The following is a 54,244-nucleotide window of genomic DNA, read 5'->3' on the forward strand; positions in this document are numbered from 1 at the left end:
ATAAAACGTTAGATAATTTTTCCTTTAGCTTTTTCTCTAGTACAGCTTTTTCTTTTTCGTCCAGTTCTTCACTACTTATCTTGTCTGGATCTTCTCCAGTAGGAATTGCAAAAGAACGTAAAAATAAATATTTAAATGCATATGTCATTGCCTTTCCTACACCTTTATCTTGTGTATCCGATCCAGTACCACTTGATACTAATATTTCATATTCACCTGTTTCGGCATCAACTATCTTGTATTTCACATCTACGGTGGATAGTGTCCCTTCTCTCTTGTGAATCTGCTCAATAGGGAACACTATTAATTTATTTTCAATTAATTCTTGTCTAACTCTTGAAGTTACTTTTTCTTCTGTAATTGCTTTATAATGGTTTTGTCCAAACTGTATATGATCATCTTTTACAAGGTAGTCAATGGCTTGCATTACATTCAGCATTTTTAAATGTAAAGACAAAATTTTCACCGACTTTCAAAATTAGAATATTAATGATATAATTGCCTCGAAATATTTATTAATTTATTAAGCGTAGCTGTTGCCGCAGCTCGCTTTTTCTATTCGTTCAATGTGCCTTCTAGCAGTCTCTTTAACCTTTATAGCTTTGTGATCAGTAAAAGTATTTTTTTCATAAATCTGTTTCCATACCTCATATTGGCTCACGCCACAACACCCCTTTCATGTTCAACATTTAGAATCATTTGTTGTTCAATTCTTAAATCATCAATATATTTTTGAACCCTTCCTTGTACCATTTCTATCATTTGTTTAGTCAGTTCTTGTACAAATATTCGTTCACTAGAAACTCCTAAAAATAATTCTATATAGTTACATAATTGAATGAACGAAAATACAGCATGTTCATATTGAAATGTCATGTTGTTGAAAGGTTCTAGCTGCATCCAATACTCTTGATTTTCCACTATATTAATAAGGGCTAACTGAGGTACTGATGGATAATCATGAATGTATTCATCAATCTGACAAATTACTTGTTTACTAATGCGATCCAGTGTATCCGTAACAATATCTTTCGTATTTACACACATAAGTATTGCACCTCCACTACATCACCACATTCAATTGCTTCTTTAAAGCACTCTGGACAATGTGGTTGTTTATCTTTATAAACTAACCATTCCGCTTGATTTCCACATCCGCATGTATTTAAGTTATCTACTGTTTCAAATACTGGTGATTCATTACTTCCTGCAAATCTATCCAAATTCATCATGCTATCTCTCCTTTCTCTTCGTCTTTCTTTTTAGGAACCCAAGCGTTAACATATTTAACAACATCTTTTCTATCTTGCCTTAATACATCACGATAACTAGGTACTCCCCAGCGATCCTTAATATCTCGGTATATCTCAGCAAATAAATACCTACGTTCTTCTTTGTCTTGAGAAAACATGTATACTCTTGATGAAATCTTTTTTTGTAATCCTCGTTGCTCACCTTGAGTGATTGTTATCTGCTTGTCCACTTTTTGTTCAACACTTTCAATTTTTTGTTCTAGCTTTGGTATCTTAACAATCATGTCTGCTGTTCTATGGAGAGCTAACGCCTCAGCTTCAACTTTTGTTAAGTTTGGTATATTGTTTTGAAGTTCATCCTTCATTAGTTTGAATTCTTCAATAAACTTCACTTTCATTTTCATTACTTCAACTGTTGTATAAGACATAGCGATTAATGTAAAAGCATCTTCAGTTAAAAGATATTTCTTATACAATTGTTTGTTTTGAGGGTGTACATAATGGGTCTCCCCAAAGTTGGGGAGTGAGAATTTTTCTTCCCCTGCTTCAATTAATTTTTCTATCTGACTCTCAATATCCCTTATTACATGGTCATGTCTTTTCCCAAATACTTTTGCTACTGTTAAACTATCTGTTACTGGTCGATTGTTTTCGATGTATACTAATTGATTCATTCTTTCACCTCTCTTTTAATTTTTCTTAGTTTAGTAATACTTCATCTTTCCTTTCTTGCTCATGTAGCCAACTAAAAAAGGAATCTTTTGAAACTCGTTTACTTCTTCCAATTCTGATTAAAGGGAATGATTTTAACTCCATAATTTCATAAGCTCGCCTTTCAGATATATGTAGTATCTTCTTAATGTGTTGTGCGGATAAGATATCTGGTAAATCTTGAATGTAATTATCCAAGCTATAATGACTTTTATTTTCATTTTTTTTATAATCTTCTGATAAATAAGCTCTGTTTTTTTCAACATTCTTTAAAACACTTGATACAAGTTCAGTTATAGATTGAATCGTTTCCTCAGAAATTTGGATTCTAATATTAATTTCTTTCATATTCATCCCACCTAATTGTTTTTAATTAGTATGGGCTATTACCGTATGGATTTATTTGGATTTCTTTTTTTCTTTCACCTTCCTTTATTTAAGGATTGCTGTACTTTATATTTTTTATCAACCTCCGTCCATCTCACTCAATAACTGCAATAAATACTAAAGATACTAATAATTCATAATTTTATTCTTCTTTCTTTGATTAATAAGCTTTTTATTCTTCTATTAAATAGTTTCATGTTTTTTCATAGATTAGAGATTAAAAAAATAGAATTTCACACATCTTCTTTTTCAACTAATGTGTGAGCACATTTCCAAACTGCTTGATAGAATCTATTAAGTATTTCTAATTCTTCCTCTTTGGTTTTGTTGACATAAGCGTCATCACAGAAAATCATCTTTGTGTTACCAGACATATACTCCTCTACTACATTCCCTTTGATTTCCATAATAACTTCACCTCTCTTATAATTTTTCAATCATTTCTACTTTAAACTATCTGTTACTGATCGATTGTTTTCGATATAAACTAATTGACTCATTCTTTCACCTTCCTTTATTAGAGTTTTCTAATCAACTTCCTCACTTTTCGTATAATTCAAGCTCTCTTGCTCTCTCATCCAATTATCAAGTGTGCTTGTCCTAAATATTATTCTTGGTTTTTGAGAATCTTTAGCACCAAGCTTTATATGAGGTATATCTCCTTCTTTACACATTCGATATAGTAATTTATCTGAAATACCTGTGTACTCAGCTGCTTCTTTGATATATTTAGTCTCTTATCCTGAAAATCTACGTCCTGAAATCCCTTTTGTACTGATGTTAATGATTTTACTGATATATAAGTTTTTAATTTAACAACTAACTCAACAACATTTATTACAAGAGCATTTATTAACTCAATTGTTTCCTCTGATAATTGATCTTTCTCTTTTCTCATTTACTTATCCCACCTAATTATTTTTAATTAGTATGGCTACTATTGCATACAATAATTATGCTTGACCCTCTAGTCTGTCTCCTTCCTTTACTTGATAGAAAAAAATTAATAAGGTTGTTCCTCTAACCATGTCACTAGAAACACCCTTGTTTCTCTTGCTGGAAAGTACCACTTATGTCCTACTTTTCTTTTCGGGAATCTCGGATCAAAAAAGAATGTGTCCTGTATAGTATTCCAACTCATACATGTACGACGTTTTAATTCTGCTGTGTCCCAAAAAACATATTCTAAGTCAATTTCTTTAACTATTTCAGAAACTTTTTGTTTACAAAGTTCTTGAATTTCTTTTTTATCCACTTGAACAGTTAACATTTTCTATCACCATGCTTTCTAGTTTCTGAACATTTATCAAAATATTGTATTTCCGTCATTTTCAACATGTTTAAATCCACATCTAATGCATTGGCTAACTTTAGTAATGCATCTATGCTAGGAGCGTACCTCCCGTTCTCAATATCTGATATATAATTCCTTGACAAACCTGTAGTATCAGAAAGTTCATGTTGTTTGAGTTTCTTTTCTTTTCGATATGTTTGAATTACAACTCCAAGAGCTTTTTTGTTCATTATCAATCACCTCCTGTAGTTATAATGTATAGTATTCACGACATTATGTAAAATCGGAAATGGAGGGAAAATTGGCAATATGTAGTTATTATCACATTATTGCTTGTATTTTCGTCATAATACTAATATTTACTTGTATTTCCGTCTTTTAAAATGCCTTGTAAAGCCGACATTTAATTAGTATAATGGAAACAAATGTCGGGCATGCCGACAAAATAAAGAAGGTGTAAATCAAATGTCTATTGGAATTAATGTTAAACAAATTCGTAAAAGTAAAGGTTTTACCCAAGTAGAGTTAGCAGACCGCGCTAATCTTTCTAGATCTTATTTAGCTGATGTTGAACGTGATCGATACAACCCAAGTGTTGAAACATTAAACTCTATTGCGAAAGCACTTGGTGTCAGTTCGAGTTTTTTATTAGGCGCTACGAAAGATGAGTTAGAATGTAGAAAATTATATGATGAGATTAGAATTAATGTAGACAAAATAACTTATGGATACTATCCCAACAAAAAATTTACAGATCAAACAATCAATACAATCCATGAAGAATCAACAGAGATAAGAAAGAAATATAATGTGGAATTCGAATATACACCAGATGGTGTAATGGGAATTTGTGAAGATATGTTTGATCAGAAGTTCCTTCAGGATTTTGTTCGAATGGTCGAACGTGTTAGAGAGAATGTTGAAAAAAATGAATCTTTAAATATTTATAACGAAAAACGCGATTTTAAAAAAATGCTGGAGGACGATACAGAAATGTCATTTGACGGTAAACCTTTAAGTAAAGTGGAAAAAGAAAAAATTTTGCGACTAATGGAAGTAATGTTAGACGATAAAAAATAAAAAATTGAAAGGAGAAATATCTAGTGGCTAGTTTTAAAAAACATAATACTGGATGGGAATACCGTCTTAAATATAAAGATCCTATTACAAAAAAATTTAGAGAAAAGTCTCAACGTGGGTTTTCCTCAAAACCAGAAGCACGAAAAGCAGCAGAAGAATTTGAAAGAAAGTTAGCTCAGGGGTACGAACAAACAGACATCAAACTTGCTGACTATTTGACAATATGGATCAATGATTATAAAAAAGGAACTGTAAGAAAAAACACGATTGAACTACACAAAAATAATGTAAAAAATCATATCATCCCCTACTTCCAGAATATTATGCTATCTGACGTAAAACCTATCATGTATCAAAAATTCTTAAATGAATTAGCAGGTAAAGGTTATAGTAGACGAACAGTTCAAATAGTTAACACTACAATGTATAATGCCATGGAGAAAGCAGTTACACTTGGAAAACTAGAGAAAAATCCGTGCAATGGGGTTGAAATTAGAGGAGAGAAAAAGAAAAAGTCAGTTCAGTTTATTGAATCTGATGACATACCAAAATTTTTGAAAACTTCATATCAATATGGTTACATCTATTGGATTTTTTTCAAGTTGTTAATTGAAACAGGTATGCGAAAAGGTGAAGCTGCTGCCTTGAAATGGACAGATGTAAACCTTAAAGAACGAATAATAAGAATTGATGAAACATTAGACTTTCAAGCGAAAGATAAGAGTGAGTTGTTTGGTGATACAAAAACTCATAAATCTGAAAGAACCATTCGTATTAGCCAATCGTTAACCAATGATTTAAAATATCATATGAATTGGCAAAATCAAAACAAACTTACTTTAAATGAAGCTTATCATCATGATTTAAATCTTGTACTTTGTCGTAATGATGGAAACTTTATGCCAAAATCATCTCTATTTAATGCTTATTCTCGTATCCTTAAACGCGCAGACCTTCCAACACTACCGATTCATTCTTTAAGACACACTCACGCAGTCATTCTATTGGAATCAGGAGCAGACATGAAATATGTTCAAGAACGTCTTGGTCACGGAAGTTATAAAATTACAGCTGATGTATATTCGCATATTTCAAAAAAATTAGAAGAAACCAATATGGATAAGTTCGAAAAATTTACAAATCACATTTTGAATAACTCGGGGGCAAATCAGGGGCATTAATTTAAATCTAATTCCAAATCACTCTCTTGCCCCCAAAAACAAAAACCCCCGATACCAATGGTACCAAGGGTTTTACCTCTTAATAAGATGTCATGTATTGATCTCTTTCCCATTCATGAACTTGTGTTCTATACATATCCCACTCTATTTCCTTTAACTCGATAAAATGTTCTAGTGCATGATCTCCTAAAGCTTCACAAATGATTTCATTATTTAGAAGACTTTCCAAAGCTTCTGATAAAGAGTAAGGTAGTACCGGAATTCCACTTTCAATACGCTCTTCCTCTGACATCACATAAATATTACGGTCAGTTGGTTCAGGAAGTGTAAGTTTATTTTCAATTCCATCAAGTCCAGCTCTTAACATAACTGCTAGTGCTAGATAAGGATTGGCGGAAGGATCGGGACTGCGAACCTCAATACGAGTACTTAAACCTCTTGAAGCAGGGACACGAATCATAGGACTACGATTACTTGCTGACCAAGCAACATATACGGGAGCTTCGTATCCAGGTACAAGACGTTTATATGAGTTTACAGTAGGATTTGTTAATACTGTAAACGCACGAGCATGTTTTAAAATACCTGCCATATATTGACGAGCTGTTTCACTTAAACCTAACATATCGCTCTCATTGTAAAATGAATTTTCTTTTCCTTTAAACAAGGATTGATGACAATGCATTCCAGATCCATTTACACCAAACAATGGTTTAGGCATAAAAGTTGCATGGAGGTTATGTTTTCTAGCGATAGTTTTAACGACTAATTTAAAAGTTTGGATCTGATCTGCTGCTTTAACTGCATTTGCATATTTAAAATCAATCTCATGCTGACCTGGAGCTACCTCATGGTGTGATGCTTCGATTTCAAATCCCATTTCTTCTAATGTTAAAACAATTTCACGACGACAGTTTTCACCAAGATCTGTAGGAGCTAAATCAAAATATCCTCCTTGATCATTTACCTCTAAAGTTGGGCTTCCCTTCTCGTCCGTTTTAAATAGGAAAAATTCCGGTTCAGGACCAACCTTCATAGACGTAAAACCTAGTTCCTCAGCCTTCTTTAAATTTTGTTTCAAAATGGCTCTTGGATCACCAGCAAAAGGAGTACCGTCAGGCATATAAATATCACAAATTAAACGAGCAATTTTATCTTCTTCGTACCATGGATAAATTAACCATGTTTCAAGATCAGGATATAGATACATGTCAGATTCTTCAATACGAACGTATCCTTCAATGGATGAACCGTCAAACATCATTTTATTATCTAGCGCTTTTTCTAACTGGCTAACTGGAATTTCAACATTTTTAATCGTACCTAACAAATCCGTGAATTGAAGTCTTATAAATCTTACTTTTTCCTCTTTTGCACTACGAATAATCTCTTCTTTAGTAAATGACATACGATCTCTCCTCTTGTTATAAGTATTAATTATTTATTATAAAAACGAGACAATTCACCTTGAATCAAGGAAACTTGACCAGGACGTTTTGTTCTCAATTGTCTCTTTAAGTACTTGTGTAGGTCAGAATCTGTCAGTTCTTTTCTAGCAACTTCTGTTTGTTCATTGATGACTGTTGCATCATCTGAATTTTTTTCTATTGGTAAGAGAACTTGTTTAATTCCAGCAATGTTAACTCCTTTTTCAATTAATGATTTTATTTCAAGAAGTCGCTCTACATCATTAAGTGAGAACAAACGTTGGTTACCCGCCGTTCTTGCTGGAACAATCAATTCATGTTGTTCATAATAACGAATTTGCCTTGCTGTTAGATCAGTTAATTTCATTACAATTCCGATAGGAAACAAAGCCATATTTCTGCGTATTTCATCACTCATTAGATCAGCGCCTTCCACTTAAAGTATCTACATAAATTGTAACGCTGAATTGTGAACACGTCAAGTTAATGTTATGTTTTATTACAATAAAGATTACATTATGTTAAAAATCCTCTCCCCAAGTTTAAAAAACAAAGCTTTCATGAGTTAAAAATACTAAAAGTCAAACATGAATTCATGAATTTACTGAATATAACATATCTTTTACAGCATTAATGACAGCAAACTTACAATGTGAATAAGTAAGCCCTCCTTGCATATACGCAATGAACGGTGGACGAATAGGTCCATCTGCAGATAATTCCAAACTTCCCCCTTGAATAAAAGTCCCTGCTCCCATAATAACCGGATGATCATAACCTGGCATATCCCAAGGCACAGGAACAACGTGTGCATCTACAGGTGAAGCTTTTTGAATACTTTGTACAAATGAAATTAATTGTTCTCTGTTTTCAAATTGAACCGCCTGAATTAAATCAGACCTGCTGTCTTTCCAATTTGGATGTGTTTCAAATCCAATTTTTTCAAACATGGATGCAGCGAAGATACTCCCTTTTAAAGCTTGTCCTACAAAATGAGGTGCAAGAAATAAACCTTGGTATATTGTACGTGTTGTACCTAACATTGCACCCACCTCTCCTCCAATACCGGGAGCTGTTAATCGATAAGATGCCAATTCAACATACTTTTTTTTACCTGCTATATATCCACCAGAGGAAGCAATTCCACCCCCAGGGTTTTTAATTAATGAGCCAGCTATCAAATCAGCTCCTACTTGGGTAGGTTCAAGAGTTTCTGTAAATTCTCCATAACAATTATCTACAAATACAATCAGTTCAGGATTTATTGTTTTTATTTTTGAAATCATCTTTTCGATCTCTTTTATAGAAAATGCTGATCTCCATTCATATCCCCTAGAACGTTGAATACCTATAACCTTCGTTTGATTGTTAATATTTTTAATGATTTCCTCCCAATTCACACTTCCATCCGAAAGAAGATCCACTGCACTGTAATGAATGTCATAGTCCTGTAAAGAACCTAAACCATCACCTGATTTACCTATTACATTATGTAATGTATCGTATGGTTTGCCTGTAATAAATAGTAAATGGTCCCCAGGTCTTAATAAACCAAACAAAGCAGTATTGATCGTATGGGTACCAGAAACAAAGTGGGGTCTAACGATAGCTGACTCTGCATCAAATACATTTGCATAAACTTTATCTAATATTTCTCGTCCTCTATCATTATATCCATATCCCGTTGAATCATTAAAATGAAAATCACTCACTTGGTTTTTTTGAAAAGCATCGATAACCTTCCATTGATTAGTATCAATTCTGGCATCTACTGCTTTTAACTTGTGTTCAATCTGTGCCTCTACTTCTTCAACGATTTGTTGTATATCTTCTGGCTTATACATTACACTTTTTCTCCTATTTTTTTGATCTGTTTTTCAATCATTTCCGCATCGTAGGAATGGATACGAACTGTCAAAATCAAGTTGTCTTCATCTAACTTTTCTTCAATCACATCACTTACTTTTTTTATTAGAGCAATTATTTTTCCTTCTTTTGTAGAAACGGAGTAAGTTTTTACCTGGTCTAAAAGTTTGTTTTGTATTGATAATTTTAATTGCTCTATGTCTTGTTCATCAAAAGCAGAAATAAACAAATGATCACTATTATTTGCAAATATCATCTTCTTTTGGGAAGATTCACAAATATCCTTTTTATTATATACCACGATGGTTTCTTTTCCTTGTACACCTAAATCAAGTAAAACTTCATCAACAACATTCATTTGCTCTTCAATCAACTCTGAAGTACTATCTACAACGTGTAAAATAAGATCTGCCTCACGCACTTCTTCCAGTGTAGCACTAAAGGCTGCAACTAAATCATGAGGCAAATCTTGGATAAATCCGACTGTATCAGTCAATCCAACATTTTTACCACTTGGTAATTTCAATGTCCTTAATGTTGGATCTAAAGTAGCAAACAACTGATTCTCAATATATATGTTAGCGCCACCTGTCATTTGTTTAAGCAAAGTTGATTTTCCTGCATTTGTATAACCCACTAAGGCCACTTGATAGAGGTTTGATTTTTTCCTTCTGACTCTATGTAAGTTTCGATGTCGAGTAACCTCTTGAAGTTTCTTTTTTAAATCTGTAATTCGATCTCGAATATGTCGACGATCCATTTCCAATTTGGTTTCACCTGGACCCCTTGTGCCAATCCCTCCCCCTAAACGCGATAAATTTTTACCATGTCCAGACAATCTAGGTAATAGATAACTTAACTGAGCTAGTTCTACTTGTAAGTAACCTTCCCTAGTGTTAGCTCTTCCAGCAAATATATCTAGAATCAGTTGTGTTCGATCAATAATTTTGGCATCTAGAAAAAACTCTAAATTTCGAACTTGTGCTCCTGAAAGTTCTTGGTTGAATATCACCGTATCCACTTCTAGCTCAACTATTTGTTCCTTAATTTCTTCTGCTTTCCCTTTGCCAATAAACCATTTTGAATCAATCGATTTTCGATATTGTTTTATCGTTTCCATAACGTGTAACCCAGCTGTTTCAGCAAGTAATATTAATTCATTCAAAGAATACTCTTCTAACTTTAATTGTTTTGTATCTTGTAAAATAAGGCTGACTAGCAACACCTTTTCTTTGTTTTTATTATTTGAGTGATGGGTTGGCATTAAAAAGTTGATCCTCCTATACATTTTTTTCTAGATTTGAGTGAGTTTCAAACTTAAAGTCTTCTGGTTGCATATTCATTAAGTCTTGTTTTGAAGGTGATTTTACTTCATTTAGAAGACGAACTGCTTGATGCCTTATCGCCTTTTCAATTTGGTTTCTGACATGTCTTGCATTGCTAAATTGATGAGAGTTATAACGTTTTTCATAAGACAAATGATTTCTCAATTTCATTAAGGTCTGAGGTAAAAAGGTGTATTCTCTTTCTTTCATCATCAACTCAGAAATTTTCACTAGCTGATCAATGGAATAGTCAGGAAACTCTACTTGAATTGGAAACCTTGAACTTAATCCAGGGTTTATTTTCAAAAAATCATCCATCTCATTGGAGTAACCAGCTAAAATGAGAATGAAATCATGTTTTAAATCTTCCATTGCTTTCACTAATGTATCAATCGCTTCTTTACCAAAATCTTTTTCTCCACCTCGAGCAAGGCTATAAGCTTCATCTACAAATAAAATACCACCCACAGATTTTTTAATCAAATTTCTTGTTTTATTGGCCGTATGTCCAATGTATTCACCAACAAGATCTGCACGCTCAACCTCTACTAATTGACCTTTACTACAAACATCTAGTGCATGAAACATTTTAGCTATTATTCTAGCTACTGTGGTTTTACCTGTTCCAGGATTTCCTTTAAAAATCATATGGTACACATGTTTATTACTTTGTAAACCCGCTTCTTCACGCATTTTTGTCACTTGTAATAAAGCATAAATTTCATACACAAGATCTTTGATTTTTTCTAAACCTATCATTTGTTCAAGTTCAGAAATGATTTCTGATAATTTTTCGTTTTTTTCTAGTGGGATCGCTTTCCCGTTTAATTGAAGTTTTGATTTTTCAGACGACACTATATGTTGACGTTCAACATGTTTAAAAACAACATTAATTTGACGCGTATTTTTTGTAACAATTGTACGTTCATTGCTCAAAACATTTCCATCCATCAAATCATCACCTCAGAGGTAAGGGTCATACAGTATACGCATATGCCTATATAAAAGTGTTTAAATTTTTTATAGTGCCTATTTAAAAAAAGGTTCGTATTTCATACTTTTATGCTGAAAATAAAAAGAAAATCACCATTCGATGATTTCAGTTATGTGTAATACCCACAGTTTAAAACAATGATCACTCATTACATAAAAACTCACAGCTAAATTAACATCAATAACTGGAAGATGTGAAAAAATGTGCGCTTGCATCAGAACACCAGTCCAATCAAGTTAAATATTCTTAACATAGTATATATTACGTCATAGAAAAAGGAGGGATACTAAATGAGTTGTTATAGTAGACGTTCTGGTAGTGGAGGAGCTGTAATTGTTTTAGTACTATTCATTCTTTTAGTTATCATCTTAGCAGCTGCGATTTACGTTTAAAATCAAATAACGTTCAGTAACAGTTAACCAAATTTCCGAGATCAATATCGGAGAATCATTTTTCTTTGAATAAATCAACAGATAGTCTCAGTGGAGATCAGATTCCCATTGAGACTATCTTAAATTACTAAAATGTATTTACATGTCTCTCTTAGACATATTACAATCATATATTTTATATCAAAAGGAGTAATAAAAAGGGTTCTAGTCCAATTAAAAGCTATCCTTATTGTATAAAATACTAAAAAATGTGTTCTTATCATAGGGTACTTGTCTATACAAAATGAAGGTTTTGAACATAATATATATTACCTCTTAGCAATAGGAGGTATTTATCCACCACTATGCGCTCATTTATCTATCTCTACAGGAAAAAACCTCACTATTCATTTATGTAGTGAGGTTTTACTATATGTAAACTAATAAATGAATAAGAGGGTATTTAATAAATGAGTAAATCCATACTAGATTACTGCGTAATCATTCAATCACTACACATACGACTATAAATGTCCATTTTTATAGATTCTCCATTTGATGTTTGTTCAACAAATGACGAGGTCTTACTAAATTTATTACTTTCTAATAATGCTATTGATTTACTGTTTAAAGAACTGGTACAGGCCTCAATTGATCTAAGTTCCATTTTGTTAAATCCATAATCAACAACTTTTCTTAATGCCTCAGTCATAATCCCTTTACCTACGTTTTTAGGGAATAATGCATAACCTAGCTCTGCTTTTAGTTGATCTATCGAAATATTCCAAATGGAAATGGTGCCAAGTATTTTATTTGTATTTACATCCGTAATTGCCCATATAATCCACTTATTGTTCTCTATCCCTGTATTCATACGACTGATATAATTTAAGGCTTCTTTAACACTCGTATATATTGGCAGGTCAACATACTTAAAATTTTCTTTATTGGACTGATATTCAAAAATAAAATCTGCATCATTCCACTCAAGTTGTCTTAATATTAATCTATCCGTCCTTAACGTTGGAAAAGGATTAAAAATAAATTGAACCATACCATAAATTCCTCCTATCAATCATTAACTGATAATCATACATTTTATCTTACCACACATATGTTCGTTTATTAACAATAAAAAGAAAATCATCATACGATGATTTCCATAAATAAAATACTTCCTATGTTGAATAAATGGGTACTTTTTGCACGTTATTAATTTAAATAAACACCTTCTAAATCAGGCAGGTAAATTTCAACGGTAGTTCCTTCATTTATCCTGCTGCTAATATGGATTTTTCCATGATGTGCTTCTAAAATTTTATAACACATCATTAAACCTAAACCCGTGCCTTTTTCTTTCGTAGTATAAAAAGGTTCTCCTAACTTTGCTAAGCGCTCACTTGAAATCCCATTTCCTTCATCCTGTACACAAACGATCAGCTTATTACAAATGGATTTAATTTTGACTACTATATTTCCACCATTTGGCATCGCATCAATTGAATTTCCAATTATATTCCTAAAGCATTTTTTTAATAGTTTTTCATCACACCTAATATACATTAACTTGGTTTTTATTTTTAAGTGAATTTGAATATTATGCTTCCCTGCATCCTTTTTCATAGAAGAAATGACATCCTTGACGATCTTATGAAGATCATGTTTTTCAAGCTCAACAACTTGTGGTTTCGCTAAAGATAAAAATTTGTTCGTTATCACATGAATATGCTCTAATTCAGATTTCATAATATCAATATGTTTTAAAGTGTCAGGGCAGTTTTTATTTTTCATATTTAGTTCCATAATTCTAACAAAACCTTTTAGTGTAGTTAATGGATTTCTGATTTCATGAGCAAAACCAGCAGCTAATTGACTCACTATGGATTGCTTCGTTGTTTTCTGTAATTTTGTTTCTGTGACATCATCTATTATCCCAATAATCATTGGTTTATCTTGAAACTCCATTAATGAAAACTGTAATTTCAAACTAATGATCGTATTCTTTTTATGCAATCCTTTACATTTCATTTCAAATTTATTTATATAACCGTCCATCAATTTCTGTAGGTTACGTTGAATCACATTTCTTTCTTCAGTCACGAATAAATCAAGTATATTTTTTTCTAATAGTTCATTATGAGAATATCCGTACATCTCGCACAATCTTGCATTTACAAAACTAAATTCTCCATCTTGATATAAAAAGATACCTACAATTGAATTATTTAAGAGTGATTGATATCTAATCCGTGAATGATCCAAATTTGTAATTTCGGTATATGTTCCAACCACTTCAATAGTGTCACCATTCTTTAACACTGGCTTTAAAGTAACTAAAAAATAAGTGTTTTTTAAATAAATACCTTCGAAGGAAACTATTTTTTGTTCTTCCCATGCTTGACTATAATACTTTTCTACTCTTTTCAATTCGCTACCATTAAAAAAGTCACTAATCTTTTTACCTACTAGATTTTTTAGTTCAAGTTTCTCTCTTTTCATTATAGAACCGGCAAATGTAGTATATATAAACTCTCCATCAATTTTTTTACATTTAAATATCAATCCATTATAGTGATGAATCAAATTCAAAGCACTTCTATATTCACTTGCTTCCCAGAAGATAACATGAGATCCAGCCAATTTGTCATCTACATAAATAGGTAAAAATTTCATTTCAATAGAAAGAGTTTGGCCATTTTTACAGATGATATCTATTTCCTTAACATGTGTATAGATTTCACCATCTAAAATTACCTTATGTTTTTTTATGTAATCATTGATATTTTGTTGAATCGTAAAGTTTGTAAGAGGTTGGTTTAATAACTCTTCCTTTCTATAACCCAATTTTATTCCAACAGCTGTATTTGTGAAAACAATATGACCTTCTAAATCACATGAGATAATTGGAAGGTTATTATATATTTGAAAAGATTTGAAAAATTGTAACTCTTCCTTTATTTTAACCTCATTCAGTTTACGTGAAGTAATATTTTCAATTGAAAGAGAAATAAATGGAACTTCTTCATAAAGAAATATAGAAGCATCTATCGATATCCATAATAATGAATTAACGTTTTTTTCAACTTTATAGGTGTCTATCTTCCCATATATCAATGGTTCAAGTTCATGTTTATTTAGTTTTAAATCTTTAATATGAAAGCTTGATTCTATAGGATCAGGGAAATTCTGTTCTGGATAGCCTAATATTGCGCAAAATTTGTGATTCACTTTTATACATGAGCCAGAGGGGGAAACAATAGCCAACCCATGCGGAGAAGTTTCAAAAAGATGTTTATAAATACTGAGGTCTGATCTAGTTAAGAATTTTTGGACAACATCTTCTTGTTTTGATAGAAATGCTTTTTTATCTAACATACAAATTCTCCTAGTTTTCTGAATTTTTAGACACGGTTATTACTATTATATTTCATATACAATAAAATAAAAGTAAATAATTGCTATTTTGAGTCTAATTTTGTTTTTGTTCATATTGTTTAGATTTATACTTTTTTTGATTTTTTCCTATATATTGGTTTTTTAGGTAATTTGAGTCCAAAATAGACAGATAACATTCTTAACAATACAACGAGTACAAATACAATATAAAACTCAATAGGAGAATTAACCAAGCCTAGACCTATGACTAACCCTACTAACATTGCCCATAATCCATAGATTTCATCTCTAAAAATTAGTGGTCTCCTACCTGCTAATAAATCTCTAATGATACCACCACCGCTACCGGTGAGTAGCGCAGCTACAATGACAGCAATAGTTGGAAGATTCATATCCACAGCAAATAAGGCCCCTTGAATTGAAAAGGCTGCCAATCCAACTGCATCAAAAAACATCCATTGTTTAATAAAATGAAACCATAGGTTTGGAAGTAAAAAAACAATGAACATGGATGTAATAGCAATTACGAATAAGTTTCCCTGTTCCCACAAGTTTGAAACCGGGATACCCAATAATAAATTTCTAGTGGCCCCACCACCAAAAGCAGTTACAAGTCCTAAAATTATCACACCTAAAATATCATATCTTTCTTCCATAGCAGCAATAGAGCCACTAACTGCAAAAGCAACTACTCCGATGACAGTAAGTATGTCCCAAGTCAATGTAATTTCTGACAATGATTTATCATCCTTTTTTTTGCTTACATAATTTTTAATATCTAGTTAAATTTTTTTTAAAGTTCCTTCCTTTGTTTGTCCTCATCAAGTCAATAAATAACCTTTATCTAAAGCGTCACGTATCAGTTTCTCTGCATATTCCCATAAAGTTTCTGAACCCTCTGCCATGATTTTATTTCTGTTATATACTCTTTCTCCTGTCACATGATGTTTTTGCCAGACAGCACCTTGATTATGATAATTTAGAAGCATTGGCTGAAGCCTATCCAAAGCAAGTGCAAAACGAGATTCAGGTGTATCTCGATTTTCATATTCTTTCCAAAGTTGTATAAATTCTTGCGCTTGATCTAAAGGCAAGAGATGAAATAATCGCTTCGCAGCCAGCTCTTCCCGCTCCCTTTTATCTTCATGCCCTTTATCATCATACGCAAACGTATCACCTGCATCAATTTCCACGATATCATGAATTAAGAGCATTTTTAAAACTCGTAACATATTTACAGCATTTTCATTTGCGTATTCATAAAAAACCATACACATCATCGCTAAATGCCAAGAATGTTCTGCATCATTTTCCTGTCTTGTTTCTCCTATGACATTTGTTTGCCTTAAGATGGTTTTTAGTTTATCAATTTCTATAATAAATTCCATTTGTTGTTTCAATCTTGCATTCATAAAATTTCACCTCTGCATAAGATCTTACTTCACACCTACTTTGAATAACATTTTATCCATCAGCCACTTTGTATACGCTAATGTCTCTCTACTTTTGTGATATGGCATAAACATGACTTCTGATGGTGTTGTAGACACCACAGGATCCGTTAAATTTAAAAATTGAGCAACATCTAACGATCTTGCCCCATGATATGCATGCGTAATAACCACTGTGGATTCGAAACCATGTTCCTTCATAATTTCGAGGCTATACAATATATTCTCATATGAGCTTGTTGCTTCCCTCTCCTCCATAATATTTTCTTCAGGTATGCCTTTTGACACTAAATACTGCTTCATGCCTTCCGCCTCTGTAATTGTGGCACCATTTGCATCTAAACCACCTGATACAATAATATTTTCAAAATATCCTTTTTCATATAAGTCAAATGCATGATCTAATCTTTCTTTTAACCCCAAACTTGCTTCATTATTTTCCCCTAAAGCCATGCCCATGACAATACCTACATCTGAAGACTTTGGCAACTGCATTTGCTCCACCGATTGGATTTTCCATTGAACATAACAAGTCCATAAAACAAACAAAAGTAAAAATACACTAACTATTTTCAACAGCTTAGACCTTTTATTGATTTTTCGTTTTGTATTTAACTGAATGCTGTCACTCATTCTCACGTCAAAAAACCTCCTACTGTCTCAAAAACTTCATCCGCTTCCTCACCTAAACATATTTCATGAGTGGATAACGGAAAATATACGATTGATTTTTCTGCTGGTATAATTCGATTTAAATAACTAGCACTATAAGGATGTACAATATGATCTTGTTGTCCTTGCACTATTAGAGTTGGTGTATGTACTTTCCTAAATTCAGCTCTTAAACGATGGGCTAACTGTATAAACTGCCAAGTAGCGGACAGAGGTACGCCATTTATTTTTTTAAAACGACTCCAATCTTTATTTCTCATTTGTTTATAAGTCAATTTCATAAATCGTCCTGGACTAACATAGATCACTGCGGCATTTAAAAGAACTAGTTTTTTTACTGAAAAGTGATTGCTGATATAAGCTGCGAGTACACCGCCCATTGAAAAACCAACTAAATCAAACTTAGAATATAATTCGGTCATTTTTATCGCTTCTTTTTTTACTGCTTCCATCCATTGGTGATACTTTATATTCTTTAAACCCTTTAAATTTTCTCCATGTCCTGGTAAAGTTGGTACATGGCAAATCCATCCCTGTTCTCTTAAATAGGCTGCTAATGGATCTACTTCAAATGAACCTCCCGAAAATCCATGTATGAGTAGACATGCTCTTTGATGATTTTCCACGAGAATTTTCTTCCTTTCATCTCCATTGAAAATAAACCAGATTGGTTAGGATTCAATGATTTCAATAGATTCAATCGTTACTTCTTCCGTTGGCAAGCTCGGAGTAGAATCTCCTCCGTTTGGATTCATAGTTACTGGAGTTTGTGCAATATTTGTAACTGTTTCCATCCCCTCTATTACCTTTCCGAAAATAGTGTAATCTGGAGTTAAATTCAGGTTTCGACTGTCCTCTCCAGTACAAATAAAAAATTGACTGCCATTTGTATTTGGTCCACTTTTTGCCATGGCAACAATTCCTGGTTCATACAAATACGGTGTATCTAATTCATCTTCAAATTGATAGCCGGGACCTCCCCCGCCTGTACCTGTTGGATCTCCTGTCTGAATCATAAAAGTCTCTATAATTCGATGAAATATAACCCCTTCATAAAAGTTTTCATTTGCTAAAAAAACAAAATTATTTACTGTGACTGGTGCTGTATCCGCAAATAATTGAACTGTAAATTCACCTTTTGAAGTACGGATAACCGCAGAATATTTTTTTGAAGAATCGATTAACATCTCTGGAGGTTGACTCCAGCTTTTGTTTTCTTGTCCATTATTTTTTTCAGCTTGATCTTGTTCTGTTGCACATCCAGTCAGCATAACTGTAATCATTATTGCTATAGTGATGAACTGTATACTTTTCTTTATTTTCATCTTTTATGCCCATCTCCATCCATTTTTAATAAAAAAATTGTATCATTTGCCATAAGCTTATTCAAGAATAACGAATCTCAAAGATTGAAAAAACAAGATTTTCAATATTATCATCAAAAAACCGCATTTCCTTGAATATGAATTAGAATTAATCCATAATATAATTATTGAAATCCATTTCATTAATTTTTTTACCATAAAAAAGAGAGAGGCGAAAAAAAGTGAAATCAAATAGTCAGAAAATAATTACTGTAGGTATTTTATCCCTAGTCGTAATTATTATTGCTTTGGTATATTTCTTTAACAAAAATGGACAAGATGGCAATCAAATTGTAGAAGGAGGAGAGCTTCTATATACAGATCCTACTCAACCTATTGATGTTCGCGTGGAAGATTTATTATCCCGTATGACATTAGAAGAAAAAGCAGGACAAATGACACAGGTCAATGTTACAAATTTACAAGGAAGCTCAGAATGGGATGCAGGTCCATTAAATAAAGAATGGTTAGTGAAAGCCTTTAAAGACTATCATGTGGGTTCAGTATTAAGCGGAGGAGGCACCACTCCTGTTTCAAATGAACCTAAATATTGGGCTGAAATGACAAATGAAATTCAAAAAAATGCAATTGAAAATTCACGACTAAATATCCCTATCATTTATGGTGTTGATGCGGTACATGGTCATAACAATGTCATTGGAGCAACAATCTTTCCTCATAACTTAGGGCTAGCAGCTTCAAGAAATACAGATTTAGTTAACAAGTTAGCAGCTAGTACAGCCAAAAGTGTGAGATCAACTGGAATCCACTGGAACTTTGCTCCAGTTGCAGATGTAGGACGTGATTTACGCTGGGGTCGTTTCTATGAAACATTTGGTGAGGATCCTTATCTAGTTACAGAAATGGTAACTGCCTCTATTATTGGGCAACAAGGAGAAGATATTAGCTCAAACGAGAAAGTTGCATCCACTGCTAAACATTTTTTAGGTTATTCACAACCTTTAAATGGTCAGGACCGTTCATCTGGAGAAATCCCTTTACGTACTCTAAAAGAAGTTTTTTACCCCCCTTTTGAAGAGGCGATAGCAAATGGAGCGAAAACTGTCATGGTCAATAGTGGGTCTATTAATGGGGTCCCTGTTCATGTATCACGATACTTATTAACGGATGTTCTTAGAGGAGAAATGGGCTTTGAAGGTGTAATAGTTACCGACTGGGAGGATATCATCCGTTTGCATAGTCAATATAATATTACAGACAACTATAAAGATTCTATAGTTCGAAGCATTAATGCAGGTGTAGATATGTCCATGTTACCTGTTGGTATTGAAGATTATACAAAGAACCTAATAGATGCAGTAAATGAAGAGCTCATTCCAATGGAACGCATTGATGATGCAGTATCAAAAATACTTGCTTTAAAGTTTGAATTAGGATTGTTTGAAAACCCTTATACTAATGCTGAAAAAGCAGAAGCTTTCACTTTAGATCAAGATAGAGAACTAGCAAGACAGGCGTCGGTTGAAAGTTTAACCCTATTAGAGAATGATGGTGTATTGCCATTATCTAAAGAAGTAAAGACCATTCTTGTCACAGGTCCAAGCGCAGACAATATTGCAAATCAAATGGGTGGTTGGACGATTGGCTGGCAAGGGTTAACAGAAGAAGGAGTGCCCCCTGCTGTCACCTTTCTAGAAGGAATTCAAAACGCTGCCCCACCTAATACAAATGTACTTTTTGAAACAGATACAGCTAAAGCCGTTCAAGCCGCAAAACAAGCTGACGTTACTATCGTTGTTTTCGGTGAAGGTCCTTATGCTGAATTTGATGGGGACACTACGAATGCAGCTGTACCTATCAACCAAGTCGAATTAATTAAAAAGCTAGCAGAAACAGAAACTTCTGTAGTGGGTGTATTAGTTGCAGGGAGACCTCTTATCGTGACGGATTTAGTCGGTGATATGGATGCGTTTATTATGGCATACCTACCTGGTACGGAAGGAGGCAATGCTTTAGCAGATGTATTATTTGGAAAAGAGAATCCGAGTGGTAAACTTGCTTTTAGCTGGCCAAATGAAATTGGACAACTACCAATGTTTTATAACCACTACCCGAAAAGCACAGCAAATGAAAAAGCTTATTTGCCTCTTTATGAATTTGGATATGGTTTAAGTTATTCTAAGTTTAACTACAGTAACTTTGAGGCAGATAAAGAAGTCACCTTAGACAGTGTTATAAAAGTTTCCGTTGATGTAACTAATCGTGGTGATCTTGCAGGATCAGAAACCGTTGAATTGTATGTTGATCAACAATTAAGCTCTGTCCTTACTCCAGTTAGAAAACTAGCTGCATTTTCAAAAGTTCATCTTGAACCAAATGAAACCAAAACGGTTGAACTAGAAATTCCTGTATCACAATTAGCGATTGTACCTGGAGATGTTTTAGGAGAAGGTGACAAAATAGTTGAGAAAGGAATTTACACTTTAAGTATTAAAAAACTGGCTACACCTGTTACAATAAAAGATAAAATTGAATAAAGATCCTGTGAAGCAAGGATATATTTAAAAGATATGTATTCTTTGCTTCACTTCCTCTTTTTTTTAACAACCTCACCACAAAACTGGTTTATGTACCATAAACCACATTGCTATTAATAAAATAGAAATATAATAAATAACCGATCGTTTAAGTTTAGTGATTAGAATCATACGATCTATTTCTCCACTTTCAATTTTTCGAATGGTTGGTGAGAATGCACGGGCCATAAAAAAAATAGAACACATCAATACAAGCACAGTCATGACAATCCAAGAATCCAGCCAATTCCATCCCCCTAACCAAATTAATAAAATTCCCGTCGTAACCAACACATGTCCCGCATGTTTAGATAACCTTACTATAAAACGTATTAAATCTAATACCGTTTTTTCAATATCTACTTGATGTTTCAATTTGTTTAACAAAGGAAACAGAATAAATATTGGACCAATGGATAGGATTACACTAAATATATGCAAATATAAAATAATAATATAAATCGTATACATATGTAGACCTACCTCCTATTATATTTCTTTAGATTGATATGATATAAAATAATTTGAATATAATACATACAAAAGCAGTGTTTTCATAGTGAGAACACTGCTTTTGTTAAGTAATCAAGATTGAAAAGTATAATTAGTCTACTTTACGAAATTCATGTACCCATACTTGCATATGAGGTAACCAAGGCATTCCAGGATGAAGTGCCATGATTTTATCTTTATATGATTTCATATCCGGATAACCTTCAGTTTTAGCGTGTTCATCTCTCATATCGCCTAGTGATTGTTGATACACGTTATATACTTCGTATCTATTTCCTTCTAACTCCATGACTTCTCCAATATCTGCATATCTACCATTTCTTCTTGTTGCTGTTTTTTCTCCTTTTAAAACTCTTTTTACATCGTCCTTATCCGTAACCATTCTTTCGATAGTGCAAGTTTTTGGTGGAAGATTCGTTGTCATATTAATGTGCCTCCTGAATTTTTCATTATCACTAGATCTCTACTTCTTTTCCTTCATCATTATATCCAAATTTCTGTACCAAACACAATTTATTTTAACATTTCTTTACTTAAAAAGTTAAAATCACTCATATCGTTCACTTAAATTTCATGACTTACACTTTAATCTCACAATCATAACTAACATCCTTCCTCTAATTAAAGGTTAGTCAAATAAAGGAGGTATATCATCAAAGAAAAATCGATTTTTATCTTTTGGAATTTCAACTTTTACCGTATTTGATTTCCTACTGTACATTTCATAAGCATTGTTATAAGTAATAACATAATACTCATATTCTTTCTTCTCTTCAATGGCAATATCAAGTATATATGAATCTGGAGTTGAAAAAACAAGTTCATAATTTTTATCTTTCTTTTCTCTTTTATATACAAGATATAGGTTATGATTTCCTCTCACAGGTGACCATGTTAATTCCACTACTCTATTCCTCTCATTATATGAAGCATTTAAGTCAGATACTGCTGATGGCGGCTCAATAAGTTCATCCACCCCTTCAGGTCTGACAAACGAGCTTGGGGGCACATCAACTAGCGCCCGAGACATAACCTGTGAAAAGAGCTGAGCAGGGTAACTACTAGTCACTTTTAAATAATGCTGTGCATCCGTTTTGTCAAAACCCATCCATACAGCGCCTGTCCATTCTGGTGTATAACCTACAAACCATAAATCTCGCGTTGCATTTGGGTCCGTTACTTCGGATAACCCAATTTGAGTAGAACCTGTTTTCCCTGCAACTGATGTATTCAACTGTGCTTTTGTTCCTGTTCCTTTCTGAACAACTTGTTCCATCATTTTTGTCATGTAGTATGCATTTTGTTTAGACATTACTTCTTTCGTTTCAGGCTCTGATACATATATTGTTTCACCTAAATCATTGATTACTTTTCGAATGGATGTCGCTTCAATCCATGTCCCATTATTCGCAAAACTACTGTATGCTTGTGCCATTTCAAGTGGGGTCACTCCTGTAGTAAGTCCACCTAATGCAATGGATAAATTACGATCATTTTCATCAAGTTCGATCCCTACTTGATTAATAAAATCAATTCCAGTTTGAATCCCGATTTCATTTAGTAACCAGACCGCTGGTATATTGATGGAATCTTCTATCGCTTTTACCATTGAAACTTGACCAAGATACCTATTATAATAATTTTTTGGAGCGTAATCTCCAAATTTTATTGGCTCGTCCTTTAAATAAGAGTATGGCTGCCAAGATCCTGTTTCCAATGCGGGGGCATATACTGCAATAGGTTTAAAAGAAGATCCAGGCTGGCGAGGAATGACCACTCGATTCAAACCTTTTTGAACCACATCTCTTCCCCCTATCATACCTTTAAGTTCACCGTTATGATGATCCATGATGACCATACTAGCTTGTACTTGTTGTTCAGGACCACTTTCAGGAAACCATTCATCCTCAGCAAATGTCTGCTCTAAAGCTTTTTGTACGTTTTTATCCAATGTAGTGTATATTTTATAACCACCTTCACGAAGTTCATCTTCAGAAATCCCTGCCTTATTGGCAGCTTCTAATATGACATAATCAATGAAGGACACATTATTTTGTTTTTCTACTGCAATTGGTTGATATTCCACTTTCTTTGCTTCATTCATCTCTGTTTTGGAAATGATATTTTGTTCAAACATAAGCTGTAATACAATACTTCTACGATCCTTAGATTTTTCAGCATCATCTATAGGATTATAGTAAGATGGAGCTTTAGGTATCCCTGCTAATGTCGCAATTTCCCACAACTCTAAATCATGTAAATTATCTTTTCCAAAGTATGACTTAGATGCTGCTTTTACTCCGTAAATATTTCCTTGTCCAAAATAAATTTGATTTAAATACATTGCTAAGATTTCATCTTTGGTGAATTGATTTTCAAGCGCAATTGCAATCGAAGCTTCTTGAACTTTTCTAAATAGCGTTTTTTCTGATGAAAGAAACATGTTTTTAGCAAGCTGCTGAGTAATTGTACTGCCTCCCTCAACAATTTCCCCTGATACTACATCTCTATAAAGTGCCCTTCCAATTGCCCAAAGATCTACGCCACCATGCTCATTAAAACGTTTATCTTCAGTCGCAATAAATGCATCAATCATTAACTCCGGAATATCAGTTGAACTAACAATTTCTCTATTTTCTTTAAAAAGTTTTCTAATTTCCTCTCCATTATGATCATAAATAATGGAGGTTTCTAACATATCCATTTTTTTTAAGTTTTCTTTTAATAATCTTTCACCATTAAATATAATTAACAAATAACCCACAAATAAAAGTATAATAAACACCACGATAGATATTGTGAGCCATTTGAAGAAACTTTTCATATTCCTTTTATTTAATTTTTGAGAATTACTTTTTTCTTCCTGATTTACTGTTTCATTTGAGGGTGACTTTTCCTTCATGTTGATCTACTCCCTGTTGTTAAAAGCGAAATTAAACCACCAAAACTAATTAAATACTAGAATGTATCTAAAAGTAATACCTCTAGTTTACCACATTCTTCATACACCCACAAAAGTGAGTAATTGATAGGCAGCCCAGCACATCCCTTAGTTAGATGGTACCAAGTTGAACAGATTTAAGAAGTTACATTTTATTGTTGATGATATCTCTTGCTATCCATACACCTGCAGCACCAGCTTGTGCAAGCCCCCGTGTAATCCCTGCTCCATCTCCACCACAGTATAATCCTTTTATTTCAGTTTCAAAGTTTTCCATTAACTTTGGTCTTGCAGAATAAAATTTTGCTTCAACCCCATAGAAAAGGGTATGCTCTGATGCAATCCCTGGAGTTACTTCATCCAAAGCTTCTACCATTTCGATTAAGCTAACCATGGTATTGTATGGTAATACCAATCCAAGGTCACCTGGAACAGCTTCTTTCAAGGTGGGTTCAAGAAATCCCTCTTTTATTCTCTGGTTTGTTGAACGTCTGCCTTTCTTAATATCTCCAAACTTTTGAACAATGACTCCTCCATTAGATAAATCATTTGCACGCTGGCATATTTCTCTTGCATATTCATTCGGTTTATCAAAGGGCTCAGTAAACTTGTGTGAAACTAATAAAGCAAAATTAGTATTAGATGAACCACGTTTAGGATCTTTAAATGAATGACCATTCGCAGCTATAACTCCACTGTGATTTTCTACTACTACATGCCCTGAAGGATTGCTGCAAAAAGTTCTAACACGGGTTCCTACACTCGTATTAAAAATAAATTTACCCTCATATAAATGTTCATTAATTTCTCTCATAACGACATCTGAAGTTTCCACTCTTACACCCACATCTACTTGATTGTTAACCATTTTCAATCTTCTACTTTTGAATAATTGTGATAACCATTTTGAACCGTCTCTACCCGGTGCAATCATAACCTTGTCACTTTTAAATTGTTGCCCGTCTTTAAGAGATACTCCTTTTATAACATGAGCTCCATCCACTTTTTCAGTTATAATATCTGCCACTTCTGTTTTAAACAAAAAATTGATTTTCGTTTTTAAGTACTCATAAATTGATTGCAGGATTTCGAGGTTTTGCTCTGTCCCTAAATGCCTTACCTGTGCCCTGAGCAGCTTCAAACCAGCAGCATACCCTCGTTGTTCAATGCTTCTTACAGATTCTGTTGTTGGGTCCGTAACGTGTTCAGTCGCCCCATGCCGTAAGTTAATATCATCTACATACTGAATCAATTCTAAGACCTTTGACGGGGCTATATAGTCTGTCATCCAACCACCAAACTCAGTTGTTATGTTAAATTTGCCATCACTATACGCACCAGCACCCCCAAAACCTGCTGTAATTGAACAAGCAGGAAGACAACCTGCATAATCTTTTTTTCCTGCGGGAGGAGGACAAAGCTCAATCTTTTCTTCTAGTATCGGGCATCTACGATGATAAATTTCATGTCCTTTATCTATTAATAAAATTTTCGCTTTAGGTTTTTTTATCGTCATTTCATAACTGGCAAATATTCCAGCGGGACCTGCTCCTACGATGATAAAATCATATATTTCCACTATTTTTTACCTCCTCTTGCTAATATCAATAAAAAAACCTGACTACTTAAATGGATACAATTACACTAAAAAGTATCCATTCGTAGTCAGGAATTCATGGTTCCTTGTAGAAACCCTTGCGCCATATTCACAAGGATATACGAACATTATTATTGAATAATTCATATTTTCAATTATATATCTAATAATAAATGAATGTTTTTTGTCCTGTCAATATAAATGTTCGTGTTTAAATAAAATTCTTAAAAAAAACAACCCAAAAATTTTTGGGTTGTTTCAGAGCATGGTTATGTAAAACGTTTTCCAAATTTAAACTTCACTTTGATTATCTGACATCAAAGATACATTTTTTTGAGGTGTAAAAGTGGAAATCGCATGTTTATAAACCATTTGTTGTCGCCCTTCACTTTCAATAACAATCGTAAAATTATCGAAAGCTTTAATGAGACCTCGAAGTTGAAAACCATTTGTTAGATACACTGTTACAGAAATACTTTCTTTTCGAAGTTGATTTAAAAATGTGTCTTGAATATTAATGGATTTATTCATCAATGGAACCCTCCCTATTAAATTCATTTCTTCATACATAATTAAATATGTTGGGGTATTTAAAAAGTATATTCAGAATTTACTGTAATCTTTCCTCTATTATATCATGAATTTGTTTCAAATGAGCATCATAATTTTCATAATTAGTTACATCAATCCAATTAATAGCATCCATGTGCCTAAACCAAGATAACTGTCTTTTTGCAAATCTTCTCGTATTTCTTTTCAATAAATATATTGCACGATCTAGGCTGATGTCCCCCTCTAAATATGATATGATTTCTTTATATCCTAACCCCTGCATAGAAACCATTCCCTTTTTATAACCAAGGTCTAAGCAATTCTTTACTTCGTCAATCAAACCCAGCTCTATCATTTGATCAATTCTTTGCTCAATTCGATTGTAAAGGATTGATCTATCCATCATTAGTCCTATAATACAAAGCTGATAAGGTGATTGTTTTGATTGATTTCTGTTGTTTTCAGAAAATGGCTTACCTGTAATGTGGTAAACTTCCAGTGCTCTGATCACTCTCCGTACATTGTTGAAATGAATATTCTTTGCCCCTTCGGGATCTACTTCTTTTAATTTCTGATATAATTCCTTCTTTCCGTGTTCATCTGCAAATTTCATTTGTTCTGCTCTAAATATCTCGTCTGACCCGGCAGTACTAAATGAAAAATTATAACACAGAGATTCAATATATAAACCTGTCCCCCCAACGATAAAAGGGATATGTCCGCGTGCTGTAATTTCATGAATAGCTTTTTTAGCATTGTTTTGAAAGTCCGATACTGAGAAAGGGTAATCAGGATCATGAATATCAATGAGATGATGAGGAACCCTATTTCTTTCTTCTACGGAGGCTTTTGCAGTACCAATATCCAAACCTCGATAAACCTGCATGGAATCCCCAGAAATGATTTCACAGTGAAATTGTTTACTAATGTCTAAACTCATTTTCGTTTTACCTACAGCAGTTGGTCCTATTAATACTAAAAGTTTTGGTTTTTCCGTAGCTTTATTCAAATTCTAATCACTCCGTAAGCTATTTGTGAATATGACGTATGTATTGTATTAAATCCAAGTCTTTCAAACTCTGGACTGTCTTTATTCTCCTTGATTACGATAGTTCTTCTTGCAACTCTTCTAGCTTCCTCGATTGATTTTAAACTGATTTGTGATGAATTCACAATACCTCTCATTGGTTTGAAGGAACTTGATTCTTGAATAGGAATTCTGAACATAGGGTCAAAGTATATAATGTCTATGCTATTATCTTCCAAATGAATCAATTCACTTTCATGATCTGTATGTTTTACCTTAATGCGTCTCATGGCATCATTCACTGTTACAAGTTCTGATTCATAACTGTGCAGCCCTTCTCTAACTAAAGTGTAAAGGATTTTTTCGCTTTCTAATGAGATCACTTTTCCTGAAGAACCTGTAACATAAGAAAAAACAATAGAGTCAGAAGCAAGCCCAGCAGTACAATCTAATACAATGTCTCCTGGTTTAACACCAGAATATTTAATTAAAGGATCATGCTCTCCTTTGATTAATCGTTTTATACGAAAATATGAACTGCTAGGATGAAAAAATAAAGGTGAATCTGTGTTATTTTCTCCATAATATTTCAGTTCTATTTGTGAAACAATCAATAAAGGTTGATTGTTGTACATTTTTTTTATTTTTGTTATAGAGTTTTTCTTTCTTGGAACCCATGTTGCATTTAATTCCTTAGCAAAGACTCGAGATTTTTCAATGATATCTATGGAAGCATCATAAGATGTAGAAATAATCATTTCAACATTCACATCACTCTTTTAAACATTTTTTCAAGTTCATACGTAGAAAAACTAATTACAATCGGTCTTCCATGAGGACATGTATAAGGGTTCTTACATCCGATTAATTTATCTAACAACGCCTCGATTTCAGCTGAGCTTAAGTATTGGTTTGCTTTTATAGAAGCTTTACAAGAACAAAGTATTGAGGATTTTTCTCTTAGCTTTGCAATATCAATGGACTTTTTCTCTGACAATAGCCACTCCGCCATCTCAGTAATAATCTCTTTCTCTTCACCCTTTGGAAACCAGTATGGATATGAGCTTACACGAAAAGAGTTGCCTCCAAAGAACTCCAGTTGAACCCCAACCTGTTCAAAATAATGTAAACGATCCTTCAATATCTCCACTTCAGTGGGAGTGAATTCTATTGTGATAGGAAGCAGTAATTCTTGACTAACAGGTTCTGGATTACCAAATTTTTGGTAATAGTATTCGTAATTAATTCTTTCATGTGCTGCATGTTGATCTATAAGATATAGACCTGTTTCATTTTGTGCTATAACATAAGTTCCGTGCATCTGACCAATAGGATGTAGTTTTGGAAATTCTGGTAAACCATCGGTTACTTCCTCAATTGATTGATTTTGAGTGGAAATAAACTGATTGACTGCTTCCCTTGAAGTCTTGTTATTCGTTCTAGTATAACCTTTATCATCATTTGTATTGTATTTCGATCGGTCGTATTGATTATTTGATCGGCTATATTGATTATGAAGATCATGATCCTTTGATTTTTGTTCATTACAGTCAGAATCTATTAATAAGCTCTCTTTTGTATTTATTACCTTTGATTCTTTCATTGTTGAGTTATCATTAGCTTGCTGATTTGAATATAGGTTTAATTTTTCTTGAATGACTACTGTTTTTTCCTTTTTTGGTTCCTTTGCGGCTGGAATTAATATTTGCTGTTGAAGTAGTTTTCTAAGTTCCTGTTCTACAAACATCATTAACTCTTTTTCTTTGCTAAATCGAACCTCCAGTTTTGCTGGGTGTACATTAACATCCAATAGTGTTGGATTCATCTGAATATGAAGAACACATATCGGAAATCTATGAATGGGTAACAGCGTGTGATAAGCATTTAAAATCGCTTTATTCAAAAAAGGGTTACGAATATATCTTCCATTTACGATTAAAGATATTGCGGAACGATTTGAACGTGTCATTTCAGGTTTAGCAATATATCCACGTAAGGAATAATCGAGATTGCTACAATCCACTTGAACCATTGATTTAGCAATCGTTCTTCCATAAATAGCAGCAATCACTTGCAATAAATCTCCATTACCTAATGTTTGCAATAACATTTTTCCATTATGTGTTAAAGTGAATCGAATCTTAGGATATGCTAACGCTAATCGATAAATATAATCTGAGATATGACTTAATTCAGTTTGAATCGTTTTTACATATTTTAATCTGGCAGGTGTATTATAAAATAATTCCTTTACTGTAATATCCGTGCCTTTTGAAGCTCTTACTTCCCCTATTGTTTTTAATATTCCGCCTTCATTCACAATTTGATAACCTAATCCAGTATTTTGAGTTGAGGTAATACACGACATTTTAGAAACAGCGGCTATACTAGGAAGTGCCTCTCCTCTAAATCCAAGACTGTGAATTTGAAACAAGTCTTTACTAGTTAATATTTTACTAGTTGCATGCGGTAAGAATGCTAATTCACAATCCTCCTTATCAATACCAGAACCATTATCGATCACCCTGATACTTTGAAGACCACCTTCTTCAATAGAAATATCAATTTTTGAACTACCAGCATCTATTGAATTTTCTACCAATTCTTTTACTACTGAAGAAGGTCTTTCCACAACTTCACCTGCTGCGATTTGATTTGCTATTTGCTCCTCTAAAATGTGAATTTTCCCCATAAAAAACTCCTTAATCTACATCTAATGTGATAATATCTTCATTAACTCCCCAATTAAAATCAGGGAATTGTTTCTCAAATTCACTTAAATCAATATAAGTTGTTCCATTAACATTCATTAACCCTTCACTCACTATTGGAAAAGTGGCTGAAGTTTCTTCTGTAGTGATTTCAACTGCTTTTAGTTCCGGGTTCCATGTGATTTTTCCTTGAATAATAGCAGATAAAATTCTTGAGGGAACATACTTGTTTTTATCTTCTTCAATGACATCAATTACTGTTTTAAATTCTACTCCATTAAGTTCCCAACTTTCATCCTCTATGGCTATTTCTATTTGTTCTGCTCCAGCTTCATATAATCCTCTTATAAGTTGTGCTGCACCATTCTCAACTTCAATATCGGGTGTTATTCCAACCTGGTTCACTTTATTTTGATTAGGTGTTAAATATTCATATGTTGTTACTTTTAATACTCCACCATCTGATAAAGGAAGAAGATTCTGCACGCTCCCTTTTCCAAACGTCTGCTCTCCTAATATAGTTGCAATTTCATAATCTTGTAAAGCTCCAGATAATACTTCAGAAGCACTTGCACTGTTTCCATTAACCAGAACAACGACTGGAATGGAAAGAGAGTTACCATCTTCAATTTCAATCGCCTCCGTGTCTCCATCCTGATCACGTGTATACATTAATACTCCATCTTCTATGAATTGCTCTGCAATTTCCAATGCTGCATGTAAATAGCCCCCAGGGTTATTTCGAAGATCAACTACTAATCCATTCAAATCTTCATTTTCCTGAAGTGCTTCAAGTTCTTCTACAAATAATTCTCCTGCTTTATCAGTAAAACTTGTCAATTGTATATATCCAACAGACCCATCAAAAGATTCTGATGTGATAACAGGTAATTGAATTTGTTTACGAGTAAGTTCGAATCCAATCATTTCTTGGCCTCGTTTTACCGTAATGTTAACGGTCGTGTCTTCCGGTCCTTTTACCTTGCTTACCAATTCACTCATCTCAATACCAATCATGGATTCTCCATTAACTTCTGTAAAATAATCCCCTGCCTTCAAACCTGCCGCTTCCGCAGGGGAACCTGGAAATACGATATCAATAAAAATTCCTGTTTCATCCTCGTTTAGTTGAACGCCTATTCCAACATAATTTTGTTGTAAACTGCTTTCATAAGCATCCCACTCTTCTTCTGTAAAATATTCAGTATATGGATCATTCAACACTTTCAACATTGCATCTGCTGCAGCTTCTGATAATTCACTTTCACTTACTCCACTTACATGATAATCGCTAAGTTTTTCAAATATTTCAGCCATCTGTTCAAAACTAAATTCATTTTCTTCTGCAAAAACAGCAGTTGGTACAAGTAAAGCAATTATAATAATTAAAGCTGTGATCATGCGTAACTTATCTATTAATCTCATTGTTTTATCACCTTTTCCCATAATTTTAACGATTAGTTGTTTGCCCTTATGAGTAACTTTTGCTATTTATGCAGGTAGAGTGACTAAGAGCAAACTCAAATTGTATTAAAGTTTAGATTTTAAATCTGATAAAATTTGAATAGCTTGTAACGGTGTAATATTTAATAAATCTAAAGACTGAAGTTCTTTTTCAACTATGTTCGCTTTATTTTGCTTCAGGTTGTTATTTACATCCGTATTATGATCCTCTAATTCTTCAAATAAGCTCAACTGAATGGTATCAACTTTGTTAAGCATGACATCTTGTTCCATATTAGATTGCTCAGTAACAGCAATCTCACGCTTTACATCACCAGTCAAACCTTTTAAGTCCTGGTTCACTGAACGAGATTCAAAAGTGTTTAACAACAAATAAGACCTCTCAATAATGGAGTTAGGAATTCCAGCAATTTGAGCACAATAGATCCCATAACTTGTACTTGCTGCACCTTTAATTAGTTTGCGTAAGAATGTAACTTCATCTCCACTCTCCTTGACTGACATACTGTAATTTTTTAAGTATGGCAACTGCTTTTCTAGATGTGCCAGTTCATGAAAATGAGTCGAAACTAACGTTTTACACCCTATTTCATGATGAAGGAATTCTATAACAGCTTGAGCGATGGACATACCTTCACTTGTTGAAGTTCCTCTCCCTAATTCATCAATGATGACAAGACTTTGCTCAGTAGCCTTCTCAGTCATCACTTGGATATCTTTCATTTCCACCATAAACGTACTTTGACCACTTACTAAATCGTCAGCTGCTCCAATTCTGGTGAATATACGATCAATGATTGGTATCTTAGCTTCAGTTGCAGGAACAAAACATCCAATTTGAGCCATGATGCAAATAAGAGAAACTTGTCTCATATAAGTACTTTTACCAGCCATATTCGGTCCAGTAATAAGCAAGATGTTTTGATCCCCTGATTCAAATAACGAATCATTAGCTATAAATCTCTGATCTTTAGATATAGATTCAACAACAGGATGTCTTCCTTCTTTAATGTTCAAGTCATAATCTTTTGTTATCACAGGTTTACAATACTCATATTCAGCACTTACTTTTGCCAGAGATTGAAAAACATCAAGAGTAGAAATGATACCTGCAAGTTTTTGTAATCTTGGTATTTGGAATTTAAGTTCATTTCGTAATTCATTAAACAACTCATACTCAATTCCAACCATTTTTTCTTCTGCTTCTAGTATTAATGCTTCTTTTTCTTTTAATTCAGGCGTAATAAATCTCTCAGCATTCGTTAACGTTTGTTTCCTTTCATATCTTCCCTCTGGAATAAGATTAATATTTGCTTTCGTGATTTCTATAAAATATCCGAATACTTTGTTGTAACCAATTTTCAGCTTTTTAATACCTGTAACTTCTCTTTCTCTTTGTTCAAGTTCTGCCAGCCATTGTTTCCCATTGACACTAGCTTCACGAAGTTGATCTAGATAATCATGATATCCTTCCTTAATCATTGCTCCTTCTTTTACAGATATTGGAGGTTCGTCAATAATTGCCTCATCGATACGATCCTTTAAATCAGAACACTGATCCAAAGAATGAACAATTCCTGAAAGATTATCTGACCCAGAATCATTACAAATCTCTATTAATGCGGGAACTTGCTCCAGGGATTTTTTTAATGCTACAAGATCCCTGGCATTTGCATTGCCATAAGAAATACGTCCAACTAACCGTTCTAAATCATACACATTTTTTAGCTTTTCCCTCAAATCTTCTCTTACGATATATTGCTGAACTAATGTATCTGTCACTTCTAATCTTTCGTTGATGGACGTTTGATTCATTAAAGGTTTGTCCACCCATCTCTTCAATAAACGTGCTCCCATTGAAGTTACTGTTTTATCCAACAACCACAACAATGAGCCTTTTTTTGACTGGTCTCTGATTGTTTCTACAAGTTCTAAATTTCTTCTTGTAAATGGATCAAGTGTCATAAATTGATTACGCTCATAAGAGTGAATATTTGTAATGTGTGATAAAGCTCTTTTCTGTGTTTCTTTTAAGTATGACATTAATAAAGATATACAATGTTGTGAAGATAAGCTTAGTGACTGCCATAGCTCTGTAGTAAATTGCTCCTTAACTAAATGTTCATCTTTATCATCCCATTCAGTCATTAAAATAGTGCTTGAGATCTGATCGATTCTTTCATGTATATAAGGGGATAATGACGCTTCTGATACAATTTCTACTGGAGAATAGGTTCCGATTTCATCTAAGATAAAATCTAATGAATTTTGTCCAGAAGTTTCATATAATTCTCCCGTTGTTAAATCACATGCCGCTAAGTTATATGTATCGTTGAAGTGAGAAATACACAGGATAAAATTATTGTGATTTTTCCCTATCATTTTTCCTTCCATTACGGTTCCAGGGGTAATGACTCTTACGATTTCTCTCTTTACAACCCCTTTTGCTTCCGCAGGGTTTTCCACTTGTTCACAAATAGCAACCTTATAACCTTTTTGAATGAGTTTAAAGATATATTGTTCTGCAGAATGATAAGGCACACCACACATCGGTATTTTCTCTTCTGCTCCACCTTCTCGACCTGTAAGTGTGATTTCTAATTCTTGTGCAGCAAGTTTAGCATCCTCAAAAAACATCTCATAAAAATCACCTAATCGAAAAAATAAAAAAGCATCCTTCGCCTTTTCTTTAATTTCAAGATACTGTTCTATCATCGGAGTATATTTAGCCATACCAAACCCCAATCTTTTTTTTGTTTATTATAGCATGATTTAATACTTCATATATAGTAATCTTGGTTCATAAAAGAAAAACCTACTTATAAGGTAGGGTATCAAAGGGAGGAACTCTCCAGCTTGTTCTAATATCTAACTGTTCATCCCAAGATCTTTTTTCAAATAATTGTTTTTTAAATGATTGCAAATCTTTACTATAAGAAGCGTATGAATCAAGTCCTTCTAGCTCACTCCAAATCTTTTCCACATAGGGATACAGTTCCTCTTTATTTCCATTATAAAAATGGACTTGTATTGTTTCATCATTTAATGGTCTGCTTTTTAAGTCCCAATAATGATTTGCGATTAAGCGAGTTAAAGTTAATACCCCCTTTGTAATCTTTGGTGAAACAATCCAGCTAGGTAAACTTCTATACTCAAATCCACCATGTGTTTGTGTACGAAAATCACCTAAAAAACCATATTTGGGTCTCCTTAACAAAGAAGTTCGATCTTCAAGCAGCATGATTGGCAGAGTTAAATAATTATCTAATGCTCGCAGCAAAAAAGAGTTTAACCAAATTTGACTCATATGTATATGTCCACCTAAAGGAAGTCCTTTTACAGGCATTCCTCCAGCTAACCATTCTATTGAAGGGTCATTAATTTGTTCTTGAGCAAAGTGCATAAGCTTAAAAATGTTGATTGTTAATTGCTTTGGTATTTTACTAGGGTTAGGTCTTAGTTCTGCAATGGGGAAAATCCACTTATTTCCATTTACTACTGAATCACAGCCCACTTTTCCTCTTCGATTAAAAAAATTAGAAGCAAAGGTGATTTTCCCCTTGTCATTACGTAATAAAAATTCAACATCTAAGCCAAGTAAAGCTTCATTTGTTCTTTTTCTCTCCTCAATGAGTTCCCCATGATATAAACATATTGCTTTAGAAAAAAGTTCTCTCATGTTGTGATCCAATTTTGGTGTGGGAATCACATCTAACACAGTGCATTTTCTAGCTGATATCAATCCAACCTTAACTACACCATAATCCAGACCTAATGCATAAATTGCTCTGATTGCATACCGACTTATTAATCTATGTTGTCTATTCCTTAAATCAAAATTCACTTCACTCTGTGGATAAAGTATATTCTCTGTATGAAGAGAGCATCTATACAGAGCTAATACTCTTAAATGAAATACAGGAACTAAGAATACTTGTAAGTAGATGTTTTGGCTAGACGGAGTTTGAACATGAATACCTTGATGATTAAGGCTTTTAATCATAAATTCTTTATCCGCAGCTTTCTCAGTAAAATGGGCAGAATTTAATACTTTATACTCAGCTGAAACCCGCGTTTCATTATCCCATTGAATAATCACAGTATCTTTCGATAAAGATTTAGGTAGATGGGTACCGTGACGAATTAAGGAATTAGTCCAGAGACATTTTAATGCTGGATCATTTCCATGTAACAAAAACAATGGATTCATGTTTTATCACCTGTTTTTTCGCCCATTATAAAAATTATTAATTTTTAAAGAGAAAAAAAGGGCTCACGCCCTCTCCAAAACCTCTGTAGAAACATATGATAAGATAAATATTAAATTTAAATATCATCATCTAAGAGATCTGGATCTAAATCTTCAAAATCTCCGCCATCATAGTCAAAATCGAATTCTTTTTCGCCGTCTAGATCATCGATACCATTTTCATTCACTAATACACAAACTTTTGTTTCCGCAACCATTTCCACCTTGAATTCACGCTCAACTTTGATCCGAACAGCATTGCCAGAAGTAACGATATTTGCTTCAACACAACTTGGTTCTTGCGTAGTTTCAGCAAATACTTCTGCAGTAGTTTTTCTATGATTTGGGTCTAGATAAGAAAGAGGGACCGCTTCAACATACGATAATGTTTCCTTGGCTACTTCCGTCTGAGAGTTGTTGTCGTAAGAGTACCAAAAATTAATATCATAAGTACCAACTACTTCAATGCCATCATCAGATTTCACCGCTTCATACTGATGGTTAATAAGCCATACCCCCAAAACACTTGTTGGTTTATGAGGTGGAGTAATGGTATGCGTTACTTGTGAAAATTTCCGACCTTTACCACAAACAGCTTTCGTAATTATTTCTCTATACGATAAGTCTTTATCTGTGAGTGACATCCTATAAACCTCCTCCATACAATCATTCTTTAAAATTGTATGCAGGACATTGGTCTATAGTGACAAAAACTTTTTCTTTTCTTTTTTTGCGATGTTCAAATAGTCTTCCAACTCTAAACATAGCTGTAAAATAGCAGATCTTACCTCAAACTCTTCCCGTGTTTTTGGCAAATCCATTTCTTTAAAAACCTCGGAAATATGGTTTAGATCATCTAAAATTCTACCACTATAATATTCTTCTTTCACTTCTTTGATCAATTTATCAAATACTGCTGCCGTCATTTTCCCCTGAGGGATGGATTCAAATACTTGTGCAACTAAGTTGACCATCTTGTTAACAGATTCAATTTGTCTGCCCCGCATTTGAAAATAATTCAACCACCCGTTCTCTTGACGAAATAAATTATTTTCACTTGACCTTGTAGCTAAATCCAAACCCTCATTTATCTTCTTCTCTACTTCAATTAATTCTTTTCCGTGCCAAATAGATGAATTATCCTTTAAGTGAGCTGACATTTGTTTAAAAATTTCTGAAAGAAGGCTCTCCACCTGAATACGAATAGATTTTAAATCTTTTTCTACTTTTGGCATATACAGAAGATTGATAAGTGTAGCTGATCCTAATCCAATAATTAACAACCATATTTCATTTAGAATCACCTCATAATGGATAGATTGCTGACTAAACACATGAAAAACAATAACTGAACTTGTTACAATCCCATCCTTCAATTTCATCTTTGACAAAATTGGATAAGTAAGTAAAATATAAGCCCCAATCATCCATATGTAAAAACCGATAATATCAAAAAGAAGTGAAGCAAATAATAAACCTAAAACAGAAGCAACAATGCGTTGCAAAACATTCATTAAACTTCTTCTCTTAGTGATATCAACACCTAATATAGCTAATAAACCTGCAGAAAGAGGAAAATTCAAATTGAAGTATGTTGCGATATAAATTGCAATAACAGCTGCAACGGCTGTTTTTATAATTCGAATTCCCATGATAGTCCACCTCATGTGATTTCTTTTGTTAAAGAAAAGTTCAGCAAGAATTCTTCCCACTGAACTTTATTTCAATTCAACTTTTTACTTTATTAAATTTGGTAAATATCTTTAAACTTCTTTTCTAAATATGCAATCAAGTATTCTGGATTGATCTCTTCATTTGTTACTTGTTTTATGATTTCAGCAGGTGTCAGCAGTTTGCCATATTGATAAATTTGATCTGATAACCACTGTTTAATTGGCAATAATTCCCCATTTTCAATGTATGTATCAAACTCAGGTAGCTGCTTTTGTATTGTGTTCATAAATTGTGCTGCATATATATTTCCTAGAGAGTATGAAGGAAAGTATCCAAAATCCCCTCCTGACCAATGCACATCCTGTAAAACACCTTCTCCGTCATGAGCTGGAGTGACTCCTAAGTACTCTGTATACTTCTCATTCCATGCCTGAGGTAAATCTGCCACTTTTAAATCTTCATTAAAAAGCGCTTTTTCCAATTCATATCGAATCATAACATGTAAATTATAAGTCAATTCATCAGCTTCAATACGAATTAAGGATGGTTTCGCTTCATTAGTTCCTCTATAAAAATCTTCTACTGAAACGGAGGAAAATTCGTTTGGAAAAACTTCTTGTAGATTTTTATAATATCTTTTCCAGAAAGGCAAGCTTCTTCCAATCATGTTTTCCCAAAATCTTGATTGAGATTCATGAATTCCCATCGAAGCACCTGTACATAGTCCCGTGCCTACTAACTCTGCTGAAATATTTTGTTCATATAAAGCATGTCCACCTTCGTGTAAACTAGAAAATAGAGAGAAGGTAATATCATCTGGGTAATAATTCGTTGTGATTCTAACATCCTTTAGATTTAAATTAATCATAAATGGATGAACAGCTTTATCTAATCTGCCAGCTGCAAAATCATAACCTATTTCCTTTAATACAAATAAACTAAATTCTCTTTGCTTTTCCTCACTGAAAGACTGATGAAGGAAAGTTGTGTTTGGTTTATTAGTGGACTCAGCAATTTGTGTTACTAATGGAACTAATCTTTCTCTTAACATGCCAAAGACTTGATCTAATTGACTTGCTGTAATGTTAGGTTCATAAATATCAAGCAAAGTATCATAAGGTGTACCCTTCACACCCCAGTACTCTACAAACTTCTTTTTTAATTCAACAACTTTTTCTAAGTACGGTTGGAATATTGAAAAATCTGATTGATCTTTTGCCTCTTCCCACACCGATTCAGATTTTGAGGTTAATATGACATTCTCCTTGTATAAATTAACTGGAATTTTTTTATTTCTGTCATAATCCTTTTTATGTTCCGTTACCATTCTTTGCTCTGTTTGATTCAAGCTTTCAAAAACAGAGGTTTCAGATAACTGAGATAAACAGTCCCCCATTTGTTGTGAAGTTGAAAGGTTAAATTGTTCTGTAGATAACATTCCTATCACTTCAGAACGACCCTCTACTCCTTTTTTAGGTGCACCTGTTCTTAAGTCCCAAAAAAGAATAGAAAGTGCCTCGTTATATTCATTTATTTTTTTGACTAACTCTTTAAATATTGTTAGTGTTTGATGACTCATTTAATCACTCTCCTTTTCAAACTTAAGTATACAAATAACCTACAATAAATTCAAAATTTATATAAGTGGTTAAAATATTATGATAAAATAATGTGAAGGACGTGAATATTTATGCAGATTACAATAACAGAAAGTGCTAAAAATGAGCTCATGAATAAAGTGAATACAGATCAATATTATATTAAATTGGCTCATGATGCCGAAGGCTGTGGTTGTATTATGAGTGGTGTCGCACAATTATGGATCGTTGATGAAAAAGATGAATTTGATTTAGAGTCAAACTCCGAGCCATTTTCAATCTTGTATGATTCAAGACATGAAGTATTTTTTGAGCAAGAGATGAAGCTGGATTATATTCCAAACAAAAAATCCTTTTCATTAAGCAGCAAACAACAAATATACAATGCATCTATGAATCTATACAAAAAATAGTGAAGGAACAAGTAAATAAGCATCATAATACTAGGATGGGAGAAAAGAGATATGAGCAATCTAACAGAAATATTAAAATTTAATAAACAATTTGTAGATAATAAGCAGTTTGAGCAGTTTAAAACTTCAAGGTATCCAGATAAAAAAATGGTGATTTTATCATGTATGGACACTCGTTTAGTAGAATTGTTAACTAAAGCTATGAATCTTAAAAATGGAGATGCTAAAATCATTAGAAATGCAGGGGCAATTATAACACAACCTTTTGGAAATGTGATGCGCAGTATCTTAGTTGCCATTTATAAATTAAAAGCCGAAGAGGTATATGTGATAGGACATCATGACTGTGGCATGACAGGGTTAAATTCTGAAAGTATGTTGGAGGAGTTTAAAAATCGAGGGATTACTGAGGAAACATTACAAACTTTAGAGGGCTCCGGCGTCCAACTTTCCAGTTGGCTAAAAGGTTTTGACAGTGTAGAAAATGGTGTGAAAAATAGTGTTTCGATTGTAAAAAACCACCCACTTCTACCTCCAGAAATTCCTGTTCATGGATTAATTATTCATCCCGAAACAGGAGAGCTTGAAGTCGTTGTGGACGGGCTTAAAGACAAATAAAGTTTATTTGTCTCTGTTAACAATTTTATCTTTCACTCCAATAAGACTTCTCCTATAAAAGAAGTCTTATTGGATTAAAGAATCACCTGTAAAATCTTAACTTGCTCCATACATTTGTAATACATTAATTACTTCTTCATTTCCATACTCCTCAGCAAATTCTAAAATGGAGACCCCAATTCTATCCTCTACTTGAATACTGGCTCCTGATTCCAGTAGAAACGTAATTTTATCAAGTTCACCAATATAAATTGCATATAACAGTGGTGTCCATCCATCTAGATCAGTCGTTTCTAAATCGGCTCCAGATGAAATAAATAATGCTAACGTTTCTGTATCCACAATTCCAATAGCATCCATAAATAATGTCTGATTATAATCTTCTTCTAACCTGAAATTTGGGTCTCCCCCTGCTTCTAGTATTAATTTAATAATTTGATTATTAGAACTGATATCTACGTTATACAATACATGGGCTAATGCAGGTAAACCATTCTGATCTAATTCATTTACATCTATGGATTGATCTTGTAAGATATGTTCAATTTTAGATATATCATTTTCTTCAATGGCATAAATCAAGGGAGTTGTTCCATCAAGTTTGTACATTAAGTTCTCCCACATTGAGCTCTTTACTAGACTTGTAAGGAAAATGATTGATAAGACCAACACAGTAGTGGAAACCATGATCCAAAAATAAGGATTTGATTTCTTTAAATGGACAACATCAGAATCGTCTTTACCTAAAAAATCAGCAATGCTGTGAATTCGTTTTGGCAATGTAGGATGAGTAGATAATTTTTCACTTAACCAGGTAAAAAAACCTCTATCTTCAGAAATTTGTTTAAGAAATGATTCGTGATTCACTGTTCTATATAATTTTTTTCCAACGGCTAAAATTGTTAACCCATTTTTTGCTGCATTATAATGATTAGTATAATGAGCAGCAAATCTATCACAAGTGTATTCACACGCACGAGAATAAGCTGATGATAGAAAAGGTATAAACTTGGCTCCCATGATCAGTAAATCTTTACTAATGTGACTTCTTTGAATATGTGCCAATTCATGTGCAATTATAAATCTTAATTCATCATGTTCTTCTTTTTCTATCAACTCTACAATCTCAGAATACATTACTACCATATTTCGCCCAAAATATCTAGTAGCAAAAGCATTTAAAATACCTGACGACTCCATGATATAAATCTCTGGAACTGTTTTTATTCCCATCTTTGAACAAAGTTCAGCAGCTATATCATATAATTCTGGAAACTGTTGTGCCCCAATTTTCACACCGTTGTTCCTAATCATCGCAAGATTTAACCAATGAGCAAACATCATAAATAAAAAGAGGCCTACTATAATTGGAATAAAAACAAATGAAAAGAACAAAACAATATATAAACATATACTAATAAAAGCAGCTACAAAAAAATATACTTTCTCACTTTTCTCAATGAGCTCTCTGTTATTAAAAGCTGTCATGTCTATACTCTACTCCTTGAAAAAAAATTAGTCTATTATTTTAATTTAATAAAGAAAGTAATCGATCAGGATAATTCGTTATAATACCATCAACTCCCAAATCTATTAATTCCTCCATCTCTTCCACTTCATTTATCGTCCAATATTGAACAGCTATATTACGCTTTTGTAACGTTTGGATAATTCTTTTTGATGCTAAATCAATTCCAGATTGCTCTAATGGCAATTGAAAGGCATGAACATCAAGTGATACTAATCTATCCAAATAAAATAGATTAGAAATTACATATTTTTTAACCGTATCGGGTCCCGCTCCGATGGCAATCTCATCGCCTGCAAATTCATGGAACCATACTAATACACTTTCATAAAAAGAGTTAATAATGACTTTATCCTCTAAACCATATTCCTTTATCATTTCATATACTTTCCCGGTGAGATCTTTATTTTCAGGTTTAATTTCAATGATCATTGGAAGCTCAGAAAAGTTTTCAAACACTTCTCTTAATGATGGAATCGTTACTCCTTTTCCTCTATATGAAAATTCCCCTTGCTCATCAACAAAATGATAACCTGCATCAAGTTGTTTTAATTCATCTAACGTATAATCTGCAACGTTTCCAGTTCCGTTTGTTGTTCGATCTACAGTTTCATCATGTATAACTACGATTTCACCATCTTTCGTTAAATGGACATCAAACTCTAATGCATCTACACCTATTTCCTTTGCGTTTTTAAAAGCCGTTAATGTATTCTCAGGTGTGATTCCAGCTCCTCCTCGATGAGCTATAACAAAAGGACTTCCTTCACTTACAAACATATTTTTCTCTTGTTTTTTGACAGGTAGAATTTGAAATATAATAAATAAAAAACCGATCACACTTAATATGGAAAAAAACCACTTCATTCTTCGCACACGTTTTTTATTTTTTGTTGTTTGAATCTGAGAATTCATTGCATCACCTATTATTTATATTTTTACACCAAACTAAAATCTATTTCATTCTATCATGTATTTAGATATGAAGATAGATTTTTTTGATCATTTGGAAAACGTTTACATTTAGATAAAATCTAGTATTTCCATAATCATTGTGACCACTATCATTCTTTTATTCAATATGAATCATGTAATCTACTCCTTAAAAAATAGTTGGCACTTTCCTACCCCTTTTATAAATTTACTTTTCTTTCTCAAGCAGTAGAAGGATGAATCACCTCTTCTACTGCTTGATGAACTTTTAACTAGAGGGAGATATAAAAACTCACATTGAAAGATTCTCTTTATTATCTATTCAGTCACAACGACATCATAATTAATGGTGAAATTTTCCCAAGTATAGACGGACAGTTCATACTCGGTTCCTGGTACAAGATCCATCGTATATTCATGAATATTTCCATTTTGCCTAGCCCAACCTACTCGTGTGCCCGTTGCTGCTTCATATAACTGCCAAGTGATCGCATCATTAGCACTTCCAGCCGTTAATATAACAGTGGTGGCACCATTTCCAACAGCAGTAAAGTAATGAAAGTCCTCAACGTTTTGACTATCCAACGTCCCACTTACCTCAAGGATGACACCATCTGGAGGAGTTACAGATCCCACAGTTATGGTAATCGTATCCGTACTTGTAGCTCCCTGATCATCTGTAACGGTTAAAGATACATTGTAGGTTCCTTCGGCAGTGAACGTATGTCTTGTATTTTGACTTGTGCTTGTATCTCCATCATCGAAATCCCATACATAAGACGTAATCGTTCCATCACTATCAGAAGAGCCATCTCCAAAGAAGGTTATCTGTTCACCGACATCTGCAGTTACTGTCGAGCTTTCAGCAACTGCTACAGGTGCATTGTTTGTAGAACCACCGCCTCCGCCTGAAACAGTAATCGTATAATCAAGAGGAGGATAACCAGTCCATGTATAAGCTATAATGTAATAAGTGCCTGCAGATAGATTTGCTGTAGCGTTTCTTAATGGACGAGCAACTACAACCCCACTTGCATCCTCAACTTCTATATTGAAATCTGGACTTGTATAAGTTAAATCAAACGTTACATCACCGCTAGAAGCAACGTCAAATGTAAACCAATCTGTATGATCGCCTGCATCCGCATCAAGATGAGCACTAACACTGTCTGTAAACGCACTAGCATCGGACTTTCTATTATTTGGTTCCGTTTCAGTACCCGAAGAAGGAGGTGCAGTGTTACCTACAGTAATTGTAATCGTATCCGTAGCCGTAGCCCCTTCATTATCAGTCACCGTTAAAGTTACATTATAATGACCTGCAGAAGAGAATGAATGTGTTGGATTTTGTCTGGTGCTTGTAGATCCATCATCAAAGTCCCATGCATAAGATGCAATGGTTCCATCGCTGTCAGAAGAACGATCTCCATAGAATGATACGTTTTCACCGACATCTACACTTGTTGATGAACTTTCAGCAAAAGCTGTAGGTCTTTGATTTGTATTCCCCGAACCATCCCCTGTAAGCAAACCATGAAATACAACATCGTACACATAATTTCCACTTGCATTAACGCTATGGTTTACAAAATAGGCTGTGACCGTTCTATAACCACTCCATTGATTATCCAAACTTCCTAACACCTGATTTACAATGTTGTTCATTTGCTCTCTATCATTTGTTTCTCCAGTTGATCTTCCTCCTTCATATCTACCTTCTACTGTATAAGTATCAAATAAATCTGAAGTATAGGTTCTTTCTGTTACATTACGCAAACTAATTTCACCTGTAATATCAGCGCTGATTGTAGCAAGGGATCTAGTTGAATGATTATCCAAATAATCATTCTCTACTAATACTACTCTACCACCGTCATTAACCAATGCTTGCACATGATCTTGATATTCCGCTTCTAAACTAGAATCCCTCGATAAGTCATCCATATATCTGTCAAATCCTGATGCATCTTCATTACTTATATATTCTTTTACTTGATCAAAAATTTCCATATGATTATTGTAAATAAAATCGTAAAAAGCATAAGAATAATCATAAATGTCCCAAGAACCATAAGTCCCGTGTAAAACTTCATCCAGTGTATAACGATCAGATGGATTTGAATGAATATTTCCTATTTTTGTAGATCTGGTGTCGATCCCTGTTCTAGTAGCACCTGCAAAAAACTCACCGCCACCTTCTTCAACCCATACTAATCGATCGTAATTATACATAGGTGTGTCTCCCCACATACCAGGAACCAAATATCTGCTTTGCAAATAATGGAAATACTCGTGTCTGAACAACTCTTCTAACTCATAGATGCTATCTGCTGGCACTACTCTATCCCAAGTAAAAAATGTTCCCCAACTCTCAATATAAATTCCACCATTATCTGTTCCTACACCATTTAAATGCCAGTTCATACGATATTCATCTCTATCATTATAAATAATAGCCGTTAATATATCATCAGGATTACCTGTTTCAACAGGTTCATCTATTCCATACAATCGATGAAATTGTGCTTTTTCTTCTTTTGTTGCCCAATAGATCCTTTTAATATCATCTTGTGATACTCTATCTCCAGCTTTAATTATGATTTCTCCATTATCAAAATAATAATGATTACCGTAATAGTAATCTTCATAATCTGCTACGATGGCTGCATAGTTGATGTTGCCACCTAAATCATCAACTGCACTCGCAAGTGCTAGATAAATTCCACCATAATAAGGATATAAATTTAATGAATCCTCGAATGTATTTAAAGCAAAATTGGAATTGCTATGAAATTGTCCTTCTTCCGTGATCACAAAAACAGCATTATCGATTAACCATTCATGATCCGTATCTGCAAATTGATTAAAAGTTAAAATATACGCCACTTCATTAAAAAATGTATCTATTTGTCCATGCCATGGAGCTTGATTAGGAGTGTTATAAGATCCTAAACGGTAATTATAGTATAAATTATATTCCAAACCGCTTAATAAGGCATATATCGCGTCCGTTTTAGATAGATCTGTAATATAGTTATCTACTCGATTATTAAAGTAGCTAATGACGGAATAGCCTTCATCAAACATGTCAATATCTGTTGTAGAATGACTAACTAAATAACCTGTATGTTGAACTACCTCCTCTTGCGTTTGAGTTCCAAGGGTAAAATCCCGATTGTTCATCACCGATAGAACAGCTGGGGTTACCTCTCCTCTAAAAGATAAATCTTCTAAATATTCCATATCAGGATCAGGATAATCCCATTGATATAAAAAGCCCTTATTTAGCACTTCCATTAAAGTAGCCAAACCACGATCATCACTATCCGTAAACTGAGAGCCTCTATATTCAATTTCATCAATAAGGTACAACAAACGCTGCCTATCACTATAAAAATCAACTACATCCTGACTATAAGTCCAAAAATCTGAAATTTCATCAGTACTTATCGTTACTAAGACATCTACCAAATCAGCATAAGATAAGCGATTAAGATCATCAAATGTATATTCATGGTTTGAAGCAATACCTACAGATAATTTGTCTAATGTCTTTTGTCCATCAGCTCTTGGTGGCCTAGCTGGACGATACCTTTCTAATTCAGAACTATCTTTTATATGAATGCTTTTTTCATTTTGCAACCTTTGATCTTTTTGAATCGGAAATACAGGTGCTCTTAACTCGTTGCTCATTCTCTGTACTTTAGCATGTTGTGCAGAAACACTATTACTCGAGGGGAAAATAATACTGATAGAAAGTAATAACAGAAACATTTTACTTATAAAATTGTTCTTAAATAATTTCACTAGAATACCTCCACTTTTTATAATTTTTCAAAATCTACTTCTAAGAAACAGCAATAATGACCACCTCCCTTCTTTGTAAACGCTTACATATAATGTCATATTTTATTTTTTCTGTGTAAATATATGAATAACTGTAGAAAAAAGTAGAACTTCATCTATTTTTATCATTAACTACAAATGATTTGATTTAATAGAGAAAAACAATAATGAATAATACTTAGTCTATAAGAAGAATGTTTAAACTGAAGAAATTGAAATATAAATGAATAGAGGCTATAAAATAAAGGAAATTATGGAATATTTGAACATATTTGAATTGTATAAAATAACGTTGAGTTTCCGGTTCTCTTTAATAGAACAGCTCATTACTTACACAGTGATATCACCACCTTTCACACTTTAAACGTCTTAATGTATAATGGTATGACCATATTATATGCTAAATATGACAATTTTTCAACAAATATTGTACTTTAAATTATTATTAACTTCACTTTTTTTGAATCCATTGTGAATAAATGAGATAATATTATTGGATAATTTATTTTTGGAGGTCGTAATATATATGTCGTCATTTATGAAGAAGATGTTATCTAGTATTGGAATTGGATCAGCAAAAGTAGACACAGTATTAAACAATGATGAATTTGTTCCTGGCGAGATCATTGAAGGTGTTGTACATATTGAGGGTGGAAAGGTAGAACAAAAAATTGAAGACGTCTATCTATCTATCGTTGCGACATATACTGAAATAAAAGAGTTTGAATTTGGTGATAAAGAAAAAGAAATGGAAATGACAAAACAAGCGGTGTTAAGTAAAGTTAAAATCATTGATGCTTTTACTATAGGGAAAGGTGAAAGAGTACAATTCCCAATTCAGGTTCAACTTTCATACGATACCCCGTTAACGCTAGGAAAAACCAAAGTTTGGATTCAAACTGGACTAGATATTGATAATGCGATTGATCCAAGTGACAGAGACTATATTAGAGTTACACCTAACCATTTAGTAGATGGCTTATTTAAATCATTGGAGGATATAGGGTTTCGAATGTATGAGGTCGAATGTGAAACTACTAAAACTTTAAGAAACAGACTTCCTTTTATACAAGAGTTTGAATTCAAGGCAAAATCTGGCCCATTTCATGCTAGATTAGATGAACTTGAAGTAGTATTATTTGTTGAAGAAAATAAAGTATCAGCTATTTTAGAAATAGATAGAAAAGCTAGGGGTTCTAAAAGTTTACTATCTGAAATGTTAGAAAAAGACGAAAGTGTTGTTCGTTTCACTTATACTGAGGAAGATATCCCTAATTTACAAAATAGTTTATACGAACTTATTAATCAACATAGTTAATTCCAACAAAGCATCTTAAACTATTTTGATAATAGATTGAGATGCTTTGTTATGATTCTTACATTTTTTAGTTTGAATTACTCTTTTTTAATTCCCTTTATTTTTTTGTGCTTTTGCCCATTCTCTCGTTTTAATCACTTCTGTGCGATCTCTTAATGTATGTTTGTGAATAAGTTCCTTATGCATAAGATCACTGGCGCTTTGCCAGGCTATATTCTTTTCTTTACAAATTTGTTTGCATCTATCTATTAATTGATCATCCTTTAACGGAATATTTAAATCAGAATAATTTTTTAACTCTGTTGATGTTAGTTCCTTCAATCTGTTCTCCAGCTGGATTATAAAGACCTCAGCATCAATGCCTAAAATGTACAGATCCCTTATGTTTAAATTAGTGATTGCACTCTCCATCATTTTAACGGCACCGTTAATATTATTTCTACGTTGATGATACAAGGAAACAGCAACCTGAATCAAACCTATCCAAGCCTCATCTAATTCAGGTCTTTCTTTTTCTTTCCAATATTCTTCTAATATCTCATGACATTCAAAATAGTCACGTTCAGCATGAAAATATATTAAATAATCAATGTATTCCTCTGGGTATTGTGTTTGTTGTGTCATTAAAAATGATCCCTCTTTTCTAATTTTTAGCCTAATATTAGAATGAAATAAATATGCTTCTATTTTATCAAAAATACAAAAAAAAGAAGAGTTTATCAACCAGCCCAACTACACACAATTATAAAATTTTTTAATTAAAATTTAAATGAATTCAACTATGATAGGCTCATATTAACAATAAGGCGGTTCCAAGTAGGTACTCAAACTGATTTAATTAAAATGATAAATGATTATGATCCTGAAGTTATAACTACATTTCCCTTTTTATGTCCTTTTTCAACATACCCATGAGCTTCTGGAATCTCTTCAAACGAATAGAAACTATCTATGACCGATTTTAACTTACCCTCCTCAATAAGCTCTTTGAAGAACATTAAATCTTCATTTGATTCTGATGCTACTCCACTTACTACTTTCTTGTTACCTATCTTTGAAGTCCATAACGTTTGTAATATCTGTCTATAACTAAAGACAGCTAAAACATAGAATCCTTGTCTCTTTAGTGAACTTTTACATCGTGAGAATGAAGTTTTGCCTACCGTATCAAAAATAATGTCGTAGGTTTGACCATTTTTAGTAAAGTCTTCTTTCGTATAATCAATTACATGATCTGCTCCTAAAGATTTGACCATATCTAGATTTGTGGTACCACATACACCTGTAACTTCTGTACCAAAGTACTTGGCAAGCTGTACAGCAAAAGTACCTACAGAACCAGATGCACCATAAATAAGAACTTTTTGTCCGCTTTGTATGTTTCCCTTTCTTAGGAAATATAGTGCGGATATAGCTCCGAAAGGCACGGAGGTGGCTTCCTCGTAAGTCATATTGGATGGTTTTTGTACTACTGCCCCATCTTCACTCATACAAATATATTCAACGTACGTCCCTTTTTTACCATATAATCCATAAACTTGATGCCCTTTTTTAAATCGCTTTACATCTTTCCCTACTGAAACAACTTCTCCAGCAAAATCACACCCTAGTATATTTTTTTTAGGTTTTCTAAAGCCTATAGCCATTTTTGAGATAGGCCAGATAGGCAATGTTTTTCTGGATCCGTTTCGCTTTCTTATATCCCCTGATGTTACTGTTCGAGCATGTACTTTTATCAATACTTCATTGTCCTCGGGAGTAGGTTTTTCTATGTCTTTGAGCTGCAAGACATCCGGTGACCCGTATTTTTCATATACGATCGCTTTCATAAGATTCAGCCCTTTCATTTTTTTTATAAGTTTTACTCCATCATTTATTCGGAAGGTTTAACAGTGAATCTTTTGACCCTACCACTAAACTCTATTGCTCTTTTGCTTACAATTGTTCAAGATCTTCATATACAATGTCATGTATTTAATGTACTAGCGTTTTATTGTTTTAGTGATCTAGTTATATAGTACACCATGTTTATTCGGTTGTCAATAATTTCCTTCTTAATAATCAATATAATGACGCCCTCTTATTTCAAAAAAGGCATGATTTTAAAGATTGTATTGTGAGCACATTTATTTGATTTAAGACGCAATAAAAAAAGACAACGGTTAACTTTTCGCCATCATCATATACCATGATAATTAAAAAAGTCCATCATCTTTTCCCTTTTCTCTAATAGGACATTCTTATACTGTTTCTTCGGCAGCTAATGCATCTGATTTGGTTACATGTACAGTACCAAATGGATGGTTAGGAGGAGCATATATTGAGTAAAGTTTTAACGGAGTATTACCTGTATTGGTTATATTGTGCCATGTTCCAGCAGGTATCATAATGGCATAATCATCAAAGATTCTTCTTTCAAAATCTAAATTTTCTTTACTCTTGCCCATTTGAACAACACCCTGACCTTGTTCAAGACGTAAGAATTGATCAACATTAGGGTGGATTTCCAAGCCAATATCCTCTCCTGCATTTATACTCATCAATGTAACTTGCAAATGATCTCCTGTCCATAAAGCAGTACGGAACGTATTGTTTTCCTTTGTAGCCTCATTAATATCTACAACAAACGGCTCCTGTCCATAATCTTTTAATTGAATTCTTTCTTTTCTATTTGATGATTGCGAATAGCGCCATGGATTATCTTCATAATCAACAATCCAATTTACAGAATGTCTAGCATATTGATATATTGGCACATTAACATAATAAGGATTTTGATACGGATATGAATACACACAAGGAACGTAGTACATTCTTCACAATCCCTTCTGAGATTTATTAAATATTCTATTCACCGTGTTAAGGAAATGTGCTTGACTTCAAGGCGCCTTAGGGGCATTGCGGTAGAGATAAATAACTATCTCTTCTTTGAAGCTAAAAGGAAAAATTAATTCTAATGTTATACCTTTCTTCTATATCATGCATGCTCCTCCTACTTCTTATATAAATTAAGTTGCATCCTTCACAATTAACTATAGTCGGAATACATTCATCAATAAAGATAGTATCTACACTGCTATCTTTCGAACGTGCGTGCAGTATTATTTCCTCTAATATTTTAATATTATAGAAATTAGATTCAATAATATAGAATTCGTCATTATCGTTTATCCAGTTTTGTTGATCATATCTTAACTCATATCCACATACTTCACACTTTTTCAGATAAAAAAACTCCTTTAATATTCGTGAATTATACTATAACAAAAAAGCTTAGATCCCCATCTATTAATTGGACAATTTTACTTCTAATTCGATCTCATTCCACCAGATCAATTCTATATGTTGAACAAGAGGATGTGTTCATCCACTTAAAATCATATTTGTTGTGTAACAAAAAATAAAAGCCGCCGAAATGGGCGGCTTTTGTATTCATAAAATTCTGTTGAATGACATCATAAATTTCATAAAAACTTGTTTCATTTTAGATTTAATAATGACCCTTTATAAAATATTTTCTAGTCGTTTTTTTTATTCCAATCTGCTAAAAATTTTTCAATCCCTTGATCTGTCAACGGATGATTGCAAAGTTGCATGATGACTTTGTAAGGAACAGTTGCAATATGAGCACCGTTCAACGCTGCTTCTGTAATATGAATCGGATGACGAATGGAAGCTGCTATAATTTCTGTATCTAAATTATGTATATTAAATATTTCAGAAATTGTGGAAATTAATTCTATTCCATTATGCCCGATATCATCTAAACGTCCTAAGAAAGGGGAAACATATGTAGCTCCAGCTCTTGCCGCGAGTAAAGCTTGATTTGCACTAAAAATAAGTGTTACATTCGTTTTAATTCCTTCATCAGAAAAAGCTTTAACCGCTTTTAGTCCATCTATTGTCATAGGTACTTTAATCGTAATATTCGGTGCGATTTTTGCAAGCTCTTTTCCTTCTTCAATCATTTCTGGTGCAGTTGTTGCTATAACCTCTGCACTAACTGAACCAGACACAATAGAAGTAATTTCTCGTAGACGATCATGAAAAGAGACATCTTCCTTTGCGACTAAACTTGGGTTCGTAGTTACTCCAGATAATATTCCTACTGCATGAGCTTCACTAATTTCTTCTATGTTTGCAGTATCAATAAAAAATTTCATAATTTTCCTCCTAAGTTAAGTAAAATGTTCTACTACTTTAGTGCATACCCATTTACTACATATCTCTGTAGTGGAAGGTATGTGTAACTTTATTATATCAAACAAGAAAAAATTCACAATGAAGCTTACCAGATTTTTCAACTACTTAACCAATATCATCCCTTTCTATGATGATTTCATATGTATAGGAATAACGGTTTTGTTTTTGTGATTCATACCATAACCATAGCTTTTCTAAAAATGAATTAATATAAAATAAAAGGGGAGCAATCTCCCTATAGTGTCTTTAATCAAACATTCTCACTAGTTGGATTGCTCCTCGTTTCATTTCTTTTAATTACAGTTCTTCTATTTTTAAAGAACTAATTGTATCATTCCCGATAGGATGACTCCTAAAATCTCCAAGCCAGCCATACATCTCTAGAGTATTTCCTTGAAAAACAGGATCTGTGTATAGGGTTACTTTATAATCACCGACAATAAAAATTGAGCTCAGTGAGTTATCTTGAATATTATTTCCTAGAATTTGTATACTTTCTATATACCTATATTCTCCAGGGTCTTTTACTATAATTGATCGTCCGGGTGTAAAATTAAGTTCTTGCCCTAAATAAACACCTTTTGGAAATACTCTAAATGATGACATTAGATTATCCCCTACATCTCCACTACTTCCCGAATATTGATCAAACGTTTTCACTGCTTGCACTCTACCATTATAATCTGGGTGTTCATACAATGTAACACCGTAGTCCCCAATCACGAGTACAGAGGATAAAGTATCACCAGGAAATCCGCATTCATTAGAACTATGGCGACAATTGTAAGGGGTATTAGCATCAACTGGTAGGAAACGTTTATAATTTCCTCTATACGTTTGGATATCGAATAACCATACACCTTCACCATGAAATACACTTATTGATGAAGCTTTATTATCTATATTACTATTTAAATTTGGACCACCATAATTCTCTTTAACTAAAGCATATGCTCCTGACCAGTTATAATTCTCATACAGAGCTGCTGCATATGGACCTACAACTTTTACTGATGATATAGAATCATCTTTTTTAAAATAAACATCTCCTCTTTGATAACCCATCCAATCATTTGCTTGATGGCCACCTGAATCTCTAGCAAATTGCTCATCATTATATAAATCAAAAGATCCACTAAAATCTGGTCCATCAAAAGTATAGACACCATGCCATTTTTCACGTACTTTTATAGAAGAAACAGTTTTTGATCCAATAATCATTTCGTCAAAGTCACGAATATGAGCATAACTGTCCTCGTCGGTGAAAAACGCTTGAGAATAACCTCCATAGTTTGCTTGTGGGTATAGTACAACCCATACATTTCCTTGCACCAACATCGATGACAACTTGTTATCAAAGTCATAACCTGTTTGATTTAAATTTACGGATTGATCCTTACTTACTGTAACACAATCCCCATTGAATCCTGCTTCTGAAAACAGAAATGAAGTTTCTGTCACTGTAAAATGTTGACCAGGCATTCTCACAGCTGAGGATCGGAGGGTATCATCATTATAAAGGACTTCTTTCACAACATAAAATTCTTCATCTGTGTTATCTTTTAATATGTCATATAACTCAGGCGAGATGTTTATGGCATTCGTTTTCCCTACAAATTTACCCACTTCTATTCCACCTGTAGCTGGGTTACCAATATATAAAATATAATACGTACTTTCCCCTGCAGGCATTTGATTATCTGTCAAAGTAAATGGAATGGAACAACCAACGACCAACTGACTAAATTGT

51 protein-coding genes and 1 riboswitch are annotated in these 54,244 nt (G+C 33.3%); of the genes, 6 read left to right on the top strand and 45 right to left on the bottom strand.

The window, feature by feature from the left end; genetic code table 11:
• From ERL59_RS18530 to ERL59_RS18575, 11 genes are all read right to left on the bottom strand, one after another.
• A partial coding sequence (locus ERL59_RS18530; RefSeq protein ID WP_235929955.1) for an ERF family protein occupies nt 1-457 on the bottom strand: 457 nt, incomplete at its 3' end.
• A 66-nt stretch (nt 458-523) separates the two neighbouring features.
• Entirely contained in the window at nt 524-661 is a 138-nt protein-coding gene (locus ERL59_RS18535) for a hypothetical protein (protein WP_160647736.1), read from the bottom strand.
• Complete coding sequence (locus ERL59_RS18540) at nt 658-1,047, bottom strand: hypothetical protein (RefSeq protein ID WP_160647737.1); 390 nt, start codon at nt 1,045-1,047, stop codon at nt 658-660. Before ERL59_RS18540 ends, ERL59_RS18535 begins: the two co-directional genes overlap by 4 nt.
• On the bottom strand, nt 1,038-1,232 hold the full coding sequence (locus ERL59_RS18545) for a hypothetical protein (protein WP_235929956.1): 195 nt from the start codon (nt 1,230-1,232) through the stop codon (nt 1,038-1,040). The genes ERL59_RS18540 and ERL59_RS18545 overlap by 10 nt, the downstream gene beginning before the upstream one ends.
• Nucleotides 1,229-1,927 (bottom strand): Rha family transcriptional regulator, encoded by a 699-nt coding sequence (locus tag ERL59_RS18550; RefSeq protein WP_160647738.1) that lies wholly within the window; start codon nt 1,925-1,927, stop codon nt 1,229-1,231. The genes ERL59_RS18545 and ERL59_RS18550 overlap by 4 nt, the downstream gene beginning before the upstream one ends.
• Before the next feature lie 25 nt (nt 1,928-1,952).
• The gene (locus tag ERL59_RS21470) at nt 1,953-2,312 is read right to left on the bottom strand and encodes a hypothetical protein (protein ID WP_328699980.1); all 360 of its coding nucleotides are present in this window, start codon (nt 2,310-2,312) and stop codon (nt 1,953-1,955) included.
• Between the two features lie 272 nt (nt 2,313-2,584).
• Nucleotides 2,585-2,758: a hypothetical protein gene (locus ERL59_RS20855; protein WP_201763635.1), complete on the bottom strand. Its 174-nt coding sequence runs from the start codon at nt 2,756-2,758 to the stop codon at nt 2,585-2,587.
• 120 nt (nt 2,759-2,878) lie between these two features.
• Nucleotides 2,879-3,076, bottom strand: a complete 198-nt coding sequence (locus ERL59_RS21650; RefSeq protein ID WP_160647781.1) for a helix-turn-helix transcriptional regulator — start codon at nt 3,074-3,076, stop codon at nt 2,879-2,881.
• Nucleotides 2,995-3,249: a hypothetical protein gene (locus tag ERL59_RS18565; protein ID WP_160647739.1), complete on the bottom strand. Its 255-nt coding sequence runs from the start codon at nt 3,247-3,249 to the stop codon at nt 2,995-2,997. Before ERL59_RS18565 ends, ERL59_RS21650 begins: the two co-directional genes overlap by 82 nt.
• A 105-nt stretch (nt 3,250-3,354) precedes the next feature.
• Nucleotides 3,355-3,621 carry a group-specific protein gene (locus ERL59_RS18570; RefSeq protein ID WP_160647740.1) on the bottom strand — a complete coding sequence of 89 codons (267 nt, stop codon included), beginning with the start codon at nt 3,619-3,621 and terminating at the stop codon, nt 3,355-3,357.
• The gene (locus ERL59_RS18575) at nt 3,615-3,875 is read right to left on the bottom strand and encodes a helix-turn-helix domain-containing protein (RefSeq protein WP_201763636.1); all 261 of its coding nucleotides are present in this window, start codon (nt 3,873-3,875) and stop codon (nt 3,615-3,617) included. The genes ERL59_RS18570 and ERL59_RS18575 overlap by 7 nt, the downstream gene beginning before the upstream one ends.
• A 235-nt stretch (nt 3,876-4,110) precedes the next feature.
• Between ERL59_RS18575 and ERL59_RS18580 the strand changes: the two genes are divergently transcribed.
• Nucleotides 4,111-4,725: a helix-turn-helix domain-containing protein gene (locus ERL59_RS18580; RefSeq protein ID WP_160647741.1), complete on the top strand. Its 615-nt coding sequence runs from the start codon at nt 4,111-4,113 to the stop codon at nt 4,723-4,725.
• 23 nt (nt 4,726-4,748) lie between these two features.
• Entirely contained in the window at nt 4,749-5,906 is a 1,158-nt protein-coding gene (locus ERL59_RS18585; RefSeq protein WP_160647742.1) for a tyrosine-type recombinase/integrase, read from the top strand.
• A gap of 79 nt (nt 5,907-5,985) precedes the next feature.
• Here the strand turns inward: ERL59_RS18585 and glnA are convergent, their stop codons facing one another.
• From glnA to ERL59_RS18645, 12 genes are all read right to left on the bottom strand, one after another.
• On the bottom strand, nt 5,986-7,314 hold the full coding sequence (glnA, locus tag ERL59_RS18590; protein ID WP_160647743.1) for a type I glutamate--ammonia ligase: 1,329 nt from the start codon (nt 7,312-7,314) through the stop codon (nt 5,986-5,988).
• Between the two features lie 29 nt (nt 7,315-7,343).
• Nucleotides 7,344-7,751 carry a MerR family transcriptional regulator gene (locus ERL59_RS18595; RefSeq protein ID WP_160647744.1) on the bottom strand — a complete coding sequence of 136 codons (408 nt, stop codon included), beginning with the start codon at nt 7,749-7,751 and terminating at the stop codon, nt 7,344-7,346.
• Between the two features lie 175 nt (nt 7,752-7,926).
• The gene (locus ERL59_RS18600; protein WP_160647745.1) at nt 7,927-9,177 is read right to left on the bottom strand and encodes a methionine gamma-lyase family protein; all 1,251 of its coding nucleotides are present in this window, start codon (nt 9,175-9,177) and stop codon (nt 7,927-7,929) included.
• Entirely contained in the window at nt 9,177-10,463 is a 1,287-nt protein-coding gene (gene hflX, locus ERL59_RS18605; protein ID WP_160647746.1) for a GTPase HflX, read from the bottom strand. The genes ERL59_RS18600 and hflX overlap by 1 nt, the downstream gene beginning before the upstream one ends.
• Nucleotides 10,464-10,479: 16 nt before the next feature.
• Nucleotides 10,480-11,475 carry an AAA family ATPase gene (locus ERL59_RS18610; protein ID WP_160647747.1) on the bottom strand — a complete coding sequence of 332 codons (996 nt, stop codon included), beginning with the start codon at nt 11,473-11,475 and terminating at the stop codon, nt 10,480-10,482.
• Nucleotides 11,476-12,394: 919 nt separating this feature from the next.
• Complete coding sequence (locus ERL59_RS18615; RefSeq protein WP_160647748.1) at nt 12,395-12,943, bottom strand: GNAT family N-acetyltransferase; 549 nt, start codon at nt 12,941-12,943, stop codon at nt 12,395-12,397.
• A gap of 158 nt (nt 12,944-13,101) precedes the next feature.
• On the bottom strand, nt 13,102-15,264 hold the full coding sequence (locus tag ERL59_RS18620; protein ID WP_160647749.1) for a PAS domain-containing sensor histidine kinase: 2,163 nt from the start codon (nt 15,262-15,264) through the stop codon (nt 13,102-13,104).
• Between the two features lie 125 nt (nt 15,265-15,389).
• Nucleotides 15,390-16,007: a trimeric intracellular cation channel family protein gene (locus ERL59_RS18625; protein ID WP_160647783.1), complete on the bottom strand. Its 618-nt coding sequence runs from the start codon at nt 16,005-16,007 to the stop codon at nt 15,390-15,392.
• A gap of 99 nt (nt 16,008-16,106) precedes the next feature.
• Nucleotides 16,107-16,697 (bottom strand): HD domain-containing protein, encoded by a 591-nt coding sequence (locus ERL59_RS18630; RefSeq protein WP_160647750.1) that lies wholly within the window; start codon nt 16,695-16,697, stop codon nt 16,107-16,109.
• A gap of 24 nt (nt 16,698-16,721) precedes the next feature.
• Entirely contained in the window at nt 16,722-17,369 is a 648-nt protein-coding gene (locus ERL59_RS18635) for a YdcF family protein (protein ID WP_235929957.1), read from the bottom strand.
• 2 nt (nt 17,370-17,371) lie between these two features.
• Nucleotides 17,372-18,034: an alpha/beta hydrolase gene (locus ERL59_RS18640; RefSeq protein WP_160647752.1), complete on the bottom strand. Its 663-nt coding sequence runs from the start codon at nt 18,032-18,034 to the stop codon at nt 17,372-17,374.
• Between the two features lie 45 nt (nt 18,035-18,079).
• A complete protein-coding gene (locus tag ERL59_RS18645; protein ID WP_160647753.1) occupies nt 18,080-18,733 on the bottom strand; it encodes a peptidylprolyl isomerase in 654 nt (217 codons plus the stop codon).
• A gap of 221 nt (nt 18,734-18,954) precedes the next feature.
• Here ERL59_RS18645 and ERL59_RS18650 point away from each other — a divergent pair, with 221 nt between their 5' ends.
• On the top strand, nt 18,955-21,270 hold the full coding sequence (locus tag ERL59_RS18650; protein WP_328699981.1) for a beta-glucosidase family protein: 2,316 nt from the start codon (nt 18,955-18,957) through the stop codon (nt 21,268-21,270).
• Between the two features lie 72 nt (nt 21,271-21,342).
• Here the strand turns inward: ERL59_RS18650 and ERL59_RS18655 are convergent, their stop codons facing one another.
• From ERL59_RS18655 to ERL59_RS18720, 14 genes are all read right to left on the bottom strand, one after another.
• Nucleotides 21,343-21,780, bottom strand: coding sequence for a hypothetical protein (locus ERL59_RS18655; protein ID WP_160647754.1), 438 nt, complete (start codon nt 21,778-21,780; stop codon nt 21,343-21,345).
• A gap of 133 nt (nt 21,781-21,913) precedes the next feature.
• Nucleotides 21,914-22,246 (bottom strand): ASCH domain-containing protein, encoded by a 333-nt coding sequence (locus ERL59_RS18660; RefSeq protein ID WP_160647755.1) that lies wholly within the window; start codon nt 22,244-22,246, stop codon nt 21,914-21,916.
• A 204-nt stretch (nt 22,247-22,450) separates the two neighbouring features.
• Nucleotides 22,451-24,724, bottom strand: coding sequence for a transglycosylase domain-containing protein (locus tag ERL59_RS18665; protein WP_160647756.1), 2,274 nt, complete (start codon nt 24,722-24,724; stop codon nt 22,451-22,453).
• 184 nt (nt 24,725-24,908) lie between these two features.
• On the bottom strand, nt 24,909-26,342 hold the full coding sequence (locus ERL59_RS18670) for an NAD(P)/FAD-dependent oxidoreductase (protein ID WP_160647757.1): 1,434 nt from the start codon (nt 26,340-26,342) through the stop codon (nt 24,909-24,911).
• A gap of 63 nt (nt 26,343-26,405) precedes the next feature.
• Nucleotides 26,406-26,505, bottom strand: a riboswitch (purine riboswitch).
• A 146-nt stretch (nt 26,506-26,651) separates the two neighbouring features.
• Nucleotides 26,652-26,891: an RNA chaperone Hfq gene (gene hfq / locus ERL59_RS18675; RefSeq protein ID WP_160647758.1), complete on the bottom strand. Its 240-nt coding sequence runs from the start codon at nt 26,889-26,891 to the stop codon at nt 26,652-26,654.
• A 79-nt stretch (nt 26,892-26,970) separates the two neighbouring features.
• Nucleotides 26,971-27,852, bottom strand: a complete 882-nt coding sequence (gene miaA / locus ERL59_RS18680; RefSeq protein WP_407925746.1) for a tRNA (adenosine(37)-N6)-dimethylallyltransferase MiaA — start codon at nt 27,850-27,852, stop codon at nt 26,971-26,973.
• Nucleotides 27,853-27,917: 65 nt separating this feature from the next.
• Complete coding sequence (locus ERL59_RS18685; protein ID WP_160647760.1) at nt 27,918-28,697, bottom strand: class I SAM-dependent methyltransferase; 780 nt, start codon at nt 28,695-28,697, stop codon at nt 27,918-27,920.
• Between the two features lie 8 nt (nt 28,698-28,705).
• Nucleotides 28,706-30,631, bottom strand: a complete 1,926-nt coding sequence (gene mutL / locus ERL59_RS18690) for a DNA mismatch repair endonuclease MutL (protein ID WP_160647761.1) — start codon at nt 30,629-30,631, stop codon at nt 28,706-28,708.
• A gap of 10 nt (nt 30,632-30,641) precedes the next feature.
• A complete protein-coding gene (locus tag ERL59_RS18695) occupies nt 30,642-32,075 on the bottom strand; it encodes a S41 family peptidase (RefSeq protein WP_160647762.1) in 1,434 nt (477 codons plus the stop codon).
• Nucleotides 32,076-32,180: 105 nt separating this feature from the next.
• Entirely contained in the window at nt 32,181-34,847 is a 2,667-nt protein-coding gene (gene mutS, locus ERL59_RS18700; protein ID WP_160647763.1) for a DNA mismatch repair protein MutS, read from the bottom strand.
• 82 nt (nt 34,848-34,929) lie between these two features.
• Entirely contained in the window at nt 34,930-36,324 is a 1,395-nt protein-coding gene (locus ERL59_RS18705; protein WP_160647764.1) for a putative amidoligase domain-containing protein, read from the bottom strand.
• Nucleotides 36,325-36,440: 116 nt separating this feature from the next.
• The gene (locus ERL59_RS18710) at nt 36,441-37,007 is read right to left on the bottom strand and encodes an outer spore coat protein CotE (protein ID WP_160647765.1); all 567 of its coding nucleotides are present in this window, start codon (nt 37,005-37,007) and stop codon (nt 36,441-36,443) included.
• Between the two features lie 54 nt (nt 37,008-37,061).
• Nucleotides 37,062-38,015 carry an aromatic acid exporter family protein gene (locus tag ERL59_RS18715; protein ID WP_160647766.1) on the bottom strand — a complete coding sequence of 318 codons (954 nt, stop codon included), beginning with the start codon at nt 38,013-38,015 and terminating at the stop codon, nt 37,062-37,064.
• 92 nt (nt 38,016-38,107) lie between these two features.
• Entirely contained in the window at nt 38,108-39,616 is a 1,509-nt protein-coding gene (locus ERL59_RS18720; RefSeq protein ID WP_160647767.1) for a carboxypeptidase M32, read from the bottom strand.
• 111 nt (nt 39,617-39,727) lie between these two features.
• Between ERL59_RS18720 and ERL59_RS18725 the strand changes: the two genes are divergently transcribed.
• Both ERL59_RS18725 and ERL59_RS18730 read left to right on the top strand, forming a co-directional pair.
• Entirely contained in the window at nt 39,728-40,048 is a 321-nt protein-coding gene (locus tag ERL59_RS18725; RefSeq protein ID WP_160647768.1) for an iron-sulfur cluster biosynthesis family protein, read from the top strand.
• 51 nt (nt 40,049-40,099) lie between these two features.
• The gene (locus ERL59_RS18730) at nt 40,100-40,666 is read left to right on the top strand and encodes a beta-class carbonic anhydrase (protein ID WP_160647769.1); all 567 of its coding nucleotides are present in this window, start codon (nt 40,100-40,102) and stop codon (nt 40,664-40,666) included.
• A gap of 96 nt (nt 40,667-40,762) precedes the next feature.
• Here the strand turns inward: ERL59_RS18730 and ERL59_RS18735 are convergent, their stop codons facing one another.
• The 3 genes from ERL59_RS18735 to ERL59_RS18745 all read right to left on the bottom strand — a co-directional run bounded on the left by ERL59_RS18735 (nt 40,763) and on the right by ERL59_RS18745 (nt 46,934).
• Nucleotides 40,763-42,154, bottom strand: coding sequence for a M48 family metallopeptidase (locus ERL59_RS18735; RefSeq protein WP_160647770.1), 1,392 nt, complete (start codon nt 42,152-42,154; stop codon nt 40,763-40,765).
• A 40-nt stretch (nt 42,155-42,194) separates the two neighbouring features.
• Nucleotides 42,195-43,109: a glycerophosphodiester phosphodiesterase gene (locus ERL59_RS18740; RefSeq protein WP_160647771.1), complete on the bottom strand. Its 915-nt coding sequence runs from the start codon at nt 43,107-43,109 to the stop codon at nt 42,195-42,197.
• A gap of 336 nt (nt 43,110-43,445) precedes the next feature.
• Nucleotides 43,446-46,934, bottom strand: coding sequence for a PKD domain-containing protein (locus ERL59_RS18745; RefSeq protein ID WP_160647772.1), 3,489 nt, complete (start codon nt 46,932-46,934; stop codon nt 43,446-43,448).
• Between the two features lie 565 nt (nt 46,935-47,499).
• Between ERL59_RS18745 and ERL59_RS18750 the strand changes: the two genes are divergently transcribed.
• On the top strand, nt 47,500-48,291 hold the full coding sequence (locus ERL59_RS18750; protein ID WP_201763637.1) for a sporulation protein: 792 nt from the start codon (nt 47,500-47,502) through the stop codon (nt 48,289-48,291).
• 87 nt (nt 48,292-48,378) lie between these two features.
• On the opposite strand, the gene ERL59_RS18755 is transcribed toward ERL59_RS18750, so the two are convergent.
• From ERL59_RS18755 to ERL59_RS18775, 5 genes are all read right to left on the bottom strand, one after another.
• Nucleotides 48,379-48,915, bottom strand: a complete 537-nt coding sequence (locus ERL59_RS18755) for a DUF309 domain-containing protein (protein WP_160647773.1) — start codon at nt 48,913-48,915, stop codon at nt 48,379-48,381.
• A gap of 230 nt (nt 48,916-49,145) precedes the next feature.
• Nucleotides 49,146-50,120 (bottom strand): NAD(P)-dependent alcohol dehydrogenase, encoded by a 975-nt coding sequence (locus ERL59_RS18760; protein ID WP_160647774.1) that lies wholly within the window; start codon nt 50,118-50,120, stop codon nt 49,146-49,148.
• A 411-nt stretch (nt 50,121-50,531) separates the two neighbouring features.
• On the bottom strand, nt 50,532-51,104 hold the full coding sequence (locus ERL59_RS18765) for a cupin domain-containing protein (RefSeq protein WP_160647775.1): 573 nt from the start codon (nt 51,102-51,104) through the stop codon (nt 50,532-50,534).
• A gap of 705 nt (nt 51,105-51,809) precedes the next feature.
• A complete protein-coding gene (gene fsa / locus ERL59_RS18770) occupies nt 51,810-52,454 on the bottom strand; it encodes a fructose-6-phosphate aldolase (protein WP_160647776.1) in 645 nt (214 codons plus the stop codon).
• Between the two features lie 337 nt (nt 52,455-52,791).
• On the bottom strand, nt 52,792-54,244 hold a 1,453-nt coding region (locus tag ERL59_RS18775), incomplete at its 5' end, for a beta/gamma crystallin-related protein (RefSeq protein ID WP_160647777.1).

This window comes from Chengkuizengella marina, assembly GCF_009910845.1.
Lineage (GTDB): Bacteria > Bacillota > Bacilli > Paenibacillales > KCTC-33759 > Chengkuizengella > Chengkuizengella marina.

Coding starts and splice junctions, on each gene's coding strand:
- ERL59_RS18540 (WP_160647737.1), bottom strand. CDS start 1,047: ATGTGTGTAAATACGAAAGATATTGTTACGGATACACTGGATCGCATT.
- ERL59_RS18545 (WP_235929956.1), bottom strand. CDS start 1,232: ATGATGAATTTGGATAGATTTGCAGGAAGTAATGAATCACCAGTATTT.
- ERL59_RS18550 (WP_160647738.1), bottom strand. CDS start 1,927: ATGAATCAATTAGTATACATCGAAAACAATCGACCAGTAACAGATAGT.
- ERL59_RS21470 (WP_328699980.1), bottom strand. CDS start 2,312: ATGAAAGAAATTAATATTAGAATCCAAATTTCTGAGGAAACGATTCAA.
- ERL59_RS20855 (WP_201763635.1), bottom strand. CDS start 2,758: ATGGAAATCAAAGGGAATGTAGTAGAGGAGTATATGTCTGGTAACACA.
- ERL59_RS18565 (WP_160647739.1), bottom strand. CDS start 3,249: ATGAGAAAAGAGAAAGATCAATTATCAGAGGAAACAATTGAGTTAATA.
- ERL59_RS18570 (WP_160647740.1), bottom strand. CDS start 3,621: ATGTTAACTGTTCAAGTGGATAAAAAAGAAATTCAAGAACTTTGTAAA.
- ERL59_RS18575 (WP_201763636.1), bottom strand. CDS start 3,875: ATGAACAAAAAAGCTCTTGGAGTTGTAATTCAAACATATCGAAAAGAA.
- ERL59_RS18580 (WP_160647741.1), top strand. CDS start 4,111: ATGTCTATTGGAATTAATGTTAAACAAATTCGTAAAAGTAAAGGTTTT.
- glnA (WP_160647743.1), bottom strand. CDS start 7,314: ATGTCATTTACTAAAGAAGAGATTATTCGTAGTGCAAAAGAGGAAAAA.
- ERL59_RS18595 (WP_160647744.1), bottom strand. CDS start 7,751: ATGAGTGATGAAATACGCAGAAATATGGCTTTGTTTCCTATCGGAATT.
- ERL59_RS18600 (WP_160647745.1), bottom strand. CDS start 9,177: ATGTATAAGCCAGAAGATATACAACAAATCGTTGAAGAAGTAGAGGCA.
- hflX (WP_160647746.1), bottom strand. CDS start 10,463: ATGCCAACCCATCACTCAAATAATAAAAACAAAGAAAAGGTGTTGCTA.
- ERL59_RS18610 (WP_160647747.1), bottom strand. CDS start 11,475: ATGGATGGAAATGTTTTGAGCAATGAACGTACAATTGTTACAAAAAAT.
- ERL59_RS18615 (WP_160647748.1), bottom strand. CDS start 12,943: ATGGTTCAATTTATTTTTAATCCTTTTCCAACGTTAAGGACGGATAGA.
- ERL59_RS18620 (WP_160647749.1), bottom strand. CDS start 15,264: ATGTTAGATAAAAAAGCATTTCTATCAAAACAAGAAGATGTTGTCCAA.
- ERL59_RS18630 (WP_160647750.1), bottom strand. CDS start 16,697: ATGAATGCAAGATTGAAACAACAAATGGAATTTATTATAGAAATTGAT.
- ERL59_RS18635 (WP_235929957.1), bottom strand. CDS start 17,369: ATGAGTGACAGCATTCAGTTAAATACAAAACGAAAAATCAATAAAAGG.
- ERL59_RS18645 (WP_160647753.1), bottom strand. CDS start 18,733: ATGAAAATAAAGAAAAGTATACAGTTCATCACTATAGCAATAATGATT.
- ERL59_RS18655 (WP_160647754.1), bottom strand. CDS start 21,780: ATGTATACGATTTATATTATTATTTTATATTTGCATATATTTAGTGTA.
- ERL59_RS18660 (WP_160647755.1), bottom strand. CDS start 22,246: ATGACAACGAATCTTCCACCAAAAACTTGCACTATCGAAAGAATGGTT.
- ERL59_RS18665 (WP_160647756.1), bottom strand. CDS start 24,724: ATGAAGGAAAAGTCACCCTCAAATGAAACAGTAAATCAGGAAGAAAAA.
- hfq (WP_160647758.1), bottom strand. CDS start 26,891: ATGAATAAATCCATTAATATTCAAGACACATTTTTAAATCAACTTCGA.
- miaA (WP_407925746.1), bottom strand. CDS start 27,852: ATGAGTTTAGACATTAGTAAACAATTTCACTGTGAAATCATTTCTGGG.
- ERL59_RS18685 (WP_160647760.1), bottom strand. CDS start 28,697: ATGATTATTTCTACATCTTATGATGCTTCCATAGATATCATTGAAAAA.
- mutL (WP_160647761.1), bottom strand. CDS start 30,631: ATGGGGAAAATTCACATTTTAGAGGAGCAAATAGCAAATCAAATCGCA.
- ERL59_RS18695 (WP_160647762.1), bottom strand. CDS start 32,075: ATGAGATTAATAGATAAGTTACGCATGATCACAGCTTTAATTATTATA.
- mutS (WP_160647763.1), bottom strand. CDS start 34,847: ATGGCTAAATATACTCCGATGATAGAACAGTATCTTGAAATTAAAGAA.
- ERL59_RS18705 (WP_160647764.1), bottom strand. CDS start 36,324: ATGAATCCATTGTTTTTGTTACATGGAAATGATCCAGCATTAAAATGT.
- ERL59_RS18710 (WP_160647765.1), bottom strand. CDS start 37,007: ATGTCACTCACAGATAAAGACTTATCGTATAGAGAAATAATTACGAAA.
- ERL59_RS18715 (WP_160647766.1), bottom strand. CDS start 38,015: ATGGGAATTCGAATTATAAAAACAGCCGTTGCAGCTGTTATTGCAATT.
- ERL59_RS18720 (WP_160647767.1), bottom strand. CDS start 39,616: ATGAGTCATCAAACACTAACAATATTTAAAGAGTTAGTCAAAAAAATA.
- ERL59_RS18725 (WP_160647768.1), top strand. CDS start 39,728: ATGCAGATTACAATAACAGAAAGTGCTAAAAATGAGCTCATGAATAAA.
- ERL59_RS18730 (WP_160647769.1), top strand. CDS start 40,100: ATGAGCAATCTAACAGAAATATTAAAATTTAATAAACAATTTGTAGAT.
- ERL59_RS18735 (WP_160647770.1), bottom strand. CDS start 42,154: ATGACAGCTTTTAATAACAGAGAGCTCATTGAGAAAAGTGAGAAAGTA.
- ERL59_RS18740 (WP_160647771.1), bottom strand. CDS start 43,109: ATGAATTCTCAGATTCAAACAACAAAAAATAAAAAACGTGTGCGAAGA.
- ERL59_RS18750 (WP_201763637.1), top strand. CDS start 47,500: ATGTCGTCATTTATGAAGAAGATGTTATCTAGTATTGGAATTGGATCA.
- ERL59_RS18755 (WP_160647773.1), bottom strand. CDS start 48,915: ATGACACAACAAACACAATACCCAGAGGAATACATTGATTATTTAATA.
- ERL59_RS18760 (WP_160647774.1), bottom strand. CDS start 50,120: ATGAAAGCGATCGTATATGAAAAATACGGGTCACCGGATGTCTTGCAG.
- ERL59_RS18765 (WP_160647775.1), bottom strand. CDS start 51,104: ATGTACTACGTTCCTTGTGTGTATTCATATCCGTATCAAAATCCTTAT.
- fsa (WP_160647776.1), bottom strand. CDS start 52,454: ATGAAATTTTTTATTGATACTGCAAACATAGAAGAAATTAGTGAAGCT.